54 protein-coding genes and 3 tRNA genes (1 of these 57 cut by a window edge) are annotated in these 57,262 nt (G+C 66.0%); 23 read left to right on the top strand and 34 right to left on the bottom strand.

Features of this window, described 5'->3' with window-relative positions; all coding sequences use genetic code 11:
• From dnaA to C6A82_RS00055, 11 genes are all read left to right on the top strand, one after another.
• Window positions 1–1,503 (top strand): chromosomal replication initiator protein DnaA, encoded by a 1,503-nt coding sequence (dnaA, locus tag C6A82_RS00005; RefSeq protein WP_105344868.1) that lies wholly within the window; start codon window positions 1–3, stop codon window positions 1,501–1,503.
• Between the two features lie 501 nt (window positions 1,504–2,004).
• On the top strand, window positions 2,005–3,207 hold the full coding sequence (dnaN, locus tag C6A82_RS00010; protein ID WP_105344869.1) for a DNA polymerase III subunit beta: 1,203 nt from the start codon (window positions 2,005–2,007) through the stop codon (window positions 3,205–3,207).
• 30 nt (window positions 3,208–3,237) lie between these two features.
• On the top strand, window positions 3,238–4,131 hold the full coding sequence (gene gnd / locus C6A82_RS00015) for a phosphogluconate dehydrogenase (NAD(+)-dependent, decarboxylating) (protein ID WP_105344871.1): 894 nt from the start codon (window positions 3,238–3,240) through the stop codon (window positions 4,129–4,131).
• 39 nt (window positions 4,132–4,170) lie between these two features.
• Window positions 4,171–5,319: a DNA replication/repair protein RecF gene (recF, locus tag C6A82_RS00020; RefSeq protein WP_311101565.1), complete on the top strand. Its 1,149-nt coding sequence runs from the start codon at window positions 4,171–4,173 to the stop codon at window positions 5,317–5,319.
• A complete protein-coding gene (locus C6A82_RS00025; RefSeq protein WP_396836844.1) occupies window positions 5,313–5,885 on the top strand; it encodes a DUF721 family protein in 573 nt (190 codons plus the stop codon). Before recF ends, C6A82_RS00025 begins: the two co-directional genes overlap by 7 nt.
• 221 nt (window positions 5,886–6,106) lie before the next feature.
• Entirely contained in the window at window positions 6,107–8,173 is a 2,067-nt protein-coding gene (gene gyrB, locus C6A82_RS00030; protein WP_396836760.1) for a DNA topoisomerase (ATP-hydrolyzing) subunit B, read from the top strand.
• 35 nt (window positions 8,174–8,208) lie between these two features.
• A complete protein-coding gene (gyrA, locus tag C6A82_RS00035; protein WP_311101566.1) occupies window positions 8,209–10,701 on the top strand; it encodes a DNA gyrase subunit A in 2,493 nt (830 codons plus the stop codon).
• A 32-nt stretch (window positions 10,702–10,733) separates the two neighbouring features.
• Window positions 10,734–11,564 (top strand): DUF3566 domain-containing protein, encoded by an 831-nt coding sequence (locus C6A82_RS00040; RefSeq protein WP_105348944.1) that lies wholly within the window; start codon window positions 10,734–10,736, stop codon window positions 11,562–11,564.
• Window positions 11,565–11,624: 60 nt separating this feature from the next.
• A tRNA-Ile gene (locus tag C6A82_RS00045) sits at window positions 11,625–11,698 on the top strand.
• A 122-nt stretch (window positions 11,699–11,820) separates the two neighbouring features.
• Window positions 11,821–11,893: transfer RNA gene (locus C6A82_RS00050), tRNA-Ala, on the top strand.
• 422 nt (window positions 11,894–12,315) lie between these two features.
• Complete coding sequence (locus C6A82_RS00055; RefSeq protein WP_158261673.1) at window positions 12,316–14,010, top strand: alpha/beta hydrolase; 1,695 nt, start codon at window positions 12,316–12,318, stop codon at window positions 14,008–14,010.
• A gap of 237 nt (window positions 14,011–14,247) precedes the next feature.
• Here the strand turns inward: C6A82_RS00055 and C6A82_RS00060 are convergent, their stop codons facing one another.
• Both C6A82_RS00060 and cwsA read right to left on the bottom strand, forming a co-directional pair.
• Window positions 14,248–14,784 (bottom strand): nitroreductase/quinone reductase family protein, encoded by a 537-nt coding sequence (locus C6A82_RS00060; RefSeq protein ID WP_105349010.1) that lies wholly within the window; start codon window positions 14,782–14,784, stop codon window positions 14,248–14,250.
• An 86-nt stretch (window positions 14,785–14,870) separates the two neighbouring features.
• Window positions 14,871–15,305 (bottom strand): cell wall synthesis protein CwsA, encoded by a 435-nt coding sequence (gene cwsA, locus C6A82_RS00065; RefSeq protein WP_105348947.1) that lies wholly within the window; start codon window positions 15,303–15,305, stop codon window positions 14,871–14,873.
• Window positions 15,306–15,411: 106 nt separating this feature from the next.
• On the opposite strand from cwsA, the gene C6A82_RS00070 reads away from it, so the two are divergent.
• The gene (locus C6A82_RS00070) at window positions 15,412–15,939 is read left to right on the top strand and encodes a peptidylprolyl isomerase (RefSeq protein WP_105348949.1); all 528 of its coding nucleotides are present in this window, start codon (window positions 15,412–15,414) and stop codon (window positions 15,937–15,939) included.
• A gap of 53 nt (window positions 15,940–15,992) precedes the next feature.
• Here C6A82_RS00070 and C6A82_RS00075 read toward each other — a convergent pair whose 3' ends face one another.
• A complete protein-coding gene (locus C6A82_RS00075; RefSeq protein ID WP_105348950.1) occupies window positions 15,993–16,409 on the bottom strand; it encodes a PH domain-containing protein in 417 nt (138 codons plus the stop codon).
• A 155-nt stretch (window positions 16,410–16,564) separates the two neighbouring features.
• Window positions 16,565–16,828: a cell division protein CrgA gene (gene crgA, locus C6A82_RS00080; protein ID WP_105349012.1), complete on the bottom strand. Its 264-nt coding sequence runs from the start codon at window positions 16,826–16,828 to the stop codon at window positions 16,565–16,567.
• A 108-nt stretch (window positions 16,829–16,936) separates the two neighbouring features.
• On the opposite strand from crgA, the gene C6A82_RS00085 reads away from it, so the two are divergent.
• Together C6A82_RS00085 and C6A82_RS00090 are read left to right on the top strand one after the other, a co-directional pair.
• Window positions 16,937–17,689: a DUF881 domain-containing protein gene (locus C6A82_RS00085; RefSeq protein ID WP_105348952.1), complete on the top strand. Its 753-nt coding sequence runs from the start codon at window positions 16,937–16,939 to the stop codon at window positions 17,687–17,689.
• Window positions 17,690–17,776: 87 nt separating this feature from the next.
• Window positions 17,777–18,451 carry an aminodeoxychorismate/anthranilate synthase component II gene (locus tag C6A82_RS00090; protein ID WP_105348954.1) on the top strand — a complete coding sequence of 225 codons (675 nt, stop codon included), beginning with the start codon at window positions 17,777–17,779 and terminating at the stop codon, window positions 18,449–18,451.
• On the opposite strand, the gene pknB is transcribed toward C6A82_RS00090, so the two are convergent.
• The 7 genes from pknB to C6A82_RS00125 all read right to left on the bottom strand — a co-directional run bounded on the left by pknB (window position 18,429) and on the right by C6A82_RS00125 (window position 28,045).
• A complete protein-coding gene (pknB, locus tag C6A82_RS00095; protein WP_105348955.1) occupies window positions 18,429–20,309 on the bottom strand; it encodes a Stk1 family PASTA domain-containing Ser/Thr kinase in 1,881 nt (626 codons plus the stop codon). The genes C6A82_RS00090 and pknB overlap by 23 nt on opposite strands.
• The gene (locus C6A82_RS00100) at window positions 20,306–21,610 is read right to left on the bottom strand and encodes a serine/threonine-protein kinase (RefSeq protein WP_105348957.1); all 1,305 of its coding nucleotides are present in this window, start codon (window positions 21,608–21,610) and stop codon (window positions 20,306–20,308) included. The genes pknB and C6A82_RS00100 overlap by 4 nt, the downstream gene beginning before the upstream one ends.
• Window positions 21,607–23,082: a D,D-transpeptidase PbpA gene (gene pbpA, locus C6A82_RS00105; protein ID WP_105348959.1), complete on the bottom strand. Its 1,476-nt coding sequence runs from the start codon at window positions 23,080–23,082 to the stop codon at window positions 21,607–21,609. Before pbpA ends, C6A82_RS00100 begins: the two co-directional genes overlap by 4 nt.
• Complete coding sequence (locus tag C6A82_RS00110) at window positions 23,079–24,482, bottom strand: FtsW/RodA/SpoVE family cell cycle protein (RefSeq protein ID WP_105348960.1); 1,404 nt, start codon at window positions 24,480–24,482, stop codon at window positions 23,079–23,081. Before C6A82_RS00110 ends, pbpA begins: the two co-directional genes overlap by 4 nt.
• Window positions 24,479–25,990, bottom strand: a complete 1,512-nt coding sequence (locus C6A82_RS00115) for a PP2C family serine/threonine-protein phosphatase (protein ID WP_105348962.1) — start codon at window positions 25,988–25,990, stop codon at window positions 24,479–24,481. The genes C6A82_RS00110 and C6A82_RS00115 overlap by 4 nt, the downstream gene beginning before the upstream one ends.
• Complete coding sequence (locus C6A82_RS00120) at window positions 25,987–26,454, bottom strand: FHA domain-containing protein (protein WP_105348964.1); 468 nt, start codon at window positions 26,452–26,454, stop codon at window positions 25,987–25,989. Before C6A82_RS00120 ends, C6A82_RS00115 begins: the two co-directional genes overlap by 4 nt.
• Window positions 26,455–26,563: 109 nt before the next feature.
• A complete protein-coding gene (locus tag C6A82_RS00125; RefSeq protein ID WP_105349014.1) occupies window positions 26,564–28,045 on the bottom strand; it encodes an FhaA domain-containing protein in 1,482 nt (493 codons plus the stop codon).
• A 223-nt stretch (window positions 28,046–28,268) separates the two neighbouring features.
• On the opposite strand from C6A82_RS00125, the gene C6A82_RS00130 reads away from it, so the two are divergent.
• Window positions 28,269–28,354: transfer RNA gene (locus C6A82_RS00130), tRNA-Leu, on the top strand.
• Between the two features lie 22 nt (window positions 28,355–28,376).
• On the opposite strand, the gene C6A82_RS00135 is transcribed toward C6A82_RS00130, so the two are convergent.
• From C6A82_RS00135 to C6A82_RS00155, 5 genes are all read right to left on the bottom strand, one after another.
• Window positions 28,377–29,696 carry a multidrug effflux MFS transporter gene (locus C6A82_RS00135; protein WP_105348966.1) on the bottom strand — a complete coding sequence of 440 codons (1,320 nt, stop codon included), beginning with the start codon at window positions 29,694–29,696 and terminating at the stop codon, window positions 28,377–28,379.
• Window positions 29,697–29,921: 225 nt separating this feature from the next.
• Entirely contained in the window at window positions 29,922–30,374 is a 453-nt protein-coding gene (locus C6A82_RS00140; RefSeq protein WP_105348968.1) for a pyridoxamine 5'-phosphate oxidase family protein, read from the bottom strand.
• A 1-nt stretch (window position 30,375) separates the two neighbouring features.
• The gene (locus C6A82_RS00145; protein ID WP_105348970.1) at window positions 30,376–31,788 is read right to left on the bottom strand and encodes a wax ester/triacylglycerol synthase family O-acyltransferase; all 1,413 of its coding nucleotides are present in this window, start codon (window positions 31,786–31,788) and stop codon (window positions 30,376–30,378) included.
• Window positions 31,789–31,918: 130 nt separating this feature from the next.
• Window positions 31,919–32,764 carry a hypothetical protein gene (locus C6A82_RS00150; protein WP_105348972.1) on the bottom strand — a complete coding sequence of 282 codons (846 nt, stop codon included), beginning with the start codon at window positions 32,762–32,764 and terminating at the stop codon, window positions 31,919–31,921.
• Between the two features lie 24 nt (window positions 32,765–32,788).
• Window positions 32,789–33,373, bottom strand: a complete 585-nt coding sequence (locus C6A82_RS00155; RefSeq protein WP_105348973.1) for a TetR/AcrR family transcriptional regulator — start codon at window positions 33,371–33,373, stop codon at window positions 32,789–32,791.
• 67 nt (window positions 33,374–33,440) lie between these two features.
• On the opposite strand from C6A82_RS00155, the gene C6A82_RS00160 reads away from it, so the two are divergent.
• The 3 genes from C6A82_RS00160 to C6A82_RS00170 are packed head-to-tail and all read left to right on the top strand — an operon-like array spanning window position 33,441 to window position 36,702.
• Window positions 33,441–35,702, top strand: a complete 2,262-nt coding sequence (locus C6A82_RS00160; protein ID WP_105348975.1) for a molybdopterin-dependent oxidoreductase — start codon at window positions 33,441–33,443, stop codon at window positions 35,700–35,702.
• 13 nt (window positions 35,703–35,715) lie between these two features.
• A complete protein-coding gene (locus C6A82_RS00165; protein ID WP_105348977.1) occupies window positions 35,716–36,213 on the top strand; it encodes a pyridoxamine 5'-phosphate oxidase family protein in 498 nt (165 codons plus the stop codon).
• Window positions 36,214–36,222: 9 nt separating this feature from the next.
• Window positions 36,223–36,702 carry a nitroreductase family deazaflavin-dependent oxidoreductase gene (locus C6A82_RS00170; protein ID WP_105348978.1) on the top strand — a complete coding sequence of 160 codons (480 nt, stop codon included), beginning with the start codon at window positions 36,223–36,225 and terminating at the stop codon, window positions 36,700–36,702.
• Between the two features lie 5 nt (window positions 36,703–36,707).
• On the opposite strand, the gene C6A82_RS00175 is transcribed toward C6A82_RS00170, so the two are convergent.
• The 9 genes from C6A82_RS00175 to C6A82_RS00215 all read right to left on the bottom strand — a co-directional run bounded on the left by C6A82_RS00175 (window position 36,708) and on the right by C6A82_RS00215 (window position 44,396).
• Window positions 36,708–37,526 (bottom strand): thioesterase family protein, encoded by an 819-nt coding sequence (locus tag C6A82_RS00175; protein WP_105348980.1) that lies wholly within the window; start codon window positions 37,524–37,526, stop codon window positions 36,708–36,710.
• Between the two features lie 20 nt (window positions 37,527–37,546).
• The gene (locus tag C6A82_RS00180; protein WP_105348981.1) at window positions 37,547–37,843 is read right to left on the bottom strand and encodes a GNAT family N-acetyltransferase; all 297 of its coding nucleotides are present in this window, start codon (window positions 37,841–37,843) and stop codon (window positions 37,547–37,549) included.
• Between the two features lie 75 nt (window positions 37,844–37,918).
• A complete protein-coding gene (locus C6A82_RS00185) occupies window positions 37,919–38,890 on the bottom strand; it encodes a pirin family protein (protein ID WP_105348983.1) in 972 nt (323 codons plus the stop codon).
• 113 nt (window positions 38,891–39,003) lie between these two features.
• A complete protein-coding gene (locus C6A82_RS00190; RefSeq protein ID WP_105348985.1) occupies window positions 39,004–39,627 on the bottom strand; it encodes a hypothetical protein in 624 nt (207 codons plus the stop codon).
• Window positions 39,624–40,550, bottom strand: coding sequence for a polysaccharide deacetylase family protein (locus C6A82_RS00195; protein WP_158261674.1), 927 nt, complete (start codon window positions 40,548–40,550; stop codon window positions 39,624–39,626). The genes C6A82_RS00190 and C6A82_RS00195 overlap by 4 nt, the downstream gene beginning before the upstream one ends.
• Entirely contained in the window at window positions 40,543–41,514 is a 972-nt protein-coding gene (locus tag C6A82_RS00200) for an NAD-dependent epimerase/dehydratase family protein (RefSeq protein ID WP_105348988.1), read from the bottom strand. The genes C6A82_RS00195 and C6A82_RS00200 overlap by 8 nt, the downstream gene beginning before the upstream one ends.
• Window positions 41,511–42,848, bottom strand: a complete 1,338-nt coding sequence (locus tag C6A82_RS00205; protein ID WP_105348989.1) for a glycosyltransferase — start codon at window positions 42,846–42,848, stop codon at window positions 41,511–41,513. The genes C6A82_RS00200 and C6A82_RS00205 overlap by 4 nt, the downstream gene beginning before the upstream one ends.
• Window positions 42,845–44,107 carry a nucleotide sugar dehydrogenase gene (locus tag C6A82_RS00210; RefSeq protein ID WP_105348991.1) on the bottom strand — a complete coding sequence of 421 codons (1,263 nt, stop codon included), beginning with the start codon at window positions 44,105–44,107 and terminating at the stop codon, window positions 42,845–42,847. Before C6A82_RS00210 ends, C6A82_RS00205 begins: the two co-directional genes overlap by 4 nt.
• Window position 44,108: 1 nt before the next feature.
• Window positions 44,109–44,396 carry a hypothetical protein gene (locus tag C6A82_RS00215; protein ID WP_142406056.1) on the bottom strand — a complete coding sequence of 96 codons (288 nt, stop codon included), beginning with the start codon at window positions 44,394–44,396 and terminating at the stop codon, window positions 44,109–44,111.
• Window positions 44,397–45,956: 1,560 nt separating this feature from the next.
• On the opposite strand from C6A82_RS00215, the gene C6A82_RS00220 reads away from it, so the two are divergent.
• Complete coding sequence (locus C6A82_RS00220) at window positions 45,957–46,184, top strand: hypothetical protein (protein WP_105348993.1); 228 nt, start codon at window positions 45,957–45,959, stop codon at window positions 46,182–46,184.
• 149 nt (window positions 46,185–46,333) lie between these two features.
• Here the strand turns inward: C6A82_RS00220 and C6A82_RS00225 are convergent, their stop codons facing one another.
• The 3 genes from C6A82_RS00225 to C6A82_RS00235 all read right to left on the bottom strand — a co-directional run bounded on the left by C6A82_RS00225 (window position 46,334) and on the right by C6A82_RS00235 (window position 48,420).
• Window positions 46,334–46,858 (bottom strand): hypothetical protein, encoded by a 525-nt coding sequence (locus C6A82_RS00225; RefSeq protein WP_142406057.1) that lies wholly within the window; start codon window positions 46,856–46,858, stop codon window positions 46,334–46,336.
• 144 nt (window positions 46,859–47,002) lie between these two features.
• Window positions 47,003–48,079 (bottom strand): PE-PPE domain-containing protein, encoded by a 1,077-nt coding sequence (locus C6A82_RS00230; protein WP_158261675.1) that lies wholly within the window; start codon window positions 48,077–48,079, stop codon window positions 47,003–47,005.
• A 74-nt stretch (window positions 48,080–48,153) separates the two neighbouring features.
• Entirely contained in the window at window positions 48,154–48,420 is a 267-nt protein-coding gene (locus tag C6A82_RS00235; protein WP_105348998.1) for a hypothetical protein, read from the bottom strand.
• Between the two features lie 238 nt (window positions 48,421–48,658).
• Between C6A82_RS00235 and C6A82_RS00240 the strand changes: the two genes are divergently transcribed.
• Together C6A82_RS00240 and C6A82_RS00245 are read left to right on the top strand one after the other, a co-directional pair.
• Window positions 48,659–49,111, top strand: a complete 453-nt coding sequence (locus C6A82_RS00240) for a hypothetical protein (RefSeq protein WP_105348999.1) — start codon at window positions 48,659–48,661, stop codon at window positions 49,109–49,111.
• Window positions 49,112–49,192: 81 nt separating this feature from the next.
• Window positions 49,193–49,669, top strand: coding sequence for a hypothetical protein (locus C6A82_RS00245; RefSeq protein ID WP_105349001.1), 477 nt, complete (start codon window positions 49,193–49,195; stop codon window positions 49,667–49,669).
• 10 nt (window positions 49,670–49,679) lie between these two features.
• On the opposite strand, the gene C6A82_RS00250 is transcribed toward C6A82_RS00245, so the two are convergent.
• A complete protein-coding gene (locus C6A82_RS00250; RefSeq protein ID WP_105349002.1) occupies window positions 49,680–50,093 on the bottom strand; it encodes an EVE domain-containing protein in 414 nt (137 codons plus the stop codon).
• A gap of 84 nt (window positions 50,094–50,177) precedes the next feature.
• Between C6A82_RS00250 and C6A82_RS00255 the strand changes: the two genes are divergently transcribed.
• Entirely contained in the window at window positions 50,178–50,426 is a 249-nt protein-coding gene (locus tag C6A82_RS00255; RefSeq protein WP_105349004.1) for a hypothetical protein, read from the top strand.
• On the opposite strand, the gene C6A82_RS00260 is transcribed toward C6A82_RS00255, so the two are convergent.
• From C6A82_RS00260 to C6A82_RS00270, 3 genes are read right to left on the bottom strand one after another with little or no spacing between them, the layout of a single operon-like run.
• A complete protein-coding gene (locus C6A82_RS00260; RefSeq protein ID WP_105349006.1) occupies window positions 50,423–51,406 on the bottom strand; it encodes an alpha/beta fold hydrolase in 984 nt (327 codons plus the stop codon). The two genes, C6A82_RS00255 and C6A82_RS00260, sit on opposite strands and share 4 nt — an antisense overlap.
• A gap of 23 nt (window positions 51,407–51,429) precedes the next feature.
• The gene (locus tag C6A82_RS00265; protein ID WP_105349007.1) at window positions 51,430–51,840 is read right to left on the bottom strand and encodes a DUF5313 domain-containing protein; all 411 of its coding nucleotides are present in this window, start codon (window positions 51,838–51,840) and stop codon (window positions 51,430–51,432) included.
• Entirely contained in the window at window positions 51,837–52,331 is a 495-nt protein-coding gene (locus C6A82_RS00270; RefSeq protein ID WP_105349009.1) for a MarR family winged helix-turn-helix transcriptional regulator, read from the bottom strand. The genes C6A82_RS00265 and C6A82_RS00270 overlap by 4 nt, the downstream gene beginning before the upstream one ends.
• A gap of 79 nt (window positions 52,332–52,410) precedes the next feature.
• Here C6A82_RS00270 and C6A82_RS00275 point away from each other — a divergent pair, with 79 nt between their 5' ends.
• Complete coding sequence (locus C6A82_RS00275) at window positions 52,411–53,964, top strand: acyl-CoA carboxylase subunit beta (RefSeq protein ID WP_105341640.1); 1,554 nt, start codon at window positions 52,411–52,413, stop codon at window positions 53,962–53,964.
• 85 nt (window positions 53,965–54,049) lie between these two features.
• Here the strand turns inward: C6A82_RS00275 and eccA are convergent, their stop codons facing one another.
• Window positions 54,050–55,801: a type VII secretion AAA-ATPase EccA gene (gene eccA, locus C6A82_RS00280; RefSeq protein ID WP_105341639.1), complete on the bottom strand. Its 1,752-nt coding sequence runs from the start codon at window positions 55,799–55,801 to the stop codon at window positions 54,050–54,052.
• A gap of 45 nt (window positions 55,802–55,846) precedes the next feature.
• On the bottom strand, window positions 55,847–57,262 hold the 3' portion of the coding sequence (gene eccE / locus C6A82_RS00285; protein ID WP_311101576.1) for a type VII secretion protein EccE. It continues 228 nt past the right edge of the window; the window shows 1,416 of its 1,644 coding nt (coding positions 229–1,644); its start codon lies off the right edge, out of view; its stop codon occupies window positions 55,847–55,849.

The raw sequence follows: 57,262 nt of genomic DNA on the forward strand, positions 1-57,262 counted from the left end.
TTGACAGCTGACCCCGACCCCCCCTTCGTCGCCGTGTGGAACATGGTGCTTGCCGAGCTCAACGGCGACACCGGTGGGTCCGTGCCGACTAATGGCGAGCCCCCAACCCCGAACCTCACTCCTCAGCAAAGAGCCTGGTTGAAGCTCGTCAAACCGCTGGTCATCACTGAGGGCTTTGCCCTGCTGTCGGTTCCTACCAGTTTCGTGCAGAACGAGATCGAACGACACCTGCGTGAACCGATCATCTCCGCATTGAGCCGGCAGCTGGGTCAACGCGTGGAACTCGGTGTGAGAATCGCGAGCCCGAGCCAGAACGACGCCGACGATGCCGTCGCAGCACCCGCCGACATCTACCCCGATCCCGATATCGACGAAATCGACGAAGTCAGCGAAGCGCTGGCCAGCGCCGAGGAGAGTTGGCCGACGTATTTTTCCAGCGGCCCCCGAAAGATCGTCGCCAACGAGGCGGAGTCCATCGGACTCAACCGGCGCTACACCTTCGACACCTTCGTCATCGGCGCGTCGAACCGGTTCGCCCACGCAGCGACCCTCGCTATCGCCGAGGCCCCCGCACGGGCCTACAACCCGCTGTTCATCTGGGGCGAATCAGGCCTGGGCAAGACCCATCTGCTGCACGCCGCAGGCAACTACGCCCAGCGGCTGTTCCCCGGGATGCGGGTGAAGTACGTCTCGACCGAGGAATTCACCAACGACTTCATCAACTCATTACGCGATGACCGCAAGGCGTCGTTCAAGCGCAGTTACCGCGACATCGATGTGCTGCTGGTCGATGACATTCAGTTCATCGAGGGCAAGGAAGGTATTCAGGAAGAGTTCTTCCACACCTTCAACACACTGCACAACGCGAACAAGCAGATCGTCATCTCCTCGGACCGTCCGCCCAAGCAGCTGGCCACCCTCGAGGACCGCCTCCGAACCCGGTTCGAATGGGGGTTGATCACAGACGTCCAGCCGCCGGAGCTGGAGACCCGAATCGCGATCCTTCGCAAGAAAGCGCAAATGGATCGGCTCGACGTTCCCGACGACGTGCTCGAGCTCATCGCCAGCAGTATCGAGCGCAACATCCGTGAACTCGAGGGTGCGCTCATCCGCGTCACCGCATTCGCGTCGCTGAACAAGACGCCGATCGACAAGTCGCTGGCCGAGATCGTGCTGCGTGACCTGATTGCGGACGTCAACAGCATCCAGATCGGCACGGCCGGCATCATGGCCGCCACTGCCGAGTACTTCGAAACCACCGTCGAAGAGCTCCGCGGTCCCGGTAAGACCAGGGCACTGGCCCAGTCCCGGCAGATCGCCATGTATCTGTGCCGCGAGCTCACTGATCTGTCGCTGCCCAAGATCGGCCAGGCGTTCGGCCGCGATCACACCACGGTGATGTACGCCGAAAAGAAGATCCGCGGCGAGATGGCCGAGCGGCGCGAGGTGTTCGATCAGGTCAAGGAACTCACCACGCGCATCCGTCAACGCGCCAAGCGCTGACCACATCGCGGGAAACCTTCAAAAAACTTTCGTCACGAGCGCAACAGCGGTCACATCCCAGGCCTGTGCACACCCCTGTGGACAATTACTGAATACCTGTCCCACACGGTGGTGTTTCGTCCACAGCATCCGATGCGTCCCCAGCCATCCCGACGCCGGCGCGGCCTCCTCCACAGGTAACTCACAACCCCATAAGACGTTCGGCCAGCGCCGACTGCGGGTCATCCCCAACTTCCACAGGACCTAATACTGTTGCTTATATCTCTCATCAGTTTTCTTCCAGAAGAGAAGCCTTGGGGAAACCGTGTCGCGCCGAGCTCGTGGCACGTGTCTGACCTCCGCTGTCAGCCCGATCGATTAGCTTTCATGATGAGCCCGAAAGATCTACGGTGGTTCTTCGACAGCCGTTACGGTCGTCGCGGCGTCCTTTGGGGGACCGGTGCGTGAGCATCGGTGATTGCGCTGGTAAAGCACGCGTTGTGAGTTGATCGAAGGGACACTATGGACGTGGCGACAACGACGGTTGGTCTCTCCGATTTGAAGTTCCGGCTCGTGCGCGAAGACTTCGCCGACGCGGTGGCCTGGGTGGCTCGAAACCTCCCCACCAGGCCGACCGTTCCAGTGCTGGCAGGCGTGCTGCTGACCGGCTCCGACGAGGGTCTCACGATTTCAGGGTTCGACTACGAGGTGTCGGCCGAAGTTCAGGTTGCTGCCGAAATAGCTTCTCCTGGAAGCGTTCTGGTCTCTGGGCGGCTATTGTCGGATATCACGAGGGCGCTGCCGGCCAAGCCGGTCGATGTCAGCGTCGAAGGCACCCGCGTGCAGCTGAACTGCGGTAGCGCGAAGTTCTCGCTTCCGACCATGGCAGTCGAGGACTATCCGACGCTGCCCGCCCTGCCCGATGAGACGGGCGTTGTTTCCGCCGACCTGTTCTCCGAGGCGATCGGCCAGGTAGCCGTGGCCGCCGGCCGGGATGACACCCTGCCGATGCTGACGGGTATTCGCGTCGAGATCTCCGGCGAGACGGTGGTTTTGGCTGCCACCGATCGCTTCCGGCTCGCCGTTCGCGAGCTCACCTGGTCGACGGAGTCAGCCGATATCGAGGCCGCGGTGCTGGTGCCGGCCAAAACTTTGTCGGAAGCGGCGAAGGCGGGCACCGGCGCAGGCGATGTGCATCTGTCACTCGGGGCCGGATCGGCCGTCGGCAAGGAGGGCCTGCTCGGCATCCGCAGCGACGGGAAGCGCAGCACCACCCGACTGCTCGACGCCGAGTTCCCGAAGTTTCGTCAGCTGCTGCCGACAGAGCACACCGCCGTCGCCACCGTCGGTGTCGCGGAACTGACCGAGGCGATCAAGCGTGTGGCGCTGGTCGCCGACCGTGGTGCACAAGTCCGGATGGAATTCGCCGACGATGTGCTGAAGCTGTCGGCGGGCGCCGACGATGTCGGGCGCGCCGAGGAAGATCTTGCCGTCGCGTTCGCGGGCGAGCCGCTGACGATCGCGTTCAACCCGACATATCTGACCGACGGGCTCGGTTCGTTGCATTCGGACCGTGTGACATTCGGCTTCACAACACCCAGCCGCCCTGCGGTGTTGCGTCCGGCAGGGGACGACGATGGCACCAGCGGTGCCGCCGCCGGGCCGTTCCCGGCCGCCGAAACCGACTATGTCTACCTGTTGATGCCGGTGCGGCTGCCGGGTTAAGGCTCGCACCTCGACGAAAAGAGGCGCTACATGCAATTGGGTTTGATCGGCCTTGGCAAGATGGGCTTCAACATGCGGGAGCGCCTGCGCGAGGGCGGTCACGAGGTGGTCGGCTACGACCCGCGTCCCGAGGTCAGCGATGTGCCATCGCTGGCCGCGCTCGCCGAGGCCCTCGAACCGCCCCGCGTGGTGTGGGTCATGGTGCCGTCCGGACCGATCACCGATACCACGATCACCGACCTGGCCAAGGAGTTGGGTGAGGGCGATCTGGTGATCGACGGCGGCAACTCGCGCTATACGGGCGACAAACCGCACGCCGACCTGTTGGCCGAGCGAGGCACCGCCTTCATCGACGCCGGGGTTTCCGGCGGTATCTGGGGTTTGACCGAAGGCTATGGCCTGATGGTCGGCGGGAGCGACGCCGACGTTGAACGAGCGATGCCGATCTTCGACACCCTCCGCCCTCCGGGTCCGCGCGAGGACGGTTTCGTGCACGCGGGCCCCGTCGGGGCGGGGCATTTCGCCAAGATGGTGCACAACGGCATCGAATACGCCCTGATGACGGCCTACGCCGAGGGTTACGAGGTGCTTGCCGCCGAGGAGCTGATCAAGGATCCGCAGGCGGTCTACCAGGCATGGACCAACGGAACCGTGGTGCGGTCCTGGCTGCAGCAGTTGTTGGCCAAGGCGCTGAAGGAGGACCCGGGCCTCAACGACATCAGCGGGTACACCGAGGATTCGGGTGAGGGCCGCTGGACGGTCGAGGAGGCGATCCGGCTGCGGGTGCCGGTACCCGGCATCGCTGCGTCGCTGTTCGCCCGTTTCCTGTCCCGGCAGGATGACTCGCCGACGATGAAGGCCGTCGCCGCGCTGCGCAATCAATTCGGTGGTCACGCGGTCAAGCGGGTCAGCGAGTCCGGATAGGACCGACGGCAGGAGCGGAGCGACAAGGGTATCGGCGCAGTGTACGTCCGCCACCTGGGACTGCAGGATTTCCGATCATGGGCCAGGCTCGACCTCGACTTGGAGCCGGGGCGCACGGTGTTTGTCGGCCCCAACGGCTTCGGCAAAACCAATCTTGTTGAGGCACTGTGGTATTCGGCGACACTGGGTTCGCACCGGGTAGCGGCGGACGCGCCCTTGCTCAGGGCGGGCGCCGAGCGCGCGATCATTTCGACGATCGTGGTGAATGAGGGCCGTGAGCTGGCCATCGATCTGGATGTGGTGGCAGGCCGGTCGAACAGGGCACGGTTGAACCGCTCCCCTGTCCGCTCGGCGCGCGAGATATTGGGCGTGCTGCGCGCGGTCATGTTCGCCCCCGAGGACCTCGCGCTGGTCAGGGGAGATCCCGCGGAGCGCAGGCGTTACCTCGACGAACTCGCGACGACCCGGCGGCCTCGGATCGCAGGAGTGCGCGCGGACTACGACAAAGTGCTGCGACAGCGCACCGCGCTGCTGAAGACCGCGGCGGGCGCGCGTCATCGCGGTGACCGCAGCCTCGCCGACACACTCGACGTGTGGGACGGACACTTGGCCTCTCACGGTGCGCAGCTCATCGCGGCGCGGATCGAACTGGTCAACGAGCTCTGCCCGGAGGTCGAGAAGGCGTATCAGCTGCTGGCGCCGGCATCCCGGCCTGCGGCTATCCAGTACCGGAGCAAAGTCGAGGAGATCGACGGGCGAAACGAAACCGTGGAGTTCTTCGAGGCGGCTCTGCTCGATGCGCTGGCCCGGCGCCGGGACGCCGAGATCGAGCGCGGGGTCTGTCTTGTCGGGCCGCATCGCGACGATCTCGAGTTGCGGCTGGGCGATCATGTCGCGAAAGGCTATGCCAGCCATGGCGAATCATGGTCGATGGCACTGGCATTGCGGCTGGCCGCCTACGAGCTGCTGCGATCGGAAGGCGGTGATCCCGTGCTGCTCCTCGACGACGTTTTCGCCGAACTCGACGTCGGTCGGCGGCGCGCGCTCGCCGCGGTGGCCGCCTCGGCGGAGCAGGTTCTGGTTACCGCCGCGGTCGCCGACGACATCCCTGCGGACTGGGATGCGCGCCGTATCGAAATCACGATGCGCGAGGAAGACGGGGGCCGGATCTCGATGGCGGAATCGTGAGCGAGAGCGACGAAAGCGACAACGGCCGCGCGATCACTCCCCCGGCTCACCTCGCGGGGCTGTCCGGAATGGATCTGGTGCGCCGCACCCTGGAGGAAGCCAGAGGGGTGGCCCGCAGTCAGGGCAAGGATGTCGGGCGCGGCCGAAACGCGCCCGCGCAGCGCCGGGTCGCCGGGCGGCGCCGAAGTTGGTCCGGGCCGGGCCCTGATGTGCGGGACCCGCAAACGCTGGGGTCTGCGACGCGGGATCTCGCCAAGACCCGGGGCTGGTCCGGGCGGGTCGCAGAAGGCACGGTCTTCGGCCAGTGGCCCACGGTCGTCGGCGAGCAGATCGCCGAACACGCGACACCGACCGCACTACGGGATGGAGTCCTCAGCGTGTCCGCGGAATCAACGGCGTGGGCCACCCAATTGCGGATGGTTCAAGCGCAACTTCTGGCTAAAATCGCGGCAGCCGTCGGCGACGGTGTCGTCACATCGCTGAAGATCGTCGGCCCGGTCGCCCCGTCGTGGCGGAAAGGCCGCTATCACATCGCGGGGCGCGGACCGCGCGACACCTACGGATGAGCGCCGTTTCATCAGTTGCCTGAGAGCCGCGAGAACGCCGCAAGCCTAGCCCTCAAGCGTCCTGAGGCACCTTGGATCGAAAAATTCCACAGGCGGCTCAAATAGCTGTGTAGAAACGCGGCCTCAGAATCGGTCCTGCGGCTAGTTCCCGGTAGACTAGACAAGTGACTTGCCGGCGGTACCGACACCGCCAGAGCCCCACCCCCGTCTAGAGAGTAAGGATGCCGGCGACCGTGCCTGCCGCTAAGAAGACCGCGCCTGCTGGAAAGAGCTCGAAGAAGAAGGAGTACGGCGCCTCCGCGATCACCGTGCTCGAAGGTTTGGAGGCCGTCCGCAAACGCCCGGGCATGTACATCGGCTCCACCGGCGAGCGGGGTCTGCACCACCTCGTGTGGGAGGTCGTGGACAACGCCGTCGACGAGGCGATGGCCGGGTACGCGTCGAAGGTCGACGTCCGAATCCTCGAGGACGGCGGCGTCGAAGTCGCCGACGACGGCCGCGGTATTCCGGTCGAGATGCACGCCAGCGGCGCCCCCACGGTGGACGTCGTGATGACCCAGCTGCACGCGGGTGGCAAGTTCGGCGGTGAGAACAGTGGCTACAACGTCAGTGGCGGCCTGCACGGCGTCGGCGTCTCCGTGGTCAACGCGTTGTCCACCAGGCTGGAGGTGGATATCTCCCGCGACGGCTATGAGTGGTTTCAGTCCTACGACCGCGCCATTCCCGGAACGCTCAAGCAGGGCGAGGCCACGAAGAAGACCGGCACCACGGTCCGGTACTGGGCGGACCCCGACGTGTTCGAAACCACGAACTACGACTTCGAGACCGTCGCCCGGCGACTACAGGAAATGGCCTTCCTCAACAAGGGCCTGACCATCACCCTCGCCGACGAGAGGGTGACACCCGAGGAAGTGGTCGACGAGGTCGTCAGCGACACCGCAGAAGCACCGAAATCCGCGGAGGAGAAAGAAGCTGAGGCCAGGGCTCCGCACAAGGTCAAGCACCGTACCTTCCATTACCCCGGCGGGCTGGTCGACTACGTCAAGCACATCAACCGGACCAAGACACCGATTCAGCAGAGCATCATCGACTTCGACGGCAAGGGTGAGGGTCACGAGGTCGAGGTCGCGATGCAGTGGAACGCCGGATATTCGGAATCGGTGCACACTTTCGCGAACACGATCAACACCCATGAGGGCGGCACCCACGAAGAAGGCTTCCGTGCGGCGCTGACCAGCGTCGTCAACAAGTACGCCAAGGACAAGAAGCTGCTCAAGGAAAAGGACCCGAACCTGACGGGCGACGACATTCGTGAGGGTCTGGCGGCGGTCCTGTCGGTGAAGGTGTCCGAACCGCAGTTCGAGGGCCAGACGAAGACCAAACTCGGCAACACCGAGGTGAAGTCCTTCGTCCAGAAGATCTGCAACGAGCAGCTGAGCCACTGGTTCGAGGCCAACCCGGCAGAAGCGAAGACCGTTGTGAACAAGGCGGTTTCGTCGGCACAAGCGCGCATGGCGGCTCGCAAGGCCCGCGAGCTTGTGCGGCGCAAGAGCGCCACCGACATCGGCGGGCTGCCCGGCAAGTTGGCCGACTGCCGCTCAACCGATCCGCGCAAGTCCGAGCTCTATGTGGTTGAGGGAGACTCGGCAGGCGGGTCGGCCAAGAGCGGCCGCGACTCGATGTTCCAGGCGATCCTGCCGTTGCGCGGCAAGATCATCAACGTCGAGAAAGCCCGCATCGACCGAGTCCTGAAGAACACCGAAGTGCAGGCGATCATCACGGCGTTGGGCACCGGTATCCACGACGAGTTCGACCTCGCCAAACTGCGCTACCACAAGATCGTGCTGATGGCCGACGCCGACGTCGACGGCCAGCACATCTCCACTTTGCTGCTGACGCTGCTGTTCCGGTTCATGAAGCCGCTGGTGGAGAACGGGCACATCTTTTTGGCACAGCCGCCGCTGTACAAGCTGAAGTGGCAGCGCAGCGAGCCCGAGTTCGCCTACTCCGACCGCGAGCGCGACGGACTTCTCGAGGCCGGCAAGAAGGCGGGCAGGAAGATCAACGTCGACGACGGCATCCAGCGCTACAAGGGTCTGGGCGAGATGGACGCAAGGGAACTGTGGGAGACGACGATGGATCCGTCGGTGCGGGTGCTTCGCCAGGTCACGCTCGACGACGCGGCGGCCGCTGACGAGCTGTTCTCGATCCTGATGGGCGAGGACGTCGAAGCCCGGCGCAGTTTCATCACCAGAAACGCCAAAGACGTCCGCTTCCTTGATGTTTAACGCCGACGCACGCCCCTGATTAGGACTGAATCCACATGACTGATACCACGTTGCCGCCAGGCGACGAAGCAGGAGACCGCGTCGAACCGGTCGACATCCAACAGGAGATGCAGCGCAGCTACATCGACTACGCGATGAGCGTGATCGTCGGCCGCGCACTGCCGGAGGTCCGCGACGGTCTCAAGCCGGTGCACCGGCGGGTGCTCTACGCCATGTTCGACTCGGGTTTCCGGCCGGACCGCAGCCACGCGAAATCTGCACGCTCCGTTGCCGAGACGATGGGTAACTACCACCCGCACGGCGACTCGTCCATCTACGACACGCTGGTCCGGATGGCGCAGCCGTGGTCGCTGCGCTACCCACTTGTCGACGGGCAGGGCAACTTCGGTTCGCCGGGCAACGATCCGCCGGCCGCCATGCGCTACACCGAAGCGCGTCTCACGCCGCTGGCGATGGAGATGCTGCGTGAAATCGACGAGGAGACAGTCGATTTCATTCCGAATTACGACGGCCGGGTGCAGGAGCCAACCGTCCTGCCGAGCCGGTTCCCCAACCTACTGGCGAACGGCTCGGGCGGTATCGCGGTCGGCATGGCCACGAACATGCCGCCGCACAATCTGCGTGAGCTCGCCGAGGCCGTGTACTGGTGCCTTGACAATCACGACGCCGACGAGGAAGCCACGCTCGAGGCCGTCACGAAAGTCGTCAAGGGCCCGGACTTCCCCACCTCTGGCCTCATCGTCGGCTCGCAGGGGATCCACGACACCTACACGACCGGGCGCGGGTCCATCCGGATGCGCGGTGTAGTCGAGATCGAGGAGGACTCGCGCGGCAAAACCGGCATCGTCATCACCGAGCTGCCGTATCAAGTCAACCACGACAACTTCATCACCTCGATCGCCGATCAGGTGCGCGACGGCAAGATGACCGGCATCTCGAACATCGAGGACCAGTCCAGCGACCGTGTCGGGCTGCGGATCGTCGTCGAGATCAAGCGCGACGCCGTGGCGAAGGTCGTGCTGAACAACCTCTACAAGCACACGCAGTTGCAAACCAGCTTCGGCGCCAACATGCTGTCGATCGTCGACGGCGTGCCGCGCACCCTGCGGCTGGACCAGCTGATCCGGCACTACGTCGACCATCAGATCAACGTCATCTTCAGGCGCACCACCTACCGGCTGCGCAAGGCCAACGAACGGGCCCACATCCTGCGTGGTCTGGTCAAGGCGCTCGACGCGCTGGACGAGGTGATCGCCTTGATTCGCGCGTCGGAGACCGTCGATGTGGCCCGTCAGGGCTTGATCGAACTCCTCGACATCGACGAGATCCAGGCGCAGGCGATCCTGGACATGCAGCTGCGCAGGCTGGCCGCACTGGAACGGCAGAAGATCGTCGACGACCTGGCCAAGATCGAGGCCGAGATAGCCGACCTCGAAGACATTCTCGCCAAGGCCGAGCGGCAGCGGTCCATCGTCCACGACGAGCTCAAGGAGCTCGTCGACAAGTACGGCGACGATCGACGCACGAAGATCATCGCGGCCGACGGTGACGTCGCCGACGAGGACCTCATCGCCCGCGAGGACGTGGTCGTGACGATCACCGAAACCGGCTACGCCAAGCGCACCAAGACCGATCTGTACCGCAGCCAGAAGCGCGGCGGCAAGGGTGTGCAGGGCGCCGGGCTGAAGCAGGACGACATCGTCAACCACTTCTTCGTCTGCTCGACCCACGACTGGATCCTGTTCTTCACGACGCAGGGTCGGGTGTATCGCGCCAAGGCCTACGACCTGCCCGAAGCCTCGCGCACGGCGCGCGGTCAGCACGTCGCGAACCTGTTGGCGTTCCAGCCCGAGGAGCGGATCGCCCAGGTCATCCAGATCAAGAGCTACGAGGATGCGCCGTATCTGGTGCTGGCAACGCGCAACGGCTTGGTGAAGAAGTCGAAGCTGACCGACTTCGACTCGAACCGCTCGGGCGGCATCGTGGCGGTGAACCTGCGCGACGGTGACGAGCTGGTCGGCGCCGTGCTCTGCTCCGCCGAGGACGACCTGCTGCTGGTGTCGGCGAAGGGACAGTCGATCCGCTTCTCGGCAACCGACGAGGCGTTGCGGCCGATGGGCCGTGCCACCTCGGGTGTGCAGGGTATGCGGTTCAACACCGACGACGCCCTGCTCTCACTCAACGTGGTCCAGGCGGACACGTTCCTGCTGGTCGCGACCGCAGGCGGCTATGCCAAGCGCACCGCGATCGACGAGTACCCGGTGCAGGGTCGCGGCGGCAAGGGGGTGTTGACCATCCAGTACGACAAGCGACGTGGCACTCTGGTTGGAGCGCTGGTGGTCGATGACGAGACCGAGCTGTACGCCATCACGTCGGGCGGGGGCGTCATCCGCACCACCGCGCGCCAGGTTCGCAAGGCTGGACGGCAGACGAAGGGCGTTCGGTTGATGAACCTGGGCCAGGGCGCGACACTGATTGCGATAGCACGCAATGCAGAGGAGAGCGACGCCGACGAGGCCGTTGAGTAGGCCGGCGCCGTGACCGACGTTAAGGAGCCGGAGTGACTTCACCTAACGAGGCGGGCTACCCGCGCTCGGCCGAAAGTAGCGGCAACGGCTCCCTACCCGAGGACCCGGAGACGGGTTCGCTGGGCAACCCCAAGGGCCGCGACGTTCCGCCGTGGCAGCGCGGACCGGCTTCCCGGGCGGCGCAGAAGCAGTCGCCGCGCACGCCAAGCAGGCCGGAGCCGCAGCGCGGCCCCGCCCCGGGTGGCCATTCTCCTGGAGCCGACGCCCGGCTCAACCGCTTCATCTCCGGTGGTGCATCCGGCCAGGGCGCACCGGAGGCTGCCGAGGCGGCGCCGCCTCGCAACGAGCCGGTGGTCAGCGAGGCCTACGGCAGCGAGCTGCCCGACCTGTCCGGGCCTCCGCGTCCAGCGCAACGCAAGACCACTCCGGAGCGGACGGAGCCGCCGATGCGGCCTGCCTCCGCCGGACGCGTTCAGGTGACCAGCCGCCCGCATGCAGGCCCGGTGCGCGCAAGCATGCAGATCCGCCGCATCGATCCATGGAGCGCGCTGAAGGTGTCGCTGGTGCTGTCGGTCGCCTTGTTCTTCGTGTGGATTATCGCGGTGGCGTTCCTATATCTGGTGCTCGGCGGGATGGGCGTGTGGAGCAAGCTCAACAGCAACGTCGGTGACCTGCTGACCAGCGCAAGCGGCCAGGCCGGCGGCGAGCTGGTGTCCAGCGGCACCATCTTCGGCGGCGCGGCGCTGATCGGGCTGGTGAACATCGTGCTGCTGACGGCGATGGCGACGGTCGGCGTGTTCATCTACAACCTGACCACTGACCTGGTCGGCGGTGTCGAGGTCACGTTGGCTGACCGCGACTGATCGGAGTTTGGGCCAAGCGTGCCGATTACGGTAATCTCGGCGCTCGGCCATGTGCGTTACGGGCCTATAGCTCAGGCGGTTAGAGCGCTTCGCTGATAACGAAGAGGTCGGAGGTTCGAGTCCTCCTAGGCCCACGGAAAGGGTCACCATGAGACTGGTTCTACTGGTCGCGGCGGTGGCGCTGGCGGTAATCGTGGTGCGGTCGCGTCAGGCCGTGGAGGTATGGCACGCGGCTGCCGACCAGCCGTCCTGATACGGGGCCTTAGCTCAGTTGGTAGAGCGCTGCCTTTGCAAGGCAGAAGTCAGGGGTTCGAATCCCCTAGGCTCCACAGATTTTCTCAGTTCAAACGATATTTCGTTTGAACGCCACCGGGCGTGAATCCACCGCCGTACCTACATTTTGCCCAATCGCGAGTTAATAGCGGGTTGATGGCGACCCCGACTGCTTCCACATCGGATCCGTACAGGTGGCCGTAACGGTCTAACGTCAGCCCCCCGACCGCCGCGCTCGACGACTCTGACCCCGCCGGATCCGTCAGAGCAGGCGCCCCAGAATGGCGCCAGCGAATCATCAGGTTGTGGTCGTAGAAGGCCACATCAATCACCGCGCGGGGGCGTTACACCGCCGATCTCAAGTGTCACGTCTTTTCCGGCAGTTCCGGTGAGTAACATGGGTTACTCATCTAATATCCGGCGCATGTCCAGACCTGCCCTCCGTATTGCGAGCTGGATGGTTGCTGCGGGTGTCTCAGTGGTGGTGGCAACCGGCTTCGGCTGCGGCAGCGCATGGGCCGAGCCGGCGGGCTTAACGTCGTCTGGTGCCGGGCCGACTGCGTCGTCAGATTCGCAGTCGGCCAATTCATCGAGTGGGGCACCTGATAGGTCGGACCGTCGCGAGGGGAAATCGACGATCTCGCAGAAACGCGCGCCCCGGGCAACAGGTGAGGGCGCGAATGGTGAAGACGCTGGCTTGGATCACCGGTCAGTCGAGCGGAAGCGCGGCGGTGTCGGCAATTCGCCCAGTGGCCGTCCTTCCGGAGATCCTGTAGCCGAGAGCTCGGCACGCAAGAGCGCACCCGATGCCTCAACTGCCTCAGGGGAGCGCGACCCGAGTGGGCAGGGATCCTTGACCACAGGGCAATCACAGAAGGCGACCCCGCACGCATCCATCCCGCCGGAACTCGCCTCTCCGTATGACGAGCGCCCCGAAAAGCTGGGCAGAGAAGTCGTTGACGCGGGCATGAACTTTGAGCACGCGGGCATGAAAACTGCGGGGACCACCGATGCTGATCAACCGGCCGCGGCGTTAGCCAACACTCCGTCGCCATCGGCAGTCACCGGTCCGGATTCGCAGGCAGTTGGGTTGACAATCACGCCCAAGACGGCGTCGGCTGTCGAGACGCTCGTCGACATCGCGCAGCACGAAGGAAATGCGAGCGCGTTGGTCACTGCCGCCGCGAACGCCGTAGCGGGGGTTGATGAGGTCCCGTCAGGGGTCTACACCGGTCAACCTTCATTCATCCAGCAGGTCGTTGTGTTCGTGCTGCGGGTAGTCAACGCCGTCCTGAGTCCGGTCGGCGGAATCCTTGCCTTCACCGGTCTAAAAGTGCCGATTTTCGCCGACGGTGTTCCGCCGTTCTTCGTTACGGCGGGCCTGAACGTTGAGCACGACACCATCGCCGGCATGCCGGTGTACATCCTGACGCCGCCCTCGCCTACGGGTGCGACGGTCGTGGCCCTGCACGGCGGGGCTTATGCAGCCGAAGCCAGCCTCTTTCATTATGAAATGTACGCCGATCTGGCCCGTCAGACGGGAGCCACGGTGATCGTGCCGGACTACCCGCTGATCGGCGAGCCGGGCGGCACGGCCGACGTCGTGGTTCCGCAGACCGCAGCGCTCATTTCCCAGGTGATTGCCACGAACGGTGCGAAGAATACCTACGTACTTGGCGACTCGGCTGGCGGCGGTCTGGCGCTGGCCGCGGTCCAGCTGTTGGTCGTCAGCGGGGCGGCCACCCCGCGCCGGATGGTCCTGTTGGCGCCCTGGCTCGACGCGACCGTCAGCGATCCCGCCAGCGCAGCGATGTTGGACCCCCTGCTCAATGTGGCGACCCTTAGGCGCGACGGTGAGCTATGGGCTGGAGAACTCGGTCCCGCTCATCCGTGGGCGAGCCCGATCAACGGGTCACTCGACGGGCTACCGCCGATCACGGTCTTCTCAGGCTCGGCAGACTTGTTGTCACCACAAGCACTTCGACTCCGCGCGCTGGCGATCGCCGAAGGAGCCGACATCACGTTCGTGCTGCGAAACGGCTACATGCACGACTACCCCATCTTCTTCTTCCTGCCCGACGCCCTCGCCGAGCGCCCATTGATCTATCAGGCGCTTCTCGGCGACAGCACGACACAGGCGAAAGACCTGTCCGCGATCCGAGCGCCTTCTTGAAGCTGGTACCGCTTGAGCAGGCGGTAGATGCGTTGTTGGCATAGTCCGTACGTCCGACTGCGGCGGTGACGGTGAGGCGGCCGCTGGTGACTTCGAGAACGACAACATGGCGTTGGACATGACCCACGACTGTCACCTAAGACCCGACTCATCGACAGTCATTGCAGGTGTCCCCCATCACCCGACTCACCTGTCACCTATGCCGTGAATCCAGACACCTAGGCTCCACAGATTTTCTCAAGGCGTCGGCGTCAGCCGCATGACCGGTATCCGCCGAGACCCGCTGCGCTTCTCGTGCAGAGCGAACGCGGCGTTGAGGCGATCCGTGGCAAGCGAGTAAAGCCGATCACGATCGACGCCGACGACCTCACGCGCGGTGAAGCGGCCGCCGCGCTCCCCTATGCGTAACTCGCATCCTGGATTGGCGCAGAGATTGTGATACCAAGCCGGATGACGAGCCTGTCCGTAGTTGGACGCGATCAGGATCACGTCGTCGCTGTCGGTGAAATATGTGAGCGGGATGTCGCGGCGCTCCCCGGTTCGTGCGCCGATCGACGTTAATACGACCACGGGAGCCGAGAAGGAGATTCGGACGCGACCACGGGTCACCTTCATCAGCGGCGCCTCGATGGGCGCGACCACTGTGCGCCAGATCGCGGACCCGGTTGGCGTGGTGAACGCTTTTCCGCCCAACCACCAACTGATGTTGCGCTTCCACGCCGGGCGTTCTTTCAAGTCGACGCGAGGAATCCCGTTGACGATGTTTCTGGACATGATGCGGCCCACCTTCGCGCTGAAATCTGCTCCGGGGTCGGAATTCGACAAAATCGACGACCATGGCGCAGAAGTCGCGGGAACGGCTACGGCTTCGGGGTCACCTCGACACTCGGCGGCCGGGGCGAGGGGTCGGGCTGCATCGACCGGCGGACGATCGAAAAAACCACTCCCCCAACGGCAATCATCGCAACACCGGCAGCGGCGAGGACGAGCGGTCGAGGCCGTCGCTTCGGTTTGCGGGCGTCGGCGAGCGCCTGCGGCAGGTTGGCGAGCACCGCCCGCGCCTCGGCGAGTTCCGCTGCGATGGTCCCCTGTGCCTCCTCGAGCTCTTGCACGAGCTCTTTGGCCAACCGGCTTTTCTCGATGCGCCGGCGCAGGCCTGCCGCAGCGGACTGCGCGCCTGCCACGCTCAGCCCGACGGTCCCGCGGGTGACGTCGACAGGCCCGACCGCGGTGTATTTGAGGCCGCGCGACAAGCGTTGTCCTGGGCTCAACCGGGCGTCGGTCTTCACGCTCATCTCGTACCTCTTTCGCGGACTGTCGGGAATCCATACCAGCCTGCCATCATCGGCAACTCAACGGTGCCCGGTTCGTCGCCAAGCCCGCGTGGCAGACTGACTTCCCGTGACGAGCCCCATTCAGACAGCGACCGCGACCCTGCACACCAATCGTGGTGACATCAAGATCGCACTGTTCGGAAATCACGCCCCCAAGACCGTCGCGAATTTCGTCGGTCTAGCACAGGGCACCAAGGACTACAGCGGCGAGAACGCCTCCGGCGGCACCTCTGGCCCGTTCTATGACGGCGCCGTGTTCCACCGGGTGATCGACGGCTTCATGATCCAGGGCGGCGACCCGACGGGCACCGGCCGCGGCGGCCCCGGGTACCAGTTCGACGACGAGTTCCACCCGGAGCTCCAGTTCGACAAGCCGTACCTGCTGGCGATGGCGAACGCGGGGCCGGGCACCAACGGCTCTCAGTTCTTCGTCACCGTCGGCAAGACGCCGCATTTGAACCGCAAGCACACCATTTTCGGCGAGGTCGTCGATCCGGAGTCGCAGAAGGTCGTCGACGCAATCGCATCCACGACGGTGGACCGCAGCGACAGGCCGACCGAGCCGGTCGTGATCGAGTCGATCACCGTCGCCTGATATCTGCGTTTTGGCGCGCCCAGTCCCGCCAGGAGTGACCTAGCGCGCCGAAATCACGAGCCGGCCAGCCCGGCTGCGGTCAGTGTGTCGAGCACATCCAACGGGTCGGTACCCAGATCCCATCGGGTGAGGACAAACAACCGATCGTCGTTGGCATCGATCTCGAGTAGTCGGACCTTCCGGGCGATGCGCCGGAATTCGGTGATCCGGATGATCTTGATGTCTGCTGCTGTGAGCCGGTGGGTGCGCAGTGCGCCGCGAATTAATAGACCGCCGTCGCTGATTGCCAGCTTCGGTCGTGCGCGCCACGAAAGGATTGCAAACAGAAGGAGTCCGATGGCGGCAATGATCGCAAGTACGCGACCGGGAGCATCTGTGACTAGGGTCACAGCGGTGGTAGCCATGATAAGTCCCACTACGCCACATGCTGCGACTCCGGCGGCAGGCGGGCCCCACTCAGTTTGCTGCACGGGTAATCCACACCCCTTTACCCCGGTTTATGCGGTTATCCACAAGTGCTATCCCCAATGGGGATGAATCACATCGATGTAATCGGATGACCATTAGGTTGCCGAACGGGTAACGCGCCAAGGCCAAGATGAATTCATCATGACCCGGATGGTCGTCACCGCCAGCGCATAGTCAGCAACAGCCCGGTGATCATGAAGGCAAAGGCGATCGCGTAGTTCCACGGGCCGAGTTCGGCCAGGAACGGGATCGAGGACGAGGCGAGCTGGAACACCAGCAGCCAGGCGAGCCCGATCACCATCAGGCCGAGGAAGAACACCACGAACCAGACGCTGGACGGGCCGGCCTTGACCTTGACCGGGGTGCGGCTCACCTGGGTGGCGGTGAAGTCGTTCTTCTTGCGGACCTTGGACTTGGGCATGTCAACCTTCACGAACACTCGGCGCCACAGGTGCGACGATGAAGCAGGATTCTCCTATGAGGTTAACGTAGGTCGGTCCCAGGTCGAGAATGCGACGGGGGAGCAGCGATGACGGAGTCGGGACGGCGGACCGCCTGGCGCTTCGGCGTCCCGCTGGTCTGTCTGCTGGCCGGACTGCTGCTCGCGGCCACCCACGGTGTCTCTGGCGGCGACGAGATCAGGCGTAGCGATGCGCCACGACTGGTCGACCTTGTTCGCGAAGCCCAGCAGTCGGTGGACCGCCTCACCGCGCAACGCGACAGTCTCGTCACGGAGATCGACACCCATCACGGCGGGTCGCCCGGCGCGGATGCGGCTCTCGACGCGATCGGCAGGCGTAACGCCGCTCTGGCCGCCGACGCCGGCCTAGATCCGATCAGAGGACCGGGAATCGTCGTGACGCTCACCGACGCTCAGCGCGACGCCAACGGCCGCTTTCCCCGCGACGCCTCGCCCGACGACCTGGTGGTGCATCAGCAGGACATCCAGGCCGTGCTCAACGCGCTGTGGAGCGGCGGCGCCGAGGGTATTCAGATGCAGGACCAGCGAATCATCGGAACCTCCGCGCCGCGGTGCGTCGGCAACACGCTGCTGCTCAACGGCCGCACCTACAGCCCGCCGTACGTGATCACCGCGGTCGGTGACGCTGCGGCGATGCAGGCCTCGTTGGCGGCGAGCCCACTGGTGACGATCTACAAGCAATATGTCGTGCGCTTCGGGTTGGGCTATGCCGAGGAACCGAAAGCGTCTGTCGATCTCGTCGGGCACGCCGACCCGGTGCGGATGCGCTTCGCCAAGCCCGCCGGACCGATCGGCTACTGAGCGCGCCCACCAACCAGTGATCTCGGCCTCTCATCGCGGGTCCAACTCGCTCAGGAAGCCGCAAGGCACGCCGAGTAACCTGGGCTGATGCAGGTCTTGGTCGTCGACAACTACGACAGCTTCGTGTTCAACCTGGTCCAGTATCTGGGCCAGCTCGGGGTGGACGCGCAGGTGTGGCGCAACGACGACGACCGTCTTTCGAGCGACGCTGAAATCGCGAAGGTCGCCGACGACTTCGACGGCGTGCTGCTGAGCCCCGGGCCCGGTACACCCGAACGTGCGGGCGCCTCCATCCCGCTGGTGCGCGCTTGTGCCACCGCGAGGACGCCGCTGCTCGGCGTGTGTCTCGGCCATCAAGCGATCGGGGTGGCGTTCGGCGGAACCGTCGACCGGGCACCGGAGCTGCTGCACGGCAAGACAAGCACCGTATTCCATGCCAATGTTGGTGTCCTACAGGGCCTTCCGGATCCATTCACCGCGACGCGGTATCACTCGCTGACGATCCTGCCCGATACGGTGCCCGCAGAACTCGAGGTCACCGCGCGCACCGAGGGCGGCGTGATCATGGGTGTGCGGCACATCGAACTGCCGATCCACGGCGTGCAGTTCCACCCCGAGTCGATCCTCACCGAGGGCGGGCACCGGATGCTGGCCAACTGGCTGGGCTACTGCGGCGCGGCCCCCGCCGAGTCCCTGGTGCGGACTCTGGAAGACGAAGTCGCCAACACGGTGCGCGCGGCTACGCAGCGAAGCTCAGCGTAATCGTCGCGCTGAAGTTCACTGCGGTACCCGGCGCGGGGCTCTGAGTGACGACAGCGTTGGTGCGCTGGCCGCTGTCGCGTGCGTCGGCACCCTTGTCCAAACCGCCGGTCCAGCCGAGCGCCCGCAGTCGGGGTTCAGCGTCGGTCCAGAACTGACCGCGCAGGTCGGGCATCGTGAACTGGTTGCACTGCGAGGTCTGTAGCTGGATCGCGGTGTCGACGGGGATCTGGCCACCTGCGGCCGGGTCGGTACCGACGACCTGACCACACGGGGTGGTGCTGTCGGTCGGAACAGCAATGATGTTGGCGAAGCCGGACGCGGTCAGTATCTGTCGGGCCGATTCCTCGGACTGATCCTTCACGTCGGGCAGAGCCCTGGTTTCCGGCCCCGACCCGACCACGATGGTGATCTCGTTCGTGATCGCCGAGGTCTGGTTGGCCGGCGGCAACGTACCGACAACGCGGTCCCTCAGTTCGGGCGTCGACGACGACGGGCTCTGCTTGAACCGGCCGAAACCCGCGTCCTTCAGTTTGTCGATGCACTGAGCAGGCGTCTGGCTTGCGCAGTCGGGAATCTCGCGCTGTTCGGGACCCACCGACACGTTGATGGTGATCTCGTCGCCGGCCTCGACCGAGGTACCGGCAGTGGGTTCCGTACCGATCACGCGGTCGGGTTGAATCGTCGAGTCCGTCTTCTGCTGCGTGCGCGTCTTGAATCCGGCATTCTGCAGCGCCACCACCGCATCGGCCGACAGCTGGTTGCTCACATCGGGCACCTGCACCTGGCGGGTGTTGCCGCCGATCATGTTGATCGCGATCGTGACCACGACGGTCAGCACCACCAGAGCGGCCACCGCGATGGCCCATCGGCCGACGGACCCACCGCGGTCGCGCCGGCCGTAGTCGGGGGGCTGGTGGGTGGGTAGCTGCTCGGTCGCAGGCGACTGGTGGTGCATCGGACCCGTCGACGCCAGTAGAGACGTGCGCTCGGCGTCGGTCAGCACCTTCGGCGCATCGGGCGTCTCGCCGCTGTGCACCCGGATCAGGTCGGCGCGCATCTCCGCTGCGGTCTGGTAGCGGTTGTCGGGGTTCTTGGCCAGCGACTTGAGCACGACGGCGTCCAGCTCCGGCGATATGCCCGCATGGCGCTGTGACGGAGGGATCGGATCCTCGCGCACATGCTGATAAGCCACCGCCACGGGCGTATCACCGACGAAAGGCGGTTCGCCGGTAAGGATTTCGTAGAGCACGCAGCCGAGCGAATACACGTCGGAGCGGGCGTCGACCTTCTCACCGCGGGCCTGTTCGGGGGAGAGGTACTGCGCGGTGCCGATGACCGCGGAGGTCTGCGTGACGCTGCTGGCGTCAGACAGTGCACGGGCGATGCCGAAGTCCATCACCTTCACCGCGCCGGTCTTGCTGATCATGATGTTGGCGGGTTTGACGTCGCGGTGGATGATGCCGTGCTGATGGCTGAAGTTCAGCGCCTGGCAGGCATCGGCGATGATCTCGATGGCGCGCTGCGACTCCATCGGGCCGTCGCTGTGCACGATGTCACGCAACGTGACGCCTTCGACGTACTCCATCACGATGTAGGGCAGCGGCCCGTTCGCCGTCTCGGCCTCACCGGTGTCGTACACCGCGACGATCGTGGGGTGATTCAGGGCGGCGGCGTTCTGGGCTTCGCGGCGGAACCGGAGATAAAAGCTCGGATCGCGGGCGAGGTCTGCGCGCAGCACTTTTACCGCCACGTCTCGATGGAGGCGCACATCGCGCGCGAGGTGGACTTCGGACATGCCTCCGAAGCCGAGGATCTCGCCGAGTTCGTAGCGGTCTGACAGGTGCTGCGGGGTGGTCATTCCAATGTCTGTTCTAGGTCCGATGACGCAGCCCGCAGCGTTGCGGACGGCGAGATCGCGTCGGGCCGGTATACCCCAATTTGCTCTCCACCATGGCCCATGGGCCCCTCGTCGGTCCAATCCGGCACTGTGAACAGCGGCGGAGCGCCCTGCGGGGTGGTCTGGGTGACGGTGTCGGTGACCGTCGGCGGTGGCGACTCGCGGTCCTTCTTGTCCTGGGCGTTCAGCACGATGAGGATCGCGATGGCGATGGCCAGCGCGCCGAGGACTCCCGCGGCCCACAGCAGGGCACGCTGGCCCGACGAGAACGTCCGCCGCGGGGGAGGTGGGCGGTGTCCGGCGGTTACGGGCCGCACGCGGGCCGCCGTGGCCGGGCCACGCGGGGCCATGGCCGTTGGCGGGGCGGATCCGACGGCCGTCGGCGCGGCGCGGCCGAGAGTCGGGGAGGCGTTCGGCCGCGGTGGGCGGCGCCCGGCGCGCACGGCGGCCACCGCGTCGGCGAACGTACCCCCGGAGCGATACCGCATGCCCGGGTTCTTGACCAGGGTGATCTCGATCAGCTCGCGAACGTTGGGCGGCAGGTCGGCGGGCAGCGGAGCAGGCGTCTCCTTGATGTGCTTCATCGCCACCGTCAGCGCCCCGTCACCGGTGAACGGGCGCTTACCCGAAACCGCTTCGTAGCCGACGACTCCCAACGAATACACATCGCTGGCCGCGGTGGCGTCGTGGCCAAGCGCCTGCTCGGGCGCGATGTACTGGGCGGTGCCCATCACCATGCCGGTCTGCGTGACGGGTGCGGCGTCGACGGCCTTCGCGATACCGAAGTCGGTGAGCTTCACCTGGCCGGTCGGGGTGATCAGGATGTTGCCCGGCTTGACGTCGCGGTGCACAAGGCCCGCGGTGTGGGCGACCTGCAGCGCGCGGCCGGTCTGCTCGAGCATGTCCAGCGAATGCCGGAGCGAGAGCCGTCCTGTGCGCTTGAGCACCGAGTTGAGCGGTTCGCCGTTGATGAGCTCCATCACCAGATAAGCGGTGCGGCCCTCACCATCCATATCCGTCTCGCCGTAGTCGTACACGCTGGCGATACCCGGATGGTTGAGCATCGCGACAGTGCGCGCCTCGGCGCGGAACCGCTCGACGAATTCCGGGTCGGACGAGAACTCGGCCTTGAGCACCTTGACCGCGACGCGGCGGCCCAGCCGGGAGTCGACCGCCTCCCACACCTGGCCCATGCCGCCGGTGGCGATCAGCCGCTGCAGGCGGTACCGGCCCGAAAGAGTCACTCCGACGCGGGGGCTCATGTGCCCTCCCGCAACGCCGCTGCGATGGTCGCCCTGCCGATGGGTGCGGCGAGCGCGCCGCCGGTGGCCGAGAGGCGGTTGCCGCCGTTCTCCACCAGCACCGCGACAGCAACCTTCGGGGCGCGAGCGGGCGCGAACGCGATGTACCACGCGTGTGGCGGAGTGTTGCGCGGGTCTGTCCCGTGCTCCGCTGTGCCCGTCTTGGATGCGATCTGCACGCCGGCGATGGCTCCCTTCTGCTGCGTAGCCTGCTCGGCGTCGACCATCAAGTCAGTAAGTGTATCGGCGACTTGCCCCGACACTGCACGGCGCTGTTCGTGCGGCGCCGTGGTCGCGATATTCGACAGGTCGGGCCCCTTGAGGCTGTCGACCAGGTACGGCTGCATCGATGTCCCCTTGTTCGCGATGGTGGCCGCTACCAGCGCGTTCTGCAGGGGTGTTAGTGCGACGTCCTTCTGCCCGATGCTCGACATACCCAGGGCGGCGGCGTCGCTGATCGGGCCCACGGTGGACTCGGCGACCTGCAGCGGAATCGGCTCGGGACTGGTGTCGAGGCCGAAAGCCTGCGCGGTGGATTTCAACTGGTCGGCACCGGTGTCGATGCCGAGCTGGAAGAACGCGGTGTTGCACGACTTGGCGAACGCGTCACGCAGGGAGGCGGACGGTCCGCCGCCACACGTCGCACCGCCGAAGTTCTCCAGCGTTGCGGTGCTGTCCGGCAACGGAATTCGCGCGGCGGACGGCAACTGCGTGTTCGGGTTGGCACCCGCCTGCAAGGCGGCGGCCGTCGTGATGACCTTGAAGGTGGACCCCGGCGGGTACGTCTCCGAGATCGCCCGGTTGAGCAGCGGGTTGCCGGGGCTGTCCCGCAGCTGCTGCCAGGCGTTGGCCTGTGCGTCGACGTCGTGGCTGGCCAGCAGGTTGGGGTCGTACGACGGCGCCGACACCATTGCCAGGATCTTGCCCGTCGACGGCTCGAGTGCGACGACGGCGCCGGTGCACGGCCCGTTGCAGCCCTCTTCCATCGCGTCCCAGGCCGCCTGCTGCACCTGCGGATTGATCGTCGTCGCCACGTTGCCGCCGCGCGGGTCACGCCCCGTGAAGAAGTCGGCCAGCCTGCGGCCGAACAACCGCTCGTCGGACCCGTTGAGGACGGTGTCCTCGGCGCGCTCGAGGCCGTTGCTGGAGAACCGCAGCGAGTAGAAGCCGGTGACCGGCGCGTAGGTGAACGGGTTCGGGTAGACCCGTAGGAATCGAAACCGGCCGTCGGTGGACACCGAGTACGCGAGAAGCTGTCCGCCCGCGGAGATCTGGCCGCGCTGACGTGAGTACTCGTCGAGCAGGACGCGCTGGTTGCGGGGATCGGCCCGCAGCCCGTCGGCCGTGAAGACCTGCGTCAGAGTGGCGTTGGCCAGCAGCAGCACGATCAACACCATGATCATGACCGAGATTCGGCGAAGCGAGGTGTTCATGCGCGCTCGATCACCTCGGTGCTAGCCGCCGCGATCGGTGCCTTGTTGGGCGGCTTGGTGACGATCGGCCGCCTGGCCGCGTGCGAGATGCGGATCAGGATGGCCAGCAGCACGTAGTTGGCCAGCAGCGACGACCCGCCGTAGGACATCCACGGAGTGGTCAGGCCGGTCAGCGGGATCAGCTTGGTGACGCCGCCGACGACGATGAACAACTGGATCGCCAGCGTCGAGGCCAGGCCTGCGGCGAGCAGCTTGCCGAAGCTGTCGCGGACTGCGATAGCGGTGCGCAGCCCGCGGATGATGACGATCGTGTAGAGCATCAGCACGCCGGCGAGGCCGACGAGCCCGAGTTCCTCACCGACCGCGGCGATGATGAAGTCCGTTGACGCCGCAGGCACGACGCCGGGCTGGCCGTTGCCGAGACCGGTGCCGAAGATTCCGCCCGTCGCGAAGCTGAACAGCGACTGCACCATCTGATAGCCCGCGCCGTCCGGGTCGGCGAACGGGTCGAGCCAATTCTGCACGCGCGTCTGGACATGGGCGAAGATGTAGTACGCCGCAACGCTTCCCGCTGCGAACAACGTGAGGCCGATGACCACCCAGCTGAATCGGTCGGTCGCCACGTACACCAGCACGAGGAACGACGCGTACAGAAGAAGGGACGTGCCGAGGTCCTTCTCGAAGATCATGACGCCGATCGAGAGAATCCACGCGGCCAGCAGCGGCGCCAGGTCGCGCGGCCGCGGCAGATCCATGCCGAGCACGTGTTTACCGGCGCTGGTGAACACGCTGCGCTTGGACACCAGCACCGCGGCGAAGAAGATCAGCAGCAGGATCTTGGAGAACTCGGCAGGCTGAATCGAGAAGCCAGGCAACCGAATCCAGATCTTCGCGCCGTTCTGCTCGGACATCGACGCGGGCAGCACAGCCGGGATGACAAGCAGGATCAACCCGGCCGCGCCGCAGACATAGCCGTATCGCGCCAGCATCCGGTGATCGCGAAGGAACACCACGACCAAGGAGAACGCGATGGCGCCGACGAGGGTCCACAGCATCTGTTGGTTGGCGCTTGGGCCGGAAGCACCGTCGCTCGTGGCGAGGTCGAGGCGGTGAATCATCACCAGCCCCAACCCGTTCAGCAGCGCCACCACCGGCAGCAGCAGCGGGTCGGCGTACGGCGCGAAGCGCCGGATGGTCAGGTGCGCACCGCCGAACAGCGCCATGTAGGCGAGCGTGTAGGAGGCCAGATCCCAGCTGATGCCCTGCTCCTGGTTGGCCTCGACGATGAGAAGCGCGACGGTGGTGATGACGGTGGCGAACCCCAGCAGGACGAGTTCGGCATTGCGCCGGTTGGGCAGTGGCGGCAATACGGTGACAGCCGGCTGGGGCTGTGTCGTCATGACACTGTCCGGCAGGTCTTGCCCGGCTCGGAGGGCGGCGGCGGCAGCGCGGTGGCTGTCGGCGTCGGGGGAGCGGTGACGGTGGTCGGCGTCTCGGGAGCCGGGCCGGGAAGCGGTCCGCGGGTGGGGCTGCCAGGAGGGCTGCTGGGATCGGTCGGCGTTTCCGGTGCGGGACCCCGTGATTCGGGTGCGCGGGGTGGTGCTGGCGACGGAGGCGGTGGCGGAGGCGGTGGCGGCGTGCGCGTCGGGCACGTGGGCAGCACCGAGTCGCGGGCGAGCTGCTCGATCTGTCCGATGGCGTTGTCCAGGCTGCCCGACGGCAGGCCCGCGATGATCTGCGCGCGCTCCGATGGGCGCATGTCGTTGACGTTGAGCATCCGGCAGTCCAGGCTGTCGCGGGACTGCTGGGCGCTGATGAGCGACAGGTCATTTCGCTCGTTCAGACATCCGAGCAGATATGGCTCCTGCAACTGGTAGCCGAGAAAGGATCCCTGAACACCCCGCATGATCGAGACCGTGCCGTCGTGCTGGGTGACGTAGTAGTTGCTGCGGACGATCTCTCTGCCGACGGCCAGCCCCGCGAGCACGACGAGAATCAGCACCACGCCTGCGATCAACATCTTGCGCCGCGAGCGCGGCGGTTTCGGTACCTCTTCGGGTTGCGCGACAACACGTTTGGCTTCGGTGCGGCGGGGATTGAACGCAGACGCGCGGCCCGCCGCGGTGTCGGGCGGCGGCTGGTCGTCGTCACCGGATACCGCACCGGCGAGGATCGGCTGGGTTTGTCCGTAGTCGTAGTCGACAACGTCGGCGACGACAACCGTGACGTTGTCCGGTCCGCCGCCGCGCAACGCCAATTCGATGAGCCGGTCGGCGCTCTCGGCGACGTCCGGAATCTGCATGGCCTCCTGGATCGTCTCGTGGCTGACCGGGTCGGAGAGCCCGTCAGAGCACAGCAGGTAGCGATCCCCGGCGCGCGCCTCGCGCATGATCAGCGTGGGTTCGACTTCATGTCCGGTGAGCGCCCGCATGATCAGCGAGCGCTGCGGGTGGCTGTGCGCCTCCTCGGCGGTGATCCGACCCTCGTCGACCAGGGTCTGCACGAACGTGTCGTCCTTGGTGATCTGCGACAGCTCACCGTCGCGCATCAGATAGCCGCGGGAATCACCGATGTGCACGAGCCCAAGTCGGTTGCCGTCGAAGAGGATTGCCGTGAGCGTTGTGCCCATGCCCTCGAGGTCGGGGTCGGCTTCGACATGCGCGGCGATCGCCGAGTTGCCATCCCTGACCGCCGAGTCGAGCTTGGAGAGCAGATCGCCGCCGGGCTCGTCGTCGTCGAGATGGGCAAGCGCGGCGATCACCAGTTGCGATGCGACCTCGCCTGCCGCGTGGCCGCCCATACCGTCGGCCAACGCGAGCAGGCGCGCGCCCGCGTAGACGGAGTCTTCGTTGTTGGCCCGGACCAGGCCGCGGTCGCTGCGCGCGGCGTATCTGAGTACTAGCGTCACGGGCGCAGCTCAATCACCGTTTTGCCGATTCGAACCGGCGTGCCTAATGGAACCCGTACCGCCGTAGTCACCTTCGCCCTGTCGAGGTATGTGCCGTTGGTCGATCCTAGGTCCTCCACATACCATTCCGAACCCCGCTGCGACAGCCGGGCGTGCCGGGTCGACGCGTAATCGTCGGTGAGCACCAGCGTGGAATCGTCGGCGCGGCCGATCAGCACCGGCTGGCCGCCCAGCGTGATTCGTGTGCCGGCCAGCGCGCCGTCCGTCACCACCAGCGTTCGGGCGGTATGTCGTTTCTGCCGCGACGGCAACAGCGAACCGCGCAGCGCGAGGCCGCGGCGAACCATCACCGCTCCGGTCGGTGCGTAGATGTCCGTGCGCAGGATGCGCAGCACCGACCAGATGAAGAGCCACAGCAGTAACAGGAATCCGACGCGCGTCAGCTGCAGCACTAATCCCTGCATCCGACGTCCTTCCCGTCCCAGCCCCTCGGCAACGTCACGATACTTGGACAGTCACCAGCGTGAGCGGGAAGCCGACAGCTTGTACCCGTGCTGTGACCGGCCCACAGCCTCAGTGGACGCGGACGATGATCTCGGAGTGTCCGAGACGTATCACATCGCCGTCAGCCAACTGCCAGTCCTGAACCGGTGCGTTGTTCACGGTGGTGCCGTTCGTGGAGTTGAGATCGGTCAGCAGTGCGACCTGGCCGTCCCAGCGGATCTCCAGATGCCGACGCGAAACGCCGGTGTCGGGCAGCCGGAACTGGGCGTCCTGGCCGCGGCCGATCACGTTGGCGCCTTCGCGCAGCTGATAGGTCCGCCCGCTGCCGTCGTCGAGCTGGAGGGTGACCGAGGCACCGCCGGCCGGGAAGTCGCCCTGCCCGTAGCCGGCTCCGTAACCACCGGGCGCCGCCGCGGGAGCGGCGTAGTCGTAGCCGCCGCCCGCGGGCTCGCCGTAGCCAGGATCGCCGTAGCCGACGCCTCCCGGCTGCCCGTAGTCCTGGCGTCCGTAGTCGGGCTGGCCGTATTCCTGGCGGCCGTAGGCCTGACCGCCGCCGTAGCCCTGGTCGCCGTAGCCGCCGCCCTGATCGGGATAGGCCGGCTGGCCCTGGTCGGGGTAGCCGCCGCCCTGGTCGGGGTAGGCGGGCTGGCCCTGGTCGGGGTAGCCGGTCGGTGGGCGACCGTAATCGTCCTGGCGCGGCGCGGCGGGTGGCTGCCCGTAGTCCGGGCGGCCGTAGCCGCCGCCCTGATCGGGATAGCCTGGTGGCTGTCCGCCAGGCGGCGGGTAACCGCCGGGCGCCTGACGGTAGCCGCCCTGGTCGTAGCCGCCGCCCTGCGGCGGACCGTAGCCGGCGGGCGGGCGCTGCTCATACGGCGGCTGCGGCGGATAGCCGCCCTGCTCGGGATAGCCGGCTTGATCCGGGTAGCCGCCCTGGTCGGGGTAGCCGGGACGCTGGCCCTGGTCGCCCGGGGGCGGGTATCCGCGCTGGTCGGGCGGATATTGGGCGCGAGGGTCCTGGCCCTTTTCCTCGGGGCGACCGTAGCGCTCGTCGTAATAGTCGTCGGGCCGCCCCGGTCCCTGGCCTCCGCGGTAATTCGGGTTGTCGGTCATCGGTTGTACTCCTGGTTCTGCGGTGTACGCGCGGTCTCGTTGTGCTGGAGCGGCTTCGCCAGTGGTCGAGTCAGGGTTGACCGTCCCACGAGTGCGAAATTGTCCGGTGTGCAAGTTCGCCGACTGCTCGAATCTAACGACCACATCACCATACGTTTGCCACCCCTGCTCATTGATGTAACCCTCCAAGTGCCGCGCGAATGTGGCCGAAGTCAGGTCCGGGTCGGCGCTCATCTTCTTGTAGTCGGGCACGCTGAGGGTAATGAAGTACTCGTTGGGCGCCAAAAGCCTGCCGCCCGCCAACTCGCGCACACCGGACTCTGCCTCCCGGTGCAGCATGGCCTCGACCTCTTGCGGCACAATCGATCCGCCGAACATCCGCGCGAAGGTGTCGCCCACCGTCGACTCGAGCTTGCGCTCGATGCGGTCAACCAGACCCATCTCACCGCCTGCCTTCGTCGCCGTCATCCGTCACTACTGAGCAGATGCCCGGTCAGCCGCGTGTCGCATAACCACACCTGTCACATTGCATGGTATCGGCACGGCACACAGATGCGGGACCAACAGAACTCTGAGAATCGTCCAGGCGCTGGTGGCGGGCATCAGCCGATCACCTACGGTTGGGGATCGGGGTGCCATGTTTGATAGGCTCCCCCGGTTGTTGGGGCGAGTGGCGGAATGGCAGACGCGCTGGCTTCAGGTGCCAGTGTCCTTCGGGACGTGGGGGTTCAAGTCCCCCTTCGCCCACCAATCGAGCGCCGGCCAGAGAAGGTCACGAGCCCGGAGACGGGTCGTGGCCTTCTGCATGTGTGCGGCCTTCGTGTCGCAGGTAGCAGCGCGGTGAGCAACACATCTCTTCGCCGTCCGCAGGCGTCTGCACCGTCTCACCGGCTTTCCGGCCCATCGTCAGCAGCAGTGTCGTGATGGCGATCGCCGCGCCGACATACAGCCAGCCCAACGGGGCCTGCGACGACTCGGGCAGCCAGGCAACCAAGGCCGACGCCAGCGTGATCGACACGTAGCAGACCGTGTTGATCAATCCGGTGACAAGCCCGATGTTGCGTTTGAACACACCCATCGCCAGGCCCTTGCTCAGTGGATCGAGGACGCCGGTGCTCAGCATCGCCATCGCAGCGCCCGCGGTGATGAACCAGGCGTTGAACCCGACGAGATGAGCGGACACGACAAGGACCAGACCACCGAGGGCGAGCATGCCCGCGCCGACGGTGACCAGTCGAGGAGTCGAGGTGCGCTGAGCCAGTGCGCCGCACGCTGCGGCGCCGACGAAGTTCGCGGCCCCCACCCCGAGTGCAATGAAACCGTATGTCGCGGAGGCGAACCCGAGTCCCACCTGATAAAGGAACGGACCGGCCACCCCGAACACCATCTGCGCGGCGCCGACGATCCCGAACATGACCGTGAACGCGACGAACACGCGATGGCGCAGCGCCTCGCCGAGCACACCGGCGGCAGCGCGCAGATCGACGGGCGTGCGACGGTCGGCCTCGAGTGTTTCCGGCAGCGCGACGGCGACCAGCAGAGTGGCCGCTGCCACGACGGCTGCCAGCAAGACGAACACGACCCGCCACGACGCGACCTGCACGATGAAGCCGCCGGCGGCGGGCGCGAGCACGGGTGCCGCGCCCCATGCCGCGCCGAGTATGCCCAGCACCGACACCAGCTTGGCGCCCCTGAAGCAGTCCGCGGCGATCGTCGCGGCGAGCAGCAGGCACGTCCCCGCGCCCATGCCCTGCACGAATCGCAGCCCGAGCAGCATCGGCATTCCGGTGGCCACCGCGCAACCGACGCTGGTGACCGCCATCAGGCTCAGCCCGGTCAGCAGCACCCGCTTGCGGCCGATCGCGTCGGCCACCAGACCGATGGGCAAAACGACCAAAGCCATCCCGAGGATGTAAGCGGTCACGGTGTTCTGCGCCAGCGCGTTCGAGGAGCCGAAGTGTTCGGCGATCTTCGGCAGAGCGGGCGCGTACATGTCGAAGCCGACTTGCTCGATGGGCGCGACGATGGCGAGCACGACGACGAGGCGCCGGCCTGCGCTACCGCTCCACCTCGTCGGCTCCGACGTTGTCATATCAGGACTATCCGTGTTCAGCGCTCGCGTCACCACTGCAATGCGGACTTTCGCCCCTATCTGCGGCCGGCGGTCGACGAGTCATCGGTGATAACCACGTTTCCTACGAATGAAGGCCGCAGACTCCATGGACGCGCTAGTCATCGGATCGCGAGACGATTCGCACCGCGTCGGCGCTCGCGCCCGAGCCCCGCCCGTTCACAAATTCGCGCTCGTTACCGCCGCTCAGGACGGTGCGGCGCCTTCGCCGACGCCGTGATACCGCGGGCTGGCCGGATCCCGGAAGCGGCGGCCGGTCATCTTCTCGGTCCGGATCCGCACGAAGTGGTCACGGCGTCCCTCCACCCACGGCTGCAGGAATGTCCCCGCGAGTTCGACGAGGGCGTCGACGTCGGTGATCGGCTCGGCATGCCCGACGACCGTCACGCTCCACCCGGTACGCAGGTCCGGGTCCACCTCGTCGGCTTCGAACGCCACCACCTGGTTCTGCGTGGCGGCCGCCAGCTTGGCCCCACCGGCCACCCGGATCACCACGTCGTCTCCCCACACCCGGTAGTTCACCGGCTGGACTGCGGGCAGCGCGTCCTCGGTGAACACCAGCCGCCCGACGCGTGGCCCGGCCAACAGGTCAAGGCATTGCCTGCGGTTGAGCTCCTCCAGCGGTTGCCCTTTCGGCATGTCAACCTCCTTGTACCAGTGCGAGAGTACCTGCCGGGGTCGAGCGCCAATGCGTCGTCGTCAGGGCCGCCAGGCGGTCGATCGCGCGCTCGATACCGCTCGCGAGTTCCTCGACGTCGGGCGCCGCGTCGTAGTCGCCGACGATGCCGAACGACAGGTGATCGGCGTAGCTCAGGATCGCGATGCCGGTGCGCAGCTGAAGGGCGAGTGGCGGGATCGGCAACAGCCGGACGACCTCGCGGCCCGCGACCCGCATCCGCTTGCGCGGTCCTGGAACATTGGTCGCCAACGTGACCACGCCCCGCTGGGGCAGCCGCGTCAGCGCCCGCACCGTCCACGCCGTCAAAGCGAACGGCAGCGCATTCACGGCCGTCAGCAAGACGTTCCCCGCTTGACGTTGCCCGCTGCCCTTGGCCCGTGTCAGGCGCGCGTGTACGGCGTGCAACTGCTGGATGGGATCGGCCTTGTCGACGGGGAGGTACGGCAGCATGACCGACACACGATTGCCCGGCTCTGCGGTCGCATCGGTGGACCGCACGGACACCGGCACCAGGGTGCGAAGCGAATTGCGCCGGGGCTGCTCACCGCGCCGCATCAACATCGTGCGGAAGCTGCCGGTGATCGCCGCCAGCGCAACGTCGTTCACCGTGACCTCGAAGCGCTCGCAGATCCGTGTGACGTCGGAGAGCGACGCCTCGACAGAGGCGTAGCGACGCATGTTGCTCACCGGTCCGGTCAGCGACGAAGGAGCTGCGGGTCGGACAAGGCCACCGGCGAGTTCGGCCGCTCCCTGCAGAACCTGGGTGGCGGCGGACGTCACCCCCGCAGACGTCCGCCAGGCCATGGTCACCCAGTCCACCGGATTCAGACTCAACGCGGGCAGGCGCACACCGCGGGGAGCAGGCGCGCGGGCGGCTCGGATCTCGGTGCCGAACGTCGCGCCGCCGCCGTCGTCGCACAGCGCCCCGAGCACGTGTGTCGCGGCGACGCCGTCGGCGATGCAATGGTGCAGCTTCATCAGGATCGCCCACCTGTTGCTCGCCAAGCCGTCGACGACCCAGCACTCCCACAGCGGACGATCGCGATCCAACCGCCGCTCCATCACCTCTGCCGCCCACCGGAACAGCGCGGCGTCGTCACCGGGCCTCGGCAGGGCGGCGCGCCGCACATGGTGGGCGATGTCGATGTCGGCGCAAGGCACCCACTGGGGAGCCGCGAGGTCGAGGGTCTGCCGACGCAGGACCTGACGCAGACGAGGTACCGACGTGATGCGTTCGGCCAGGTCGGCCGCGAACGAGTCGAAGTCGGGCATTGGTCCGGCGAGTACCGCGATGGCCCCGATGGCAAGGCTCACATGACGATCGGAGTCCTCGGCCTCGAGGAATCCCGCGTCCAGTACGGTCAGCTGCTCCATACCCTCAGCCTTCGCCCTCGACGGACGCCGGAATAGGGACATAGGTCCCTTCTTCGCATGGCCCGCGGGGCCAGCGCTCGTGCGTCCTCAGCTAGGTGGTCGACAAGGCGATCGGTTGGTTCTGCGCAACTCAGTGACGGAAGACGTATGACGCGGCGGTGATGGCCTTGTCGCCGTTGCCTTCGTCGTGCAGGACAGAGCGCGCGGCGACGGTCCCGTCGGCGCCGAGGATCGGCTGTGCCTCGACGCGGAACGGTCCGACCTTCCCGCGCGCCAGGAACATCACGTGGGACGACACGCCCTGCAGCTTGTCGGTGCCCGCGGCGCGACACGACACGTCGAACGCGGCGGTTTCGAGGATGACGAACTGCGGGCCGATGTGCAGTGCGGCGTCGGGCGAGGCGACTTCGGCCGACAGTTCCGGCAGCACCCAATGGCCGTCCGGACGGCAGGCGCCGCCGAACACCTGCCACAGCGGCGGGAGGTCGGGGGAGTCGACGATCTCGAGGGGGACGTGCTCCATCTTCTGCAGGCCTTCGGGCGGCACGCCGATGCTGACGCCCTGGCCCTCGGTCAGCGCGAGCACGCGACTCGGATTGTCCGCGTCGACGATCTGCGACCGGCTGTAGGCCATCTGTCGGCCCTGCTTGAGCACCTCGGTTCTGACCTCGAATCGGTTGACGTCATGGCCCGGGTCGAGGACCTGGCCGGACCAGATCACTGGATTGGGTACCGCCTCGAGGTCGGAGACCCCGCCGCTGTCGGGTGAGGCGATACCGAGCACCGCGAGCAGCAGGCCGCCGCTGGGATTGCGCATGTCGCGGCGCACCGTCACGGTCTCGTCAGGCTCGCCGTTGTCCATCGAGGCGTGGAAGCGGCCGATGTAGCGGTAGCTCAGCAGCCCGCCCCAGCGCCTGGACAGTTCGGCCGCATACGCCTCGGGGTCACCGGCCAACTGCCTTATGTCTTGCAGAATTGTGGCACTCCTCTCGTCCGCGAACTACCTGCTCAGCACACCGTGTAAGACGAGATCGGTCAACTCTTTGGCCGCGCGGTCGGCGTTCGTCACATGACGCACGCACACGGCGTACCACGCGCCGCCGGCGATCATGTCCATCAGGGTGTCGGCGCTGATACCGTTTCGCGCCACCCCTGCGAGGCCCGCCCCTTCGACCGTCGTGGCGAGTTGGCTGCGCGCCGCGGCTTCCAACCGGTCGCGGATCACCCGGCGCAGCCCGGGATCGGAGCGCAGGTCGATCATCAGGCCCGGAATCGCCTCGCGCACAGCCGGATCGCGGTACATCCTGACAGCGCCGGTGCACAGCCGGCTGATCTCGGCGGTGAAGTCGTCCGCGGGAGGCTCGGCGCCGAGATCGGGGAAGACGGCCTCGTGCACCAACTGCGCCTTGCTGCTCCACCGGCGGTAGACCGCGGGCCTGCTCACCCCGGCGGTCGCGGCGATCAGGTCGATGGTCGTCGCCGAATAGCCGCGCTCGACCAGCAGCGTGCGCGTCGCCGCCAGCACCGCCTCGTCGATCGCCGGGTCACGGCGCGAGCCCTGGCGCCGATGCCGCGTTGTGGCCACGAATGCATTCCCCTGATCCGGCTTTGTCGATACAGTGTGTCACGTCTACGGCTGACATGGAGGCGCGATGACCGCGGGATCGACACAGGAGCCCCTTCCGGTGGCGGCGCCGGGAGAAGACGGGCGACACCTCTACACCTGCCCGCTGTGTGAAGCCATGTGTGGCTTGGAGATTCACGTCGAGGGCGGCAGGGTCGCGGGTATCCGCGGAAACCGCGACGACACCTGGAGCCGCGGGCACATCTGTCCCAAGGGGGCGACGCTCGGGGCCCTGCACGAGGATCCGGACCGGATCCGGCAACCGATGATCAAGGCCGACGGTCAGTGGCGGGAGGTCAGCTGGGACGAGGCGTTCCGGCGCTGCACCGAACTCCTGGCGCCGATCATCGAGCAGCATGGCATCGGTGCGGTGACCTGCTACACCGGCAATCCGCTGGCGCACTCCTTTTCGCTGGGCCGCTACACCGGAGTTTTGCTCGGGATGTCGGGCATCCCGCTCAGCTACTCGCCGGGCACCGTCGACCAGTGGCCCAAGAACCTGTCGTCGCATCTGATGTACGGCGGCTGGTGGAGCTTCCCGGTGCCCGATGTGGAGCGCACCGACCTCCTCGTCGTGATGGGCGCCAACCCCGCCGCATCGCAGGGCTCACTGCTGGCCGCTCCCGACGTGATGGGCATCATCGACGGAATCCGCAAGCGCGGCAGGGTCATTGTGATCGACCCCGTCCGCACCGCGACCGCGGCGCGTGCCGACGAATGGCTGCCGATCACGCCCGGCGCCGACGCGGCGCTGCTGCTGGCCGTCGCCCACACGTTCTTCGCCGAAGGGCTCGTCGACCTGGGGCACCTCGCGGCGCACATCGACGGGCTGGACCGGATGCGGGACGTCGCCGCCGAATGGTCGCCCGAGCGGGTCGCCGCCGTCACCACCATCGACGCCGAGCGCATCCGGGAGTTGGCACGCGAGCTCGCCGCCACTCCACGGGCGGTGGTGTACGGCCGGATCGGGACCTGCAACCAGGAGTTCGGCAGCCTCGCCAGCTGGCTCGTCGACGTCGTCAACATCCTCTCCGGTCACTTCGACGTCGAGGGCGGCGCCATGTTCCCGCGCGCGGCGGCATGGTCGGTCACGGTGCAACCCATACCGGGGCTGGAGGACGGCGCGCCGGACTTCGGCCGATTCCGCACCCGAGTCCGCGGCGCCAAGGAGGTGCTCGGACAGGTGCCGGTGTCGTGTCTGGCCGAGGAGATCGCCACGCCGGGCGAGGGACAGATCAAGGCGCTGATCACCGTCGCGGGGAATCCGGTGCTGTCCACGCCCGCCGGTCACAGGCTCGACGAGGCGCTGCCCACGCTGGACGCGATGATCGCCGTCGACCTGTGGCTCAACGAGACCACCCGGCACGCCGACGTGATCCTGCCCGGTTCGTCACCGCTCGAGCAGCCCCACCACGACGACCTGATCCTCAACTTCGCGATCAACAGCATCGCCAACTACTCGGCGCCGGTGTTCACCCGACCCGACCCGGAGGCGCCGGAGGAGTGGGAGATCCTGATCCGCCTCACCGGCCTGTGCACGGGCACACCCGCCGAGGATGTCGACGTGGCCGCGATCGACGACGGCTTCTTCGACTACATGGCGTTCACGCAGGGCCTCGACGGAGCGGAGATCCGCGAGCGCTACGCGCATGGCGGACCCGAGCGAATCCTCGACTTGACCTTGCGCACAGGGCCTTTCGGCGATCAATACGGTGAGAATCCGGACGGGGTGACACTCGAGAAGCTGAAAGCAAAGCCCAACGGCATCAACTTCGGCCCGATGGTTCCCCGGGTGCCCGAGGCGCTCGGAACAGCGGACCACAAGATCCGGCTCGCGCCGCAGTACCTGCTCGATGATCTGCCGCGGCTCTCGGCCCGGCTGGACCGTGAGCACGACGATCTGGTTCTGGTGAGCAGACGCCATCTGCGGTCGAACAACTCGTGGCTGCACAACGTGGGTCCGCTGATGAAAGGCAAGGACCGCTGCACCCTGGTGATGCACGACGACGACGCCAAGCGCCTCGAGTTGCAAACCGGCGATCTCGTCACCGTGACGTCGTCGGGCGGCCACATCGACGTGCCGGTCGAGGTGACCGACGCGATCATGCGCGGCGTGGTGTCGATGCCGCACGGCTGGGGGCACGGCAAGGAGGGCACCCGGATGGCCGTCGCGAACAGCTCGCCCGGGGTCAACACCAACGTGCTGTCGCCGCCGGCGTTCATCGACGAACCTTCGGGCAACGGCGCGCTCAACGGCATCCCGGTGACGGTCACCGCGGCACGGACCTGAAAGTATCTTCGCCGTGGGCAAGAACGAACGGGCGAAGATCGTCATGTCCGACGAGGAGATCGCGGAATTCATCGAACGCAGCCGCACGGCCACCATGGCCACCGTGCTGCCGGACGGGCGGCCGCACCTTGTCGCGATGTGGTACGCCGTCGTCGACGGTGAGATCTGGTTCGAGACCAAGGCCAAATCGCAGAAGGCGGTGAACCTGCGCCGCGACCCGACCATCACCGTGATGATCGAGGACGGGAAGAGTTACGACACCCTGCGCGGTGTGTCGATCGACGGCACCGCCGAGATCATCGATGACCCGGAAACCAATCTGCGCGTGGGCAAAAGTGTGTGGGAGCGCTACACCGGCCCGTACACCGACGAGATGCGGCCGTTCGTCGACGCGATGATGCGCAACCGGGTCTGCGTGCGGGTGGTGCCCGGCCGGACCCGCAGCTGGGATCACCACAAGCTCGGGATGGATCCGATGCCGATCGGCGGCAGCACCGCACAGTATCTATAGGTTGAGGTCATGGACGCAGACAAGAAGCCCAAGCAACTGAACGCGCCGTTCGTGAAGACGGCGATGAGATACGCGGGACGCGCGCACGCCTGGGCGTACCGGAAGAGCGGCGGCAAGATCGGCGGCACCTGGCGCGTCGGCGCAGGAGCCAAGAAGCCGGTGCCGACGCTGCTGCTCGAACACAAGGGCCGCAAGTCCGGCAAGGTGTTCGCCTCGCCGCTGGTTTACATCAACGACGGCGACGACGTGATCATCGTCGCGTCGATGGGCGGTCGCGACGAGAACCCGCAGTGGTATCACAACCTGATCGCCGATCCCGACGTGCACATCGAGATCGGCCGTGACCGGCGGGCGGTGCATGCGGTGGCCGCGAGCCCGCAGGAGAAGGAGCGGCTCTGGCCGAAGCTGGTCGAGGCCTACGCCGACTTCGACGCCTACAGGTCGTGGACGAGCCGCGACATCCCCGTCTTCATCCTCAAGCCGCGCTAGCCGCTTCAGCTGCGCGACGGCGGCCGGAAGCCGGGGTTGGCCAGTCCTGTCGCGATCCCGGAGCCGATCGGCCCGAGGTGATCGAACAGGGTCGCGGTTCCGGTGGCGACGCCTGCGTGGCTGTAGTGGGTGAGCCCTGCCAATCCGATGAACTCCCCGTCGGGGAGCCGACTCAGCGTCAACGTGTAGTCGGCGTTGATGTAGTTCAAACCGCTTGCGCTGGAGTGGGTCAGCGAGCTGGTCACGTCGCCGGCCATCGCGGCGCGCACGAACGGAGAGACCAGCTCACCGTCGACGAGGGGCATGATGTCGCGCACCCAGGCGTACTTCTGGCCGCCGTGCCGCCACTGGCTCAAATCGTTGCTCGGCGCGGCCATCTCCGAGTTCGAGCTGTAGGTCCAGAGTTCCATGGTGAAGTCGCCCGACACGTCGGCCGCTTGAGTGGGCGGCGGCGGCATCTCGATCGGCAACGTCCAGGCCGAGTCGGGCGGTTGCTCGGCCCGGCGCAGGTACAGCGCGCTGGCACGGGCGACGACGGTGCCGTCCTGGCGCATCGCGGCGTCCACCAGCCGGATTCTCTTGCCTTCGCGCTCGACGGTGGTGTCGACACGGACCGGCTCGGCGAGTTTGACCGGCCGCAGTAGGTCGACGGTCAGCCGTGCGGGCTGAAGATCCGGGTCGCCGCCTGCACGTTCGACGGCCCGCGCGAGCAGGCCGCCGATATAGGTGCCGCTGATCGTCGATCCCCACGGTCCACGTGCGAGCGGGCTCGGCACGAGCAAATCCACGTCGGCGGCGAAGAACGCCCGAGTATGAGTCGTCATCGCCAAAGACGATAGCTGGCCTAATTTTCGACGATGTCGGAGTACTCGTCGTGCTTTTCGATGTAGGCGGCAACCATCTGGCACTGGGGCACGATGCGCAGCCCGGCGTCGCGGGTCTGCTGCAGCGCCTGCCCGATGAGAATCGTTGCGAGACCGCGGCCTTCGTAGTCCTCGTCGACCTCGGTGTGGGTGAACACGCGCTTCCCGCTGCGGTCCTGGAACTCCGCCTTGCCGACCTTCTTGCCCTCGACCTCGATCGTGTACTGCTCCGATTCCGCGGTGACGGTGGTCGGTGCACCGGATTTATCTTCAGTCATGCCTCGACTCCTATTCGCTCCGGTCCTCGCTCGTTCCTCGCTGCGATCCTCGCTCACACTCGTCTTCGGTTTGGGTCATGGCGTTCCCTTCGGATTTGGACGTGGCCGCAGCGTGGCGTTGGGCAGCGGCGGCGCGGGCAGTCGGATCGTCGGTCCCTGGTATCCGTCGACGGCGCCGAAGCGGTCATCGCGGTTCTCCCACTGCCGACGATAGGCGGCGATGTCCTCGTGGCTGCGGCCCACGAAGTTCCACCACATCACCAGGTGCTCGCCGAACGGCGGTCCGCCGAGCACGATCGCGCGGGCCGGCCCGTCACCGGTGTTGCGCAGCGTGAGGTTCTCCCGTCCTGTGGGCTGATACGCCAGGTCGGCGACGTCGAGCGCGGTGCCCGCCGCTTCGAGGCCGCCTTCATCGAGAAGGACACCGTGCTCGAAGGACGGGTCGATGTCGAGGTCGACATGCGCGCCGGCGTCCAGATCGATCTGCGCGCCGAGCAGCGGCGTGAAGGTGTGCACGGGTGACCGGCTACCCGCCAGCTCGCCGAGGAACACCCGCAGCATCGCGCCAGGAACGGCGACGGGTTCGGGCGCGTAGTGGGCGAAGCCCCTCTCGGTGTCACGGTCGGACTCGGGCAGTGCGACCCACAGTTGCACGCCGTGCAGAACGGTCGTCGCGGCGGTGGAGACCTCCGAATGGCAGATCCCCGCGCCTGCGGTCATCAGGTTCAGCTCGCCGGGGTGGACGAACGCGTGCACGCCCGCGCTGTCGCGGTGCTCGACCTCGCCCTCGAACAGCCAGCTGACGGTCTGCAACCCGGTGTGCGGGTGCGGCGGAACATCCATGCCGGTGCCGCCGGCGGCGTGGTGCGGGCCGTAGTGGTCGGCGAAGCACCAGGCGCCGATCAGGGACCGCTCGCGCTGCGGCAGGGTGCGGCGCACGCGGATGGCGCGCGGACCGCCGAGCGGCACCTCTCGCGGATGCAGGACGCCGGTGAATGCCGATGCCGCGCAGACCACTTCGGCGGGTGCGGCATCGGTGTTGCTCACCTCGTTACCCTAGCGCTTTGGCCCGGCCCTCAGCCTGGCTGCGCGCCTGATCCGGTACCAGATGTGTCGTAGATCGCGGTTCGGCAGGCCGGCGCTCACAGCGATTGACAAACTCAATGCCACGGCCAGCTCGCCGGGCTGGTGGTGACGATCCGGGTCCACGGCCCCCGCGGCGGAGCGTCGACGAAGCGCCAGTCGACCATGCCGTCGCGGCCATTGAAGCCAAGGCAGCCGTTCAGAGCTGGCGACACGTCCATTCCACCACCTTGGGCGATGGTGTTCGCGGGGCGCCGGTCATCGGTGCCGAATACATAGGCACGGTCGTGGTAGACCGCTGGACCGGCGTCCTCGACCTGCCCGAAACACGTGCCGCCCGGGCCCCGAATCTGCACCCAGCGGTTTTTCAGAGCGGGATCTGACACGGGCACGTCCAAATAGAACGGATTCTGCTTGGGCGTCATGGAGGTGGGGAAGTAGCCGTTGGACGAATCGCGAGAGTCCAACCGACACACCCCATCGCTGCCGCGGATGCCGTCACAACCGCCGTAGTTCTCCATCCAGTTCGGGTCGTAGGCGCTGATCTCCTGGCTGTCGTTGGGGCCTGAACCGTTGACCTCACCGACATGGAAGGTGTACGACAGGATGTTCGTGTGCCACGAACCGTCGTCGGCGTGCGCGGGAGTGAGAATGGCGAGGCCCAAGGCGAGGAACAGGGCCGCACCCAGCGTGCGAATCACGACGTCCCTTCAATTGGCGGTGCCGGCTGTACCGGACCGCCGATCACCTCGCCGACGGTGCGAACGATGACACCGCCCTGTGCCTGCTGATCGGCGAGCCAGATGACGAAATCGGTGAATGTCGCAGCCGACGCAGTGATGTCGGAGCAGTCGATGGGGCACATGCCGTGGAAGGTGAACTGCACCCAGCCACCACCGGCCTGTGCCTCGGTCACCTGTCGTTGGTAGTCGGCCAAGGACCAGTCGGCCATAACCTGTGCGGGGGCCCTGGTGTCCATCGAGTTGACCGGCGGCACTGCCTCACCCCAGTCGCAGTCCGCGCATGTGTAGGCCGTCCCGGGGTTGGTGGGGGGATGAACAGTCGCCAGCTCGCCGAGGCCACGGGCGCTGTTGTAGCCACAGCCCGCGACGACTTGTTCGAGTTCGGGGGTGACATAGCCGAACGGGTAGGCGAAGTTGCGCACCGGAAACCCCCAGCGCATCAATTGGGTGCGGTCATTGCAGACCTCGCGTCGGACCGCCTCGACGTCCAGTTCGTCGAGCTTGGCGTGGGTGGCGGTGTGCCCGGCGATCTCGTTGCCCGAGCTGGTTGCGATCCAATCGAGGTCGGCCAGGGCCAGGAAGCCGGGCTGGCCGATGCCGCCGGAGTTGACGTAGAACGTCCCCCGCAGGCCCTGAGCATTCAGGATCTGTGCTGCCCGGGCATTGGACACCCGGCCGTCGTCGAAGGTGAGAGTGACCACCGTTTGCCCTGGAGCGAGCATCAGTGGTTCAACGACTGGTGACGGCAGGAACGGGTTGACGCGCGGAGCGGCTGATGCCGATTCCTCCACTGCGGCCACGGGCTCAGTTGGCTTGACGAGGGTGACGCCGCATCCGCTAGCCAGCAGCGTGACAGCCAGCAGCGTGCTAAGCCTATACATCAGCGTTCTCCTTGAGGCCCGCAGCCACTGCGAGAATGATGTCGTCCAGGCTGGTGTCAGGCGAAAAGCCCAATCTGTGTTGGGCTTTGGCGTTGTTCGGCACCCGGCGGCGCATGTCGGCATAGCCCTCGCCATAGGCCATCGCGTAGGGCACCAATTCGATGGTGCTGGTGGACGCGGTCAGTTCGATGATTCGCTTGGCTAGGTCATGGATCGAGGTCTCCTGAGCCCCGCCAAGGTTGAAGGCGTCACCATAAGCGCTCGGTGTCGCCGAGAGCGTCACCAATGTGGGCACGATGTCGCCGACGTAGGAGAAGCAGCGGGTCTGCAGTCCGTCACCGAACACGGTCAGCGGCTCGCCATGCAGCGCCTGCCTGACGAGGTTGGGCACCACCATGCCGTAGCGGCCGGTTTGGCGTGGCCCCACGGTGTTGAACAGCCGGGCGATGGCCACCTGCAGACCGTGCTCGCGCCAGTAGGCGTGCGCGAACGCCTCGTCGAGGCTCTTGGCGGCCGCGTAGGACCATCGCGCGACCAGCGGCGAGCCAAGGATGCGGTCAGCATTCTCGTCCAAGGAGTCGGCGGTGTTCATACCGTAGGTCTCGGAGGTGGACATCAGCACCATCACCGCGTCGGCGGCCAGTGCAGCCCGCATGACGTTCTCGGAGCCGTGGAGGTTGATCTGCATGCTGCGCAGCGGATCTTCGATGATGCGCCGGACACCGACGGCGGCGGCCAGATGGAACACTCTGTCGGCTCCGGTCATGACCCCTTCGAGTAGATCCTGGTCGAGGATCGACCCTTCGAACGTCTGTAGACGCGGATCGTCGTCGAGGTGAGCTAGGTTGGCCCGAGACCCGGTGGAGAAGTCGTCGAGCACGCTGACGTGATCTCCGTGGGCGAGCAGGTAATCGGTGAGGTGACTGCCGATGAAACCGGCACCTCCGGTGATGACGCTTTTCATGACACTCTTTCTATTTCTACCGGCCGCGAAACGGAGGCAAGACAGTGCTTCCCAATCGTGTTGGAAGCAACGGTCTCCCGGCGGACAGGACTGACCCAACTGCCGTTGGAACCTTTGACGTGGAACGCCGCCCACATGGATTTGATGACGACCACCGAGTCGATGAACCGCATGAAAGGGAAGAACGGGATCAGCAGTAGCAGCGAGGGCCGCCGCGCTGTGATTGCGGCGTAGACGGTAAGCGTCATATCGGGCACGAAGAACCCGATCATGACGTGCCAAAGGCTCAGTGTTCCAAGGACTATGGTTCCGTTCACCATCAGATAGCCGTAGGTCTCGGCGAAGTACTCGGTGTAGATCGTGAGCGCCATTAACGGCAGCAGGGTGCCCAGCACGATGACGGACAGCAGCAGCTCGGTGGCCTGCATCACCACCGACGCCCAGAACTTGCTTACATGGCGCTTGTGCACGCGGCAGGTCTGCCAGAAGCCCAGCGTCCAGCGGTACACCTGCTTGCAGTAGTCGGTCCAGTTGTCCGGATCCTGGGTGTAGGCCACCGCGCACTTCGAGTGAAAGGCCACCCGGCCGAGCTTCTGCAGGTGGATCTCGAATGTCATGTTGATGTCTTCGACCACCAGGCCGGGGCGGGTGATGTTGACCTTGGCCAGCACGTCCGACCGGTACATGGACGCGAAGCCCGGCGCGATCGGCATCACGTTGATGTACTTCGCCGCCTGGCCGTTCTTCACCAACCCCTGGATCACGGCATAGAGCCGCAGGCGGTGGAGCGTCAGGAAGCGCCCGCGCAATGTCTTGGGCGGTGGTTCCGTCTGGGTCTTCACTACACCCGAGACCGCCGCCACGTCGGGATCGTCGAAGAACGGCAGGCCCGTCTCCAGGTAATCGGACGACAGCCGGGTGTCGGCGTCATGGAGCATCACGATCGAAAAGCGATCCATGAGCTCGAAGTGGTCGATGCCTGCCTGGATGGCACCGGCCTTGCCCCGGTTGGGTTGGAGGTCCAGCACGTGCACTCCGAACTCCCGCGCGATGTCAAGAGTGCGGTCGGAGGAGCCGTCACTCACTATGTGGACCTGCGAGGCCGGCAATAGCTTCAGCATGGCCACCAGTGAGGCCGCGATCACCGCTTCCTCGTTGTGTGCGGCCATGATGAGGCCGACGTCCTCGCGCTGGTACTTGGAAGCAACCGGCGGTCGAAAGCGCACGGCGATCCTGCCAGGAATTCTGGCGACGGACGCCATACCCCAGACCAGTGTGTTGAAGCCGATGACCAAGATGATGCTGATCGAGGCCAGCCATGGGTTCGGATTCACGAACGCCGGTAGGTGGCGTCGAGCACCAGGTGCTTCGCCAGCCAGTCGAGGTCGGTGTTGGCATGGCGTGTGTGAACCAGCACCAAATCCCAGCTGCCCTGTTCGGGTGTTTCGTGGCTCATAAGCGTGCCCTGGGGGGTCTCCAGGCGATCCACCCAGGAGTCGGTGTACTCGACGGCAGCACCGGCGGCGATCAACTCGTCGACGATTTCGACAGCTGGGGACTCCCGGACATCGGCCACGTCGGGCTTGTAGGTCACGCCGACCACCAGGATGTGCGCGCCCGCGGTGGCGATGCCGGACTCGGCGAGCATCTGGCGGCCCTTGGCCACGATGTTGCGCGGCCGCAACGCGATCGCGGTCATCGCGGTCCGGGTCACCGGCGAGTCGTGCCGTTTGGCCCGCAACTGCCACAGCAGGTAGTGCGGATCGCAAGGGATGCAGTGGCCGCCGACGCCGGGCCCGGGGTAGAACGGCATGAACCCGTAGGGCTTGGTCGCGGCAGCGCTGATCACCTCGACGACGTCCACGTTCAGTTCACCGGCCATGTCGGAGAACTCGTTGGCCAGCGCGATGTTGACCGCGCGGAAGGTGTTCTCTACCAGCTTGGTCATCTCCGCAGCCTCAGGAGAGGACACCGCATGCAGACTGCTGGCGGTATGCCGCAGCACAGCGGTGGCCTGGGCGGTGCAACGCCGCGTAACACCGCCCAGGACTCGGGGCGTGTGATCCGGCGCGTGGGATTCCACTCCAGGATCGATACGCTCTGGGGCGAACGCCACGAAGACATCCGTGCCGATCTCGAATCCCTTGTCTTCCAAGGGCTTTACCAGCAATTCTCGAGTACAACCGACATAAGTGGTCGAGGTCAGCACGATGGTTTGTCCGCTCACGGCGTTGGCGACCACGGCTGCGCAGGCACCTCGCAGGGCCCGCAAATCGGGGGACTGGTGAGCGTCGACCGGAGTAGGAACACAGACCACGACGGCCTCGGCCCCGGCCAGGGCGTTCGCCTCCGTGGTCAGCGCCAGCGAGTCGGCATGCAGATGTAGGGCCAGCCGGGCGCGATCTCGCGCCAGCAGGTCCACCCGAGCGCTCTTGATATCGGCCAGCCGGGTCTCGCTGACGTCGTACCCGACGATGGCGGCTCCGTGGTCCGCCAGGCTGAGCGCGGTCGGTAGGCCCACATAACCCAGTCCGACGACAGCGACGGTGCGACCGGACAAGGCCAGTGCGGGGGCGGTGATGGAAACGGTCATCTCAACACCCGGTCCAGCTCGACATGGTCTCGGTCTCGATGCCGACCGTCCACGCCGGAGGCGTGCCGTCGACGGCGTAGACCTGCCACCACACGGAGCCGTTGGAGGAGGTGAGTTGCGCTTCCACAGCTCCGGAGATGGTGATGCGGTTGGCGACGACGGTGGCGGCCAACCCGGCGTTCTCTAGAGCCCTTCGGGCGTAGCCGATGAGCGGAATCCCGGCGATGGTCTTAGCTACTAATTCAGGAGTGATCAGGATGTAGTCGGATGGGGCTTCTGTCGGGGGCATTTGTTTATACCTACGATTGACTTGAGCGAAGATCTCGTTCTTCGACGGGACGGATTCAATTGTGGTGTTCGAGGGACTCGGTCCCCGATCAAGAGACGGGGCTACTCGGCCTGGTTGGGTTTCGTCAGACGGTTTGGTCATCAGGTTGAAGACCAGTGGCGCGACTCGCTAGCTGGGCCCGTGGCCGCGAGGGCCACTGTCGCTCCTGCTTTGCGAACCGTCATGGACTGCGTTCCTTACTGTGTGAAGTGGACGAAGGTCCTTTCCCGTCCGGTTCTCTCGTCCCAATTGGCGGCGAGAGTCGAGTGGCCGCGGTCCCCGCTGAGAGCTAGGGCCACTCAGCCTGTGTTCTTCAGGTTGCTGACGGCTTTGGGTCGGCGCGCTCCCGCGCCATCAGTTCATCTGCGGATTGCCGCAGGGCGCAGCGCGTGGCTCGTCTCACGTGTTCACTGATCACATCAACGGCCGCACCTGCCGACGGCTGCGATTCCACCTGCGCCTGCGCCTGCGACGAGACCAGCCTGGACAAGTACTCAGCGAATACTTCATCCGTTGCCAGCTGTGCCCGACGGCGTAACCGTCGCATGGAGTGTCTCTCGCTAGGCGATTGCATTGCGCGCAACAGTATGGAGAAATAGCAAATATGTCAAAATTTGCGGAACGAAGGACTATCGCACGGGGGACGTAACGGCGTAGAGAGGTAGATGAATCCATAAGACTTCAGGACAAAGGCAGGTAAGAGCAGCTGATGCGGTCTGTCCCAGCGGCACGACATAACTGTTGTAAGGCTGTTAGGCATGGGTTAGCTATCCCGGCGATGGCGATTAACAACGATCTACGTGTCAACGAGGGGTAGCGCTGACACTTACCGCATCGAGCGGAACTAGTCCGACAGCGACCACGCATGTGGATTTGCCAAGGCCTACAACGGCATCGCGCCGGTAGAACGGGTCCATGTGGAGGAAGGGGAAGGGGTGCCCCCGCCTCACTTACGACGGCCCGTGCTAGCGCGCCGAGGGGTGGGCGCAAACGTCGCCGTCAGAAAGCGCCGCGCCGCATTGCGCAGACGGATGAGGGCCAACGGTTTGACGACTTTCGCGATCGGCAGGAGTGATGGCCCGGCGACGCACTGCCGGATGCCAAGGTCGTGCGCTGAGAACTGGCCCTGCGAACCAAACGAGCTTGTCTCCACACTGTGCCGGACGAACCCCAACACTCCGACCCGAAATAGGCACTGTAGCCAATGAATCCCAACGGGTTGTTGCAGGCTTCCACCGAGGGGTTGTTGTGCTCGAACTACGACGCCACATCATCTTGCCGGGGGACCGGCGCGAAGACAGCTGGGACGACGTCCGTGAATGCCGATGCCGCGCAGGCCACTTCGGCCGGTGCGGCATCGGTGTTGCTCACCTCGTCACCCTAGCGCTTGTGGCCGACCGCCGAGGCGGTGTTCAGTTGTGGTCGAACAATGCGTCACTTCGAGTCCAAGCGCGCGTCAGTCGCGCGACAATGACATGCGGCGGCCGAAGGTAAGTTGACGCCGGAGAAGGAAGGTGCGACGTGGAAGAGACCAGGCCTAATCGCAGGCCCGGTGCCGATACCCCTCGCATCGACCCGGGCCACGACTATGAGTACGACGAGGCACACGACATGCAGGTCGGGCCGGTGCGCGAGATGGCGTGGCTACATCGAGTCGATGCCCCGTCGGGTGTGAACGTCGGCGAGGGCGGGGACTATGGCTATGACGAGGCCCACGATTTCTGTGCACGACGACCAACGAAGACGTGACAGCGCGCCCCTATCCGAGCTAGTTCCGGATCGCCTCAACACAGCTAGGTGGCGCCCTAGACCACACCGGTCGGATTTGTCGAAGGTGATGAACCGAGTGGCCCCGTCCCGTCAAAGATCAGGGGCCACTCAGCCTTGTTTGGAGATGGCTAGCAGAGACCGCCCGGAACCTTGTTGACCGTGATGTGGTCGGCCTGGCCGGTGAGCGTGCTGCCGCACGCGGACAGGTTCGTCACGCCTGCGTCGTTGCCCTGGCCGCTGGCGGTGACGACACCGCCGACGTTCACGACGGTGTTGTCGTGTGTGTTGCCACCCAGCGTGGTCACACCGAATGCGGTGATGACATTGTTGCCCGACGTGCCGGAGCCGGTGACCGAGTGACCGTCGATGGAGACGACGTTGTTGCGCTCACCCAGCGCGGTGGCCGATGACCCCAGCGGCGAGAGGCCTGTGTTGATCGCCAGCGCCTGGTTGTTCTTGCCCACCGTGCCCGAGTTGGCGGTCGCACCGTTCCCGAAGGTGGTGGCGGCTCCGCCGTTACTGGAGAACGAGATGCCCGGACCACTCGGTGCTGGTGCTGGATCGACGGCGAAAGCCGTTCCAGCACCGAATATTCCCACTGCGCCCAACCCGGCAGCCAGAACTGATCCTGCAACTATCTTGCGAACTGTCATGTCGCATTTCCTTACAATGAGATTGGACGAGGATTTCCCCGTCCGGTTACTTGCCCGAGGTTTCGGGCGAGTCGAGTGGCCCCGGTCCCGGTAAGAGCTAGGGCCACTCAGCCTGTGGGTGAGCAGTTTCCGTGTGGAAGCTCATCAGCTGGCCGGTTCGTGCCCGTGCCTGAGTCGGTTGCCGTTCGCGGCGGGCTTTTGGTCCGGTCCGCCGCGCCCACGAATCCGCGCCGCGTTACCAACACTCGATTTGATCGACTTCGCGACCGACGTCAGCGCTGCAATTCGGTGGCCTCGCCTAACGGGTCCGCCGCTAGCCGCCATTGGATGCGGGCGGCTTGAGTCCGCGCCTTCACCTGGAATCGCCTTCAGGCTGTTGCGAACCTTCGGCGGACGCAAAGGCGCGGAATCCGTGTTACCCGAACGCAACTCGTGGCTCGCTAGCGAGGTCTCGGGTTCGGCGAAACTCGTGCTCTGCACCGACGGCGGCGTCGGGTCGGGAATCGAGACGGGCCGGTCATACGCACTCTCCACGGCGGGCCGTAGGGCGTTATCTAACGCGGGCGCGAACGGGCCGGTCCATGCGACCAGTGGCAGGGTGTCAGTCGGCACCCAGACGTAGGTGACGTTCCCGTCGGGGTATGTCTCGTTGTCGGGCGACGTGATGTCCACGTCCGTGTAGTCCGTGTGGATGGTCTGCATGCCCACGACCGCGTTGGCCACGGCTAGGAGGTTGGATGAGTCGTCAGGCCAGTCGGCCCAGCCGTCGTATTGCCGGATTACCTCTGTCCCCGTGTAGTCGGTCTCCTCAGGAAAGCCGCGCTCGCCGTCGTAACCGCTCCACGGCACGCCGCCGAACTTGTTTTCAGGGTTGCCGATGCTGATCCAGCTGAACGTGGTTGGGTCCGGTGCGCTGGCCGGGTCCGTTTCGTAGTCGCGCAGCAGCTCGTAGATGACCTGACCGCCTTCGGAGTGCCCGACCGCGAGTACCTGTCGATCGCTGCGGATGATCGCCGAGTGCAGGCTAGCTGCGCCCTGGTCGACGAGGCGGCCGTCCGGCAGAGCGGTGTACGGCAGGTTCTGACAAGTGTTCGGTTCCTCGCAGTGATCCCCGCGCAGCTGACCGGCGGTGAAGTTGGCGCCGGGGATGACACCTACCAGACCGCCTTCCAGCGTGTAGACCGTGGCCGCATCGGCAACCGACGGGACTGCGAACGCCAAGATCGGAACGATGGCCGCGAGGGACGGCGCGAACCGCCCAAGCCATCGCCTTGATGTGACGAGCCGGGCCGCGTTCATTCCTGAACCGCCAGGATGGTCTCGTCGGCGTAATTTTCCTGATGCGCTTGGCGCGCGTCGTCTTCGCTGGTGGCGTAAACCGCCCGTACGACGTGCTCGCCGTCCACGCCTTCGCTGGTGACCATGAAGAGGCGATACACATCACTGCGGTAATGGTCGGGGTGTGACCAGAACTTCTCGACGTTGGCGGCAATGAAGCCGCCCGAGGTGGTGTCCAGCGAATGCTCGTCCCGTTCGCCGCTGTCCCCGACCGATCTGCTCACAGGCTGCCTCCCGCATAAGTACCGCTACATTGCGGGCAACTGTAGGAAACAAACGGCAACTGTGTCAAGAATCACGAAAATTATATTGCCGCAGCGCAGATCACATCCGTTTAAGACGGCAATTAAATCCATCTAGTTCCTCGACCGCACCGGCCGCACGTCCCATGCGGTTTGTCGGACGCGACCGCGCAACTCCTGTCAGACTGATGTCCGCTCACCAGCGACTCGGGAGGTGGCGATGAAGACGGTGTACGTGGTGACGGCGGGTAGCGCCGACACCTACCGCATCGAGCGGATCTACCTGGATAGCGGCGAGGCATACGGGTTCGCCCAGGCCTACAACGGCATCGCGCCGGTAGAACCGGTACAGGTCGAGGAATGGCAAATCGGTGCACCGCCCGCCACCTACGACGGACCCTATTGGCGCGCCGAGTGGTGGGCGCGCGTCCCCATCAGCAAGCGTCGCGCCGCCTTGCGCCACACGGACGAGGGCGAGCGGTTCGACGACTTCGCGATCCGGCAGGAGTGGTGGACCGGCGACGCACTTCCGGACGCAAAGGTCGTGCGCCGAGAACTGGCCGGAGTGCCCAAGGTGGAGGTCGTCGGCCTTTCGAAGGAAAAGGTGGAGGAGATCTTCTGGGAAGCGGTCACCCAGATCCGCGCCGACCTGGCGGGCATCCAGCGGAAGTAATTTCCATGCCGTCGCGCACAAAGTGGAAAGAAAGGGGCATGGTGACTCGACTTCGGGCCACCCGTGCGCCATGATTCCCATATGGATCGACGAGCTCTGGAACGGCTCGGGCACCATGTCGTCAGCAGGCGCGTCGCGCTCGGCTTCCGCAGCCGCACTGACCTAGCCGCCAGTTTGCAATTCACCGTGCGCACCCTCGCCGACATCGAGCACGGCGTGCGCAAGGCAAGCCCTGGCACGTACGCGATGCTGGAGAACAAGCTGGCCTGGGCACCCGGCAGCATCGACAGGATCCTGGCCGGCGGAGAACCCGACGAGCTCGTATCCAGCCTTCGCCGACCCGATCCGAGCCCCGCGACCCAGGGATATGCATTGCGGGCGATGAACCCCAACGCGCTAGCGCAGGTGCCCACCGAGGAGCTGTTGCTCGAGCTGCGGCGCCGCATCATCGACCCGCGGGACCGACGCCAGGACGCCTGGGACGAGTGGGGCAGACCAGACTCAGGGGCTGACAGCGGCGGTCTCGATCCGCAGGGTGCCTGGCCCGACGAGGTCTAGCCGGACCGCGTTAGCCCGTCATCGCGGAGCGGAGCACGTCCAGGTCGTGGTCGTCGATCCGGAACACCCCGAATCTGAACTTGTAGCCCCAGCGAATCTTGTCCTCGATGAAGTCGAGCTTCTCGAGCAGGGGCTTGATCGGCGTCTCTGCACACGGCAGGAAGTCGACATTGCGTCGAAACGGACGGAAGTCGTCGGACACCTCCACCTGATAAGGCTCGTCGTCGGCGACCTGCCCGATGGCCGTGAACGCCTGCAACGGTTCCCCGTCGGGATAGACGGTGCGCGGTGAGTAGAAGACGATCCAGTCGCCTCGGGTCATTTTGTTCAGCATGTGCGGCTTACCGTGGTTCGCCTGTGTGAAACGGCCGCGGACACCACGTTCGACGTGGTCTCGGCTGACCGTGTTGATCCAGTTCGTCATGCCCGCAGGCTAAGTCGCCGGACCGACACCTGCGCGGGCCCGAAGAAGAGCCTGTGGATAACCCGGGGGTGCCAGACTGACGCGGTGACGTCCAACGACAGCGACATCTATGACCGGCTGCGCCCGCTCGATCAGCTCGTCCGCCACCTCTACAAACAGACGGGTGTGCCGATGCCCGACCTAGCAGCGCTCGCCACCACCGAAGTCTCCGACCGTGTGCGGCAACTCGTCGCAGCGGGCAACAAGATCGGCGCGATGAAGGCTTACCGCGACGAAACCGGCGTGGATCTGCGGACGGCCAACCAGGTCATCGACTCGCTGTACAGCGGCTAGAACGGACTGCTGTTCGACTGCCACTTCGCTTGGGCGAGAAGTTCGAGCAGTGCCTCGGTGACGGCGGCCGGCCTTTCCTGTTGAATCCAGTGCCCGGCCCCGTCGATCAGCAGCTGTCGGTAAGGTCCGCTGACCACCTGCGCATAGCGGTCGACTGGCGTGAAAGACAGCACCGGATCGTTGGTGCCGGCGAGGAACAGCGACGGAACGGTGATCGTGTCGGCCGGCGGGTCGGCCATCAGCTCCCAGTTCCGGTCGAAGTTGCGGTACCAGTTCAATGCCCCGGTGAAGCCCGTTCGAGTGAATTCGCTGGTGTAATAGTCGAGTTCGCTTCTGCTCAGCCACTCGGGAAGTGCTCCCGGCGCCGGCAGCCGCTCGACGTAACCCTCTGGGCCGGGCTGCGCCATCCGTGCGGCTTCGGCGTTGTCGGGCAGCCGACCAGCGAGCGTCTTTCGCAGCGTGGCAGCAGGATCGCGCGCGAGGTCGGCGTCGGCGACGCCCGGTTCCTGGAAGTAGAGGATGTAGAAGAAGTGGTCGCCGAACTTGTCTCGCCAGCCCACTGTCGGCGGCCTCGTCGGGCGGGGTACAGGCGGGCCGCCCAGTCCCGCCACCGCGGCCACCCGGTCGGGATGCAACAACGGCATGGTCCACGCGATGATCGAGCCCCAGTCGTGGCCCACAATGGCTGCCTGGTCGGCACCGGCATCATCGACCAACCCCACCAGGTCAGCTGTCAGTTCGGCGATGCTGTAGGCCTCGATGGCGGACGGGCGCGATGACCCGCCGTATCCGCGTTGGTCAGGCGCTAGGACGTGATAGCCGGCCGCGGCCAGCGCCGGGATCTGGTGCCGCCACGAATAGCCGAGCTCGGGGAAGCCGTGCGCCAGCACAACGAGCGGGTCACCGCGCCGGCCGGCCTCCAGCGTGCGCAATCGCACACCATTGGTATCGATGACCCGTTCGGTGACACCTGCACCCATACTCGATCGCAATCACACGAGCGCTAGAACGGGCTGCTGTTGCGCTGCCACTTCGCCTCTTCCGGGCGTGGCCCGTACTTGGCGATGTAGGCGTCGTGCATGTGGGCGTTCTTCTTCCGGTTGATTTCGTCGACAAGGTTCGGGTCAAGGCCGTGCTGGGCCAGCCGATGCCGGCGCCACACCTTGTTGAGAGCGAGAGCCATCAGTAGAGCCCAGATGTAGATGGGCGCCGTCATCTCCAGGTGTACGTAGAGAGACGCGGGGAGCAGCCAGAAGGGCGCAAGGATCAGCAACGGTGGAATGGCGTAACGCAGCATGTGCCTGCGAACGGCCCCATGATCGGCGAGATCATGGGCCACCCACTCGCGGTATTCGTTGGGGAGCCTGCGGCCGAAAACATAGCCAAGGTACTGAAATGCGCTGGGCCGCTTCATCTGCTGTCTCCTTCGAGGGCGCCTGCTGCCAGCGCGGCGCCATTGATCCGAGTGAGCACCGCGTGGAGGTGCTCGAGTTCGTCCAGCCCGACCCCGAGCCGGTCGACGACGGCGGGCGGAATCTTGACCGCCTTGCGCCGCAGCTGGATACCCGCCTTGGTGAGCGCCACGTCGGTCGCGCGCTCGTCGGAGACCGACCTCGTCCTGGTGATCAAACCAAGCACCTCGAGGCGCTTCAGCATCGGCGACAAGGTGGCCGAATCGAGCTGCAGCGACGACGCGATCTCTTTGACCGACAGGGCCCGCCCGGCCCTGTCGGACCGGTGATGGTCCCAGAGTGCCAGCATGACCAAATACTGGGGATGCGTCAGACCCAGCGGCTCGAGAAGCGGCCGGTAGATGGCGAGCACCGCCCGGTTGGTGATGGCAAGCGCGAAGCACACCTGGCGTTCGAGCGCCAGCGGGTCGACCCGCTCGTCGATGACGGTCACACCTTGATCGTAGCCTAATAGTTAGGGCGCTATCTAATTGGTGACGGACCTCACCGGCCCGTTGGCTAGGCTCAGCGCCATGAGGGACGACCACGCCGAGCTCTTACGCCGTCGGGCGCTGACCGAGGACGCCGCGCGGCCCGACGCAGTCGAGCGCAGGCGGGCCTCGAACGGGCGCACCGCGCGCGAAAACATCGACGACCTCGTCGACCCCGGCTCGTTCGTCGAGTACGGCCGGTTCGCGATCGCCGCGCAGCGCTTCCGCCGGGACCTCGACGACCTGATTGCGCGCACCCCGGCGGATGGTCTGGTGGCAGGCACCGCGCGCATCAACGGCGAGCACTTCGGCGACGAGCGCAGCGCCGCGGCCGTGCTGTCCTATGACTACACCGTGCTGGCCGGCACCCAGGGGTATCTCGGGCACCGCAAGAAGGACCGGCTGTTCGAACTGATCGAGCGCATGCAACTGCCGACAGTGTTCTTCGCCGAAGGTGGCGGCGGCAGGCCCGGCGACACCGACTTCCCGACGGTGTCGTCGCTGGAGACGCGCGCGTTCAAGCTGTGGGCGCAGCTTTCGGGCCTGGTGCCGAGGATCGCGGTGGTGAAGGGCCGCTGCTTTGCGGGCAACGCCGTCATCGCCGGAACCTCCGACCTGATCGTCGCGACCAAGGATGCATCGATCGGCATGGGCGGCCCCGCGATGATCGCCGGCGGTGGCCTCGGCGACGTCCATCCCGACGAGGTGGGCCCCGTATCGATGCAGGAACCCAACGGCGTCGTCGACGTCGTGGTTGCCGACGAGGCCGAAGCTGTCGCGGTGACCAAGCGGCTGCTCGGCTACTTCCAGGGGGCACTGCCCGCGCGCGACGGCGGAGACCAATCCGCTTTGCGCACAATCATTCCCGAGCGTGAGCGGCGTGCCTACGACGTCGGCCCGGTCATCGAGACACTGGCCGACGAGGGATCGGTGACGTTCCTGCGGCCGCGATTCGCCCGCGAAATGGTGACCGCGTTCGCGCGGATCGAAGGCCGGGCGATCGGCGTGATCGCCAACGACACCCGGTACATGGCTGGCGCGATCACCGCCGCCGCAGCCGACAAGGCGGCCCGGTTCCTGCAGCTGTGCGACTGCTTCGGCATCCCGGTGGTCTCGTTGATCGACTGCCCCGGTTATATGGTAGGCCCGGCTGCCGAGTCCGAAGCGCTGGTGCGCCGCGCGTCGCGGATGCTGGTCGCCGGCGCCGCCATGGGTGTTCCACTTGTCGCGGTCGTGCTGCGCCGCGGGTACGGCCTTGGGGCACAGGCTATGACGGGCGGAAGTCTGCACGAGCCGGTGCTCACCGTGGCTTGGCCCGGCGCCCATCTCGGCCCGATGGGCCTCGAGGGCGCCGTGCGGCTGGGTCTGCGCAAGGAGTTGGCGGCGATCGCCGACGACGACGAGCGCGAGGAACGGGTCCGGCAGGCGACGGCGGCAGCGCAGGAGAACGCCAAGGCGCTCAACGCTGCTCAGATGTTCGAGATCGACGACGTCATCGATCCCGCCGACACCCGCCGCATCGTCGCCGAGACGTTGACGGCAGCGACCGCGCACGTGGAGCCGCGTCCGTCACGGCGCTTCGTCGACACCTGGTGATCTGTCCTTCCGCGAAATGGCATTCCAACAGGGCCCTTCTCGAAAGAGTTCTGGCCGCATGCAATTTCGCGCAGAACGTCGCGGGTCAGTTGATAACGAGCGCGGCGGCGATGGCACGCCGCATGTCGTCGTCGTTGACCACCAGGTCGGCTGCGGCGGCCTGCGCGAGCAGCTGCGGGGGCGTGGTGCTCAGCCGCCGGGCGCGTTCGTGCTTGCAGTGGACGATGACCTTGCGCGCGAACCGGCCGTTGCCCGCGGTGTCCAGCGCGGTGCCCTGCTCGATCGGGGTGTCGCGCAACCGCGCCGCCTCGTCGCGCAGCAGCGGCCACGCCGTATCGGCGATCGCGAGCTTCTCCTTGCCCGCGATCATCTGACCGATCTGGACGATCTCGTCGGGTGTGTAACTGGTGAACGACAGCGTCAGGTGAAATCGCGACGCCAGACCGGGGTTGGCAGCCAGGAAGCGCCGCATCTCCTTCGGGTAGCCGGCCACGATCACCACCAGCCGGTCGCGAGAATCCTCCATAAATTTCAGCAGGGTGTTGATCGCGTCCTTGCCGAAGGAGTGACCCTCCTGCTCGGGCGCAAGCCGGTAGGCCTCGTCGATGAAGAGCACACCGCCAAGCGCGGATTCGCACACTTCCTTCATCCTGGCGGCGGTCTGCGAGATGTACCCGACGACGAGGTCCTCCTCGGTTACCTCGACGACGGTGGGATGTTCGATCTTGCCCAACCCGAAGAGGATCTCCGCCGCGATGCGGGCGAACGAGGTCTTCGCCGTACCGGGTGGGCCTTCGAGGACCATGTGGTTCTCGTTGGTCATCGACGTCTCCTCGCCCCTGGCGGCGAGGATCTGGTCGATCTGGATCTCGGTGCGCCACACCGTGATCTGTTCCTTCGGACCGCTCAGCCCGATCAGTTCGTCCAACTTGCGCTGCGCCTCCGCGAGCACCGTGTCCTTCTGCTCCTCCCGCTCCTCGGCCGCGCGCTGCGCCCGCGACGTCTCGGTGCTGGGATCCCATGGATCGGTTCGGGTGGCGATGGTTTCGGCGTCGGTGACGATCAACCGGTAGCCAGGGTTGTTCAGTGCCTCCGCGGCGGCGTCGAGCAGCACGCCGTTGTTGGTGGCCCGCTCGAACGACGCCCGCGCGGCATCCTCCTGGCCGAGCTCGCGCAGACACCAGCCCCTGGTGAGTGCGGCGTCGGCGGCGATGTACTGGTTCTTGGTCGCGATGGTGTGCGCGCGGTCCAGCGCGGTCTGGAACTGGCCGATGCTGGCGGCGGCCGCCGCGGAGAGGGTGTCGACGGCCGCAGTGAGATCGTCGACGACGTGGGTGGCGTGCGCCGGCGGCGACTTGGCGGTGACCTGGAGGACGTCGGGCCATCGGTGCGACAGGTGGTAGGCCGTCGCGCCGACGAACTGCGACCACTGTGCGGCCATTGCGTCCCCGGCGACGACGGGATCGTCGAGCACGGCGATCGCCTCGGCGAACCGCCGGTCGGCGATCAAGGTAGACGCGTACGCCAGCGCGATCGAAGAGCGCGACCAGACCGGCATCGTCACGTACAGCGGCGCGTCGAGCCGCGCGTGCAGATCGCCGTCGACCAACCCGATCCGTCGCGTCTCCCGGTACAGCGAGCGAGAGTTGCGGTGCGCCGCCTCGAGGACGTCGATGGCGTGGTCACCGCACGCGATCCTGGCCAGCCAGGCGTCCGACATCGACGGCTGCGCCGCGGTGATCGCGACGAAACCGGACAGTGCGCCGCGGGTGTCGCCCGCCTTGAAGCGCTCGATCGCAGTGTCGAACGACCGGCGCTGATCGGTCGCTGCGGTCAATTGCTGCTCCTCACGTCCGCGCAAGTCATCGAAACGCGCGCTCTCCTATGCGGTCTGGCCTACGGAGCCGAGGAAGGGCTGCTCCGCTTTGAACGTGGCGATCTGGACATCGGTGGTGAACGCCGAGGTGGCGATCCGGACCGTCGAGGCCGAGATCTGAGTGAACGACAGATCCGGTGTCGCGGCGTTGCTCTCTGCGTCACCGATGGCGATCACCGTCGATGCCAGGCCGGCAGGCGGCGGTCCGCCGGCCCTGTCGCTGACGACGATGGACGGCACGAACTCCGGCGGATGCCTGTGATCGACGACCGCGATCAACGGCTGTTCCAGCTGGCGCCACCGTGCCGGCTTGTCGGTGTAGATCGCGATGCGTTCACCGACGGCGGCGGCGCGCACCAGCAACTGGCAGGCGTACGGCATGCCGGTGTGCAGAGCGATCCGGGTCGCCTGGTCGGGATCGGTCAGCGACAACAGCAGCAGGTCGCCCCGTTGTGTGGTGCCGATGAGCACACCGGAGGAGCCGACCGGAATATCGAGCTGTGACGCATCGAGCGGACGTGCAGGCATCGCGTCGAAGCTGCGCGGCAGCGGTGCCGACCGGAGCGCCGCGGGCCCCTGATGACCGGGCAGCGGGTTCAGATACAGCGTTGGAGGCTGCGTCGGCGCCTGAGGGTCGTTGACCCGCACCAGCGCCGAGACCCATGCGCGGCCCTGGGTGGGCCCTCGCCGCTTCGTCAACGAAATCGTCTGGACCACAGCGTCGGAGCGCAGTGTCCACATCTGTTGGAGCGTGTTGGTGGTGATGTCCTCGGGAGAGAAGTAGTACGACGTCAGGTAGCCGGGGTGCGCCTGAATCGTCTTCCACTCCTCTGTCGGGGCCACCGGCGTCGGCATGCGCGGACCGACAGGTGCATTGGCGGGCTCGTCTCCTGCGGGCACCACCGCGAGATTCGCACCGAGGTCGACCATGGCCGCGTCGATGTCCTTGGCGGTCAGCGGTTTAGCCCGCACCCCGCGCTGCAGCAGCGTGTTGATGATGCGCTCGGTGGCCGCCGCGGCGGTCGCACCGACCGTCGAGCGGTAGGTCAGACCGCGCACCGAGTTCGCGACGTCCAGCCGCACCACCAGATACGTTCGGCGCTGCCCGGCGGCGGGACGGTCGGCGAGCAGCGTGGAGTACAGCGGCGGGTATCCGGTGCCGCGACGCACACGCAGGCCGCTGGACACCACATCGATACCGGACAGCTTGATGCCGCCGGGCTGATCGAGCAGTCCGGAGAGCGCGTCGAGCGGCAACCGGTTCGGCGTCAGCGCGGTGGCCGAACCCGTCAGCAGTGTCGGCGAGTAGGCCTGGCCGGTCACCTCGATCATCGTGATCGCGTCGCCAACGATCCGCTCCGGCATCCGCACGCCGTAAAGCGAAGCACCGTGCGGAATATCGATGCTGGGGGCGGGTGTGCC

It is taken from the genome of Mycobacterium sp. ITM-2016-00318 (assembly GCF_002968285.2).
In the GTDB taxonomy this organism is placed as follows: domain Bacteria; phylum Actinomycetota; class Actinomycetes; order Mycobacteriales; family Mycobacteriaceae; genus Mycobacterium.

Coding starts and splice junctions, on each gene's coding strand:
- C6A82_RS00085 (WP_105348952.1), top strand. CDS start 16,937: ATGACGGAGTCGGGACGGCGGACCGCCTGGCGCTTCGGCGTCCCGCTG.
- C6A82_RS00170 (WP_105348978.1), top strand. CDS start 36,223: ATGGACGCAGACAAGAAGCCCAAGCAACTGAACGCGCCGTTCGTGAAG.
- C6A82_RS00160 (WP_105348975.1), top strand. CDS start 33,441: ATGACCGCGGGATCGACACAGGAGCCCCTTCCGGTGGCGGCGCCGGGA.
- cwsA (WP_105348947.1), bottom strand. CDS start 15,305: ATGAGCGTGAAGACCGACGCCCGGTTGAGCCCAGGACAACGCTTGTCG.
- C6A82_RS00060 (WP_105349010.1), bottom strand. CDS start 14,784: ATGTCCAGAAACATCGTCAACGGGATTCCTCGCGTCGACTTGAAAGAA.
- C6A82_RS00215 (WP_142406056.1), bottom strand. CDS start 44,396: ATGCCCCCGACAGAAGCCCCATCCGACTACATCCTGATCACTCCTGAA.
- C6A82_RS00090 (WP_105348954.1), top strand. CDS start 17,777: ATGCAGGTCTTGGTCGTCGACAACTACGACAGCTTCGTGTTCAACCTG.
- C6A82_RS00145 (WP_105348970.1), bottom strand. CDS start 31,788: ATGGAGCAGCTGACCGTACTGGACGCGGGATTCCTCGAGGCCGAGGAC.
- C6A82_RS00100 (WP_105348957.1), bottom strand. CDS start 21,610: ATGAGCCCCCGCGTCGGAGTGACTCTTTCGGGCCGGTACCGCCTGCAG.
- pknB (WP_105348955.1), bottom strand. CDS start 20,309: ATGACCACCCCGCAGCACCTGTCAGACCGCTACGAACTCGGCGAGATC.
- C6A82_RS00195 (WP_158261674.1), bottom strand. CDS start 40,550: ATGTATAGGCTTAGCACGCTGCTGGCTGTCACGCTGCTGGCTAGCGGA.
- C6A82_RS00240 (WP_105348999.1), top strand. CDS start 48,659: ATGAAGACGGTGTACGTGGTGACGGCGGGTAGCGCCGACACCTACCGC.
- gnd (WP_105344871.1), top strand. CDS start 3,238: ATGCAATTGGGTTTGATCGGCCTTGGCAAGATGGGCTTCAACATGCGG.
- pbpA (WP_105348959.1), bottom strand. CDS start 23,082: ATGAACACCTCGCTTCGCCGAATCTCGGTCATGATCATGGTGTTGATC.
- gyrA (WP_311101566.1), top strand. CDS start 8,209: ATGACTGATACCACGTTGCCGCCAGGCGACGAAGCAGGAGACCGCGTC.
- crgA (WP_105349012.1), bottom strand. CDS start 16,828: ATGCCCAAGTCCAAGGTCCGCAAGAAGAACGACTTCACCGCCACCCAG.
- C6A82_RS00140 (WP_105348968.1), bottom strand. CDS start 30,374: ATGCCGAAAGGGCAACCGCTGGAGGAGCTCAACCGCAGGCAATGCCTT.
- C6A82_RS00225 (WP_142406057.1), bottom strand. CDS start 46,858: ATGACAGTTCGCAAGATAGTTGCAGGATCAGTTCTGGCTGCCGGGTTG.
- C6A82_RS00110 (WP_105348960.1), bottom strand. CDS start 24,482: ATGACGACACAGCCCCAGCCGGCTGTCACCGTATTGCCGCCACTGCCC.
- gyrB (WP_396836760.1), top strand. CDS start 6,107: ATGCCGGCGACCGTGCCTGCCGCTAAGAAGACCGCGCCTGCTGGAAAG.
- C6A82_RS00180 (WP_105348981.1), bottom strand. CDS start 37,843: ATGACTGAAGATAAATCCGGTGCACCGACCACCGTCACCGCGGAATCG.
- C6A82_RS00120 (WP_105348964.1), bottom strand. CDS start 26,454: ATGCAGGGATTAGTGCTGCAGCTGACGCGCGTCGGATTCCTGTTACTG.
- C6A82_RS00210 (WP_105348991.1), bottom strand. CDS start 44,107: ATGACCGTTTCCATCACCGCCCCCGCACTGGCCTTGTCCGGTCGCACC.
- C6A82_RS00175 (WP_105348980.1), bottom strand. CDS start 37,526: ATGACGACTCATACTCGGGCGTTCTTCGCCGCCGACGTGGATTTGCTC.
- C6A82_RS00135 (WP_105348966.1), bottom strand. CDS start 29,696: ATGACAACGTCGGAGCCGACGAGGTGGAGCGGTAGCGCAGGCCGGCGC.
- C6A82_RS00265 (WP_105349007.1), bottom strand. CDS start 51,840: ATGAAGCGGCCCAGCGCATTTCAGTACCTTGGCTATGTTTTCGGCCGC.
- C6A82_RS00250 (WP_105349002.1), bottom strand. CDS start 50,093: ATGACGAACTGGATCAACACGGTCAGCCGAGACCACGTCGAACGTGGT.
- C6A82_RS00260 (WP_105349006.1), bottom strand. CDS start 51,406: ATGGGTGCAGGTGTCACCGAACGGGTCATCGATACCAATGGTGTGCGA.
- dnaN (WP_105344869.1), top strand. CDS start 2,005: ATGGACGTGGCGACAACGACGGTTGGTCTCTCCGATTTGAAGTTCCGG.
- C6A82_RS00275 (WP_105341640.1), top strand. CDS start 52,411: ATGAGGGACGACCACGCCGAGCTCTTACGCCGTCGGGCGCTGACCGAG.
- C6A82_RS00245 (WP_105349001.1), top strand. CDS start 49,193: ATGGATCGACGAGCTCTGGAACGGCTCGGGCACCATGTCGTCAGCAGG.
- C6A82_RS00200 (WP_105348988.1), bottom strand. CDS start 41,514: ATGAAAAGCGTCATCACCGGAGGTGCCGGTTTCATCGGCAGTCACCTC.
- C6A82_RS00125 (WP_105349014.1), bottom strand. CDS start 28,045: ATGGGTCTGGTTGACCGCATCGAGCGCAAGCTCGAGTCGACGGTGGGC.